This is a genomic window from Paraburkholderia tagetis (genome assembly GCF_022213065.1).
GTDB lineage: Bacteria > Pseudomonadota > Gammaproteobacteria > Burkholderiales > Burkholderiaceae > Paraburkholderia > Paraburkholderia tagetis.
In genome coordinates, this window is sequence record NZ_JAKLJA010000009.1 from 1 (window position 1) to 57,671 (window position 57,671).

Here is a 57,671-nt window from a genome sequence, read left to right on the forward strand (position 1 = left end):
GAATCTGCTCAAACGAGATACGACCACGAAAGCTGGGCTGAAAAACCGAAGGCTCAAAGCCAGCGCCAGTGATCCGTACCGCGAGAAGATCCTCGGCCTTTGAGCTTCATGCGATTGCCCTGCGTGCCACGCGGCACGCTATGGTGTTTCGAACTATTCTTATTGCACAACGGTGTAACCGCATCCACGCGGCCCTCCCCTCAACACCGTTCCATTCCCAAGGACTACTCCTTAAGACTTAGCGGTGGATCGTCGCGTCCTACCTGCGAGTAATAGTCTGCGGGCGCTGTGCTTCCTACTCTTGTTACGTCCATTCGACAAGAAGAGGAAACACCATGAAACCCGCCCCATCCTCACAGGCGGACGCCGTACCGGACAGCCGTGCCTGGCGCGTGCTCGGCTCGAGCACGTTTGCATTTACGATCTGTTTTGCCGTCTGGATGATGTTCGCAATCCTCGGCATTCCGCTCAAGCAGCAGCTCCATCTCACCGATACGGAATTCGGTCTGGTTGCCGCTATGCCGGTGCTCACCGGGTCGCTCGCCCGCGTGCCGCTCGGCATCTGGACGGACCGCTTCGGCGGCCGCATCGTCTTCTTCCTCACGATGATCGTGACGGTCATCCCGATCTGGCTCGTGTCGTACGCGACCGAACTGTGGCAATTCCTGGTGCTCGGTCTTTTCGTGGGTTTCGCGGGCGCTTCCTTTTCTGTCGGTACGCCCTATGTCGCGCGCTGGTTCCCGAAGTCGCGCCAGGGCTTCGCCATGGGCATCTTCGGTGCGGGCAACTCGGGCGCGGCGCTCAACAAGTTCGTGGCGCCGGTGCTGATCGTCGCTGCCGGTTCATGGACCATCGTGCCGAAGGTCTACTCGGTCGCGATGCTCGTTACCGCGCTGCTGTTCTGGGTGTTCTCGGCAAGCAATCCCGCGCATCGCGTCACGACTTCGACCAGTGTGGCGAGCCAGATGCGCGTGCTCGCCGACCCGCGCGTGCTGCGCTATTCACAGTACTACTCGGTGGTGTTCGGCGGCTATGTGGGTCTTTCGCTGTGGATGCCGCAGTACTACGTGAACCAGTACGGCTTCGGCATCGAGCAGGCAGCGTTCCTCGCGGCGTGCTTCTCGCTGCCCGGCGGCGTGCTGCGCGCGATCGGCGGCTGGCTCTCCGACCGCTACGGTGCGTATCGCACCACGTGGGCCGTGATGTGGGTCGCCCTCGGCTGCTTCTTCCTGCTGAGCTATCCGCCGACCGACTTCGTGATTCACAGCGCGCATGGTCCGCTCAACCTGCACATCAGCACGGGTCCGGTGTTCTACACGGTGCTCATGTTCATCGTGGGCATCGCGATGGCGGTGGGCAAGGCCTCGGTCTTCAAGTTCATCGGCGACGAATACACCGACAACATCGGCGCGGTATCTGGTGTGGTGGGTCTCGCCGGCGGTCTCGCGGGCTTCATCCTGCCGATCCTGTTCGGCCTGCTGGTGGACCTCACTGGCGTGCGCACCACCTGTTTCATGCTGATGTTCGGCGCCACCGTGGTCAGTCTGCTCTTCATGCACTTCTCGTTCCGTCGCGAGGCCGTTGCGCACGGTCGCGCGATGCTCGAGCGCAAGGAATGTGGCGAGATTGCCTCGCTGAAAGAAACTTCGCATCACGAATAATTTGCCAGCCCGGAACGGGCCAGCCCAGAACGGGCCGAACCGAATGATTTCACACGCCGCGTGGGCGGCGCCTACTTTACGAGCACTATCATGTCCAAATATCTTTTGACCAAGTGGGAGCCCGAGAACGCCACGTTCTGGGAGGCTTCCGGCGAGCAGATCGCTACCCGTAACCTGTGGATCTCGATTCCGGCGCTGATGCTGGCGTTCGTCGTGTGGTCGCTGTGGAGCGTCACGGTCGTCAATCTCGACAAGGGCGGTTTCCACTTCACCAAGAACGAGCTGTTCTGGCTCACGGCGCTGCCCGCGCTTTCGGGCGCCACGCTGCGCATCTTCTATTCGTTCCTCGTGCCGATCTTCGGCGGCCGCCGCTTCACCGCAATCTCCACGGCGAGCCTGCTGATCCCGGCCGTCGGCATGGGCTTCGCGCTGCGCGATCCGTCCACGTCGTATACGACGCTGCTCGTGCTCGCGCTCCTGTGCGGCTTCGGCGGCGCGAACTTCAGCTCGTCGATGGCAAACATCAGCTTCTTCTTCCCGAAGGCGCGCAAGGGTTTTGCCACGGGCCTGAACGCGGGCATCGGCAACCTGGGCGTCTCGGTCGTGCAGTTCGTCACGCCTATCGTGATCTCGACGGCCGTGTTCGCGGGCCTGCTCGGCGATGGTCAGACGTACATGAAGGACGGCGTCGAACAGAGCATCTGGCTGCAGAACGCGGGTTTCGTCTGGGTGCCGCTCATCATCGTGTCGTCGCTCGCTGCATGGTTCGGCATGAACGACATCGCCGATGCAAAGGCCTCGTTCAGCGAACAGGCCGTGATTTTCCGCCGCATGCACAACTGGATCATGTGCTTTCTCTATGTGGGCACGTTCGGCTCGTTCATCGGTTTCTCGGCGGGTCTCGCGCTGTTGACCAAGGCTGAATTCCCCGCGATCAACCCGACTGCATGGGCATTCCTCGGGCCTCTCGCCGGCGCGCTCACGCGTCCGGTCGGTGGCTGGATCTCGGACAAGATCGGCGGCGCGCGCGTCACGCTCTGGACCTTCGTCGCGATGATCGTCGCAGTGATGGGCGTGATCGCTTTCCTGCCGGGCGGTGCACTGGGTGGCGCACAAGGCAGCTTCGTTGGCTTCCTCGCAATGTTCGTCGTGCTGTTCGCGTTGACCGGCATCGGCAATGGCTCGACCTTCCGCATGATCCCCGTGATCTTTCTCACCCAGCAACAGCGCGCGGCCGAGGGCAAGGGCGCACCGGCACAGCACAGCGCGATTGCCGAAGCAGGCAAGGAATCGGCAGCGGTGCTCGGCTTCTCAGGCGCGATGGGCGCATACGGCGGCTTCTTCATCCCGAAGAGCTTCGGCACCTCGCTCGACATGACCGGCTCTCCCGTCATGGCGCTCGTGTGCTTTATCGGCTTCTACGTGGTGTGTGCGCTCGTGACGTGGTTCTTCTACGCACGCCGCAACGCCTCCATGCCGTGCTGAGGCAAGCAACCGGACTAGTCCTTTGGGAGTAGCGGGCCGCGACGAGCCTACTCCCGATGCGCAACGCGCACTCTCCCCTCGACGAATGGGCAGGCAAGGGCCTGCCCGCCATACTCAAAAGTGATTTTCGAAAACCGACGGCCCGCTGGTAGTACGCAAACGGCCCGCGCACAAGGCACATGCAGCACAAGAGGTGCCAGCGGCGCGAGACAGCAGGCGCAGTCGAAGACAAAACATCGGCAGTCCCGGAGCATCGTATGAGTTACTTTCTGGACCGGTTGAAGTTCATGTCGCGCGTGAAGTCGACCTTCTCCAATGGTCACGGCGCGGTGGTGAACGAAGACCGCAAGTGGGAAGACGGCTATCGCAGCCGCTGGCAGCAAGACAAGATCGTGCGCTCGACCCACGGCGTGAACTGCACGGGCTCGTGCTCGTGGAAGGTCTACGTGAAGAACGGCTTGATCACGTGGGAAACGCAGCAGACCGACTATCCGCGCACGCGCGCCGACCTGCCCAATCATGAGCCGCGCGGCTGTCCGCGTGGCGCCTCGTATAGCTGGTACGTCTACTCGGCGCAGCGCGTGAAATACCCGATGATTCGCGGCCGCCTGATGGACATGTGGCGCGAGGCGCGCCGCACGCTCGATCCGGTCAAGGCGTGGGCCTCGATCGTCGAAAATCCCGAGAAGGCGGCGCGCTACAAGCGTGCGCGCGGCCAGGGCGGCTTCGTGCGCGCCGACTGGGATACGGCCACCGAAATGATCGCCGCGGCCAATGCCTACACCGTTGGCGAGTACGGCCCGGACCGCGTGGTCGGCTTCTCGCCGATCCCGGCCATGTCGATGGTCTCGTATGCGGCGGGTGCGCGCTATCTGAGCCTGATCGGCGGCGCGTGTCTTTCGTTCTACGACTGGTATTGCGATTTGCCGCCGTCGTCGCCGCAGGTTTGGGGCGAGCAGACCGACGTGCCCGAATCGGCCGACTGGTACAACTCGACGTATCTGATGGTGTGGGGCTCGAACGTGCCGCAGACGCGCACGCCCGACGCGCACTTCTACACCGAGGTCCGCTACAAGGGCACCAAGACCGTGGCGGTCTCGTCGGACTTCGGCGAGATGGTGAAGTTCGGCGACATCTGGCTCGCGCCGAAGCAGGGCACCGATGCGGCGCTCGCGCTCGCGATGGGCCACGTGGTGCTCAAGGAATTCCACGCGAATGGCAAATCAGCGTACTTCCGCGACTACGTGAAGCAGTACACCGACATGCCGATGCTCGTCACGCTGAGCCGGCGCGACGGCGCGGTGGTGCCGGACCAGTTCCTGCGCGCCTCGCAGCTCGCCGGCAATCTCGACGAAGCGAACAACCCGCAATGGAAGACGCTCGCGATCGATGCGGCCACGGGCGACATCGTCGCGCCGAACGGCTCGATCGGCTTCCGCTGGGGCGAAGGCGAGCATGACGGCGGCGAGAAGGTCGGCCGCTGGAACCTCGAAATGAAGGACGGCGGCAGCGGCCGCGAGATCGATCCGCGCCTCTCGCTCATCGATCAGCATGACGAAGTGATTGAGGTGAGCTTCCCATACTTCGGCGGCGAACAAGGCGCGCTGCTCGCGCGCCGCGTGCCGGCGAAGCGCGTGGCGCTCGCGGACGGCACGAGCGTGCTGGTCGCGACCGTCTACGACCTGCAGATGGCCAACTATGGCGTCGATCAGGGCCTCGGCGGCCCGAACGTCGCGTCCTCCTACGATGACGACGTGCCCTGCACGCCCGCATGGCAGGAGAAGCACACTACGGTGCCGCGCAAGCTCGTGATCCAGGTGGCGCGCGAATTCGCCGACAACGCCGATCGCACGCACGGCAAGAGCATGGTGATCGTGGGCGCGGCCCTCAATCACTGGTATCACAACGACATGATTTACCGCGGCATCATCAATCTGCTGATGATGTGCGGCTGTGTCGGCCAGAGCGGCGGCGGCTGGGCGCACTACGTGGGCCAGGAAAAGCTGCGTCCGCAATTCGGCTGGGCGCCGCTCGCGTTCGCGCTCGACTGGCAGCGTCCGCCGCGCCAGATGAACGGCACGTCGTTCTTCTACAACCACACGAGCCAGTGGCGCCACGAGAAAGTCGCGCTCGGCGAGATCCTCGGGCCCGGCGCCGATCGCGAGCGCTACAAGAATCTCTCCATGCTCGACCTCAACGCGAAGTCCGAGCGCATGGGATGGCTGCCGTCGGCGCCGCAACTGGGCGCGAATCCGCTCGACGTGGTGGACGCCGCGAAGCGTGCTGGCGTGCCGCCGGTGCAGTACACGGTCGAGAAGCTCAAGTCCGGCGAACTGAGCTTCGCCTGCGACGACCCCGACAATCCCGCGAACTTCCCGCGCAACATGTTTGTGTGGCGCTCGAACATTCTCGGCAGCTCGGGCAAGGGCCACGAGTATTTCCTGAAGTACCTGCTCGGCACGCAGAACGCGCTCTTCGGCGACGAAGCCGATGCGATCAAGCCGTCCGAGGTGAAGGTGCGCGAAGCGGCCGAGGGCAAGCTCGATCTGCTCACGGTGCTCGACTTCCGCATGAGCACCACGTGCCTGTACGGCGACATCGTGCTGCCGACGGCCACGTTCTACGAGAAGGACGACCTCAACACGTCCGACATGCACCCGTTCATCCACCCGCTGTCCGAGGCCGTGCAGCCGCTGTGGGAAAGCAAGACCGACTGGGAGATCTACAAGGCGATCGCGAAGAAGTTCTCGGAGATCGGTGGCGAGCATCTCGGCACGCGTACCGACCTCGTCTGCACGCCGCTCATGCACGACACGCCGGGCGAACTCGGCCAGGCGTTCGAGCCGAAGGACTGGCGCCACGGCGAGTGCGACCTGATTCCGGGCAAGACCGCGCCCTCGATGACGGTGGTGGAGCGCGACTATCGCGAGATCTACAACAAGTTCACCTCGGTCGGGCCGCTGCTGGACAAGCTCGGCAACGGCGGCAAGGGCATCAACTGGAACACGTCGCATGAAGTGGGCGAGTTCGCGCAGCTTACCGGCCGCCATGAAGCCGCCGGTGCGGGCGAGGGCCGGCCGCGCCTGGAGACGGCCATCGACGCCGCCGAGATGATCCTCACCTTCGCGCCCGAGACCAACGGCCACGTGGCGGTGAAGGCATGGGACGCGCTCTCGAAGATCACGGGCCGCGACCACACGCATCTGGCCGAAGGCCGCGAGCACGACAAGATTCGCTTTCGCGATGTGCAGGCACAGCCGCGCAAGATCATCTCCGCACCTACATGGTCGGGGCTCGAATCGGAAGAGGTGAGCTACAACGCGGGCTACACGAACGTGCACGAGCTGATTCCATGGCGCACGCTCACGGGCCGGCAGCAGTTCTATCAGGATCACCGCTGGATGCTCGACTTCGGCGAAGGCTTCTGCAACTACAAGCCGGCCATCGACACGAAGACCATTTCGCCGATGCTCGGCGCGAAACCCAACGGCGAGCACGAGCTGGTGCTGAACTGGATCACGCCGCACCAGAAGTGGGGCATCCACTCCACCTACACGGACAACTTGCGCATGCTCACGCTCTCGCGCGGCGGTCCGCATGTATGGGTCTCGGAGGCCGAGGCGAAGGAAGCGGGTCTCGTCGACAACGACTGGGTCGAAGTGTTCAACGTGAACGGCACGCTCACTGCGCGCGTCGTGGTGAGCCAGCGCGTGCCGCGCGGCATGTGCCTCATGTATCACGCGCAGGAGAAGATCATCAACGTGCCAGGCGCTGAAACGAGCGGCAAGCGCGGCGGCATTCACAACTCGGTCACGCGCACGGTGCTCAAGCCCACGCACATGATCGGCGGTTACGCGCAACTGGCTTACGGGTTCAACTACTACGGCACCGTCGGCAGCAATCGCGACGAGTTCGTGATCGTGCGCAAGATGAAGAAAGTCGAGTGGCTGGAAGGCCCGATGAAGGAAGGAGCAGCATCATGAAAATCCGCGCTCAGGTGGCGATGGTTCTGAACCTCGACAAGTGCATCGGCTGCCATACGTGCTCGGTCACGTGCAAGAACGTGTGGACTTCGCGCGACGGCGTCGAGTACGCATGGTTCAACAACGTCGAAACGAAGCCCGGCATCGGCTATCCGAAGGAATGGGAAAACCAGGAGAAGTGGAAGGGCGGCTGGATGCGCAACCCGAATGGGAAAATCGAGCCGCGCCAGGGCCCGAAGCTCAAGGTGCTGGCGAACCTCTTCGCCAACCCGAACCTGCCCGCCATCGACGACTACTACGAGCCGTTCACCTACGACTACGAGCATTTGCAAAAGGCGCGTCTTTCAGAGACGCCGCCCACCGCGCGCCCCGTCTCGGTGATCACCGGCAAGAAGATGGACAAGATCCATTGGGGTCCTAACTGGGAAGACGACCTGGGCGGCGAGTTCGAATCGCGCAGCCGCGACCAGCTTTTCGAGAACGTGCAGAAGGAGATGTACTCGAGCTTCGAGAACACCTTCATGATGTATCTGCCGCGTCTGTGCGAGCACTGCCTGAATCCGGCGTGCGTGGCGTCGTGCCCCTCGGGCTCCGTCTACAAGCGCGAAGACGACGGCATCGTGCTCGTCGACCAGGACAAGTGCCGCGGCTGGCGCATGTGCATCTCGGGCTGCCCGTACAAGAAGATGTACTTCAACTGGAAGAGCGGCAAGGCCGAGAAGTGCATCTTCTGCTACCCGCGCATCGAGGCCGGCCAGCCGACGGTGTGCTCGGAAACCTGCGTGGGGCGCATTCGCTATCTGGGCGTGATGCTCTACGACGCGGACCGCATCGGCGAGGCGGCTTCGGTTGAGTCCACGCAGGACTTGTACCAGTCGCAGCTCGACGTGTTCCTCGATCCGCACGATCCGGCGATCCAGGCCGAAGCGCGCCGCCAGGGCGTGCCGCAAAGCTGGCTCGACGCGGCTGTGAAGTCGCCCGTGTATCGCATGGCGGTCGAGTGGAAGATTGCGTTCCCGCTGCATCCCGAGTACCGCACGCTGCCGATGGTCTGGTACGTGCCGCCGCTCTCGCCGATCCAGTCGGCAGCGGACGCAGGCCATATCGGCATGGACGGTGTGATTCCCGATGTGACGAGCCTGCGCATTCCCATGCGCTATCTCGCCAACCTGCTCACGGCCGGCGACGAGAAGCCCGTGATCTCAGCACTCAACCGCATGCTGACGATGCGCGCGTACAAGCGCACGCAGTCGGTGGACGGCGTGAACGACAACGCGATTCTGAAGCGCGCTGGCCTCACGGCGGAACAAGTCGAAGACATGTACCGCACCATGGCGATCGCGAACTACGAAGACCGCTTCGTCGTGCCGTCGTCGCACAAGGAGATGGTCGAGGACTCGTTCAACGAGAAAGGCAGTTGTGGCTTCTCGTTCGGCAACGGGTGCTCGGGCGGCGTCTCGGAAGGCACGCTCTTCGGGGCGAAGCACGAGGGCAGCGTGGTGTTTGCCGATATGCCGAAGTCGCGCCGCAAGGCGACGTCGGAACGCTGAGGAGGCGCCATCATGCCAATCTATCCGGTTCTCTCCGCGCTGCTCGATTACCCCGAGCAGCCCCTGCTCGATGCGCTCGACGAAATCGAGGGCGTGCTTGCGACGTCCGGGCATGGCGCGTTCGCCGTGCGCGAGCTCGCGCCGCTCATTGCGGCGCTGCGCGAGCAGTCGCTCACCGAGTCGCAGGAAAACTACGTGGCGACTTTCGACCGCAATCCGCGCCACTCGCTGCATCTGTTCGAGCACGTGCACGGCGAAAGCCGCGCGCGCGGCCAGGCGATGGTCGATCTGCTCGATGAATATCGTAGCTTCGGCCTCGATGTGGCGACCAGCGAGTTGCCCGACTACGTGCCGCTTTTTCTCGAAGTGCTCGGCCTGATCAGCGAGGAGGACGCCAGCGCGTTGCTCGGCGAGGCGATTCACGTGCTCGCCGCGCTCGGCAATCAGCTCGAGCGCGATGAGAGCCCCTACGCGGCCATCTTCACCGTGCTGTGTGAAATGTCCGTGGTGGAGCCGTTGCCGCTCACCGGCGCGCCGGTGCGCGACATGGACGAGGCGCTCGAGCGCTTCGGCACGGGCGTCGACGGCGTCGAGCCGCTGTTGCAGCCCTTCGGCGCCGGAGCCGCGAATGCGCCGCAGGTCGTCCAGTTCTATCCGCGCGCGGCGCAGGCCGCTTCGTAAAGGAAATGCAATGAACATGTTCAACCAGTTTCTGTTCGGCATCTATCCGTACATCGCCGCCTCGATCTTCCTGTTCGGCTCGCTCGCGCGCTTCGAGCGCGAGCAGTACACGTGGAAGTCCGACAGCTCGCAATTGCTCTATCGCGGGCAGTTGCGCCTTGGCAACATCCTCTTTCACATCGGCATCCTGGGGCTCTTCGCCGGGCACTTTGTGGGCCTGCTCACGCCTGTCGCGGTCTGGGACTGGCTCGGCGTGCCGCATGAGGCCAAGCAGCTTCTGGCGATGGTCGCCGGCGGTGTGATGGGCACGATGGGTCTCGCGGGGCTCGCAATCCTGCTGCACCGGCGCTTCACGAACGCGCGCATCTCGGCAGTCACGCGTTTCGGCGACAAGGTGCTGCTGCTGTGGATCCTCGTCACGCTGCTGCTCGGGCTCACGACGATCGGCGTATCGGCAGGCCATCTGGACGGCGCCATGATGGTGCGCCTCATGACCTGGGCGCAGCACATCGTCACGTTCCGCGGCGACGCCGCGAGCTACGTGGCCGGCGCGCCGCTCGTGTTCCGTCTGCATCTGTTCATGGGCATGACGCTTTTCGTGATCTTCCCGTTCACGCGTCTCGTGCACGTGTGGAGCGGGCTGGCTTCGGTCACCTATCTGTCGCGGGCGTGGCAGCTCGTGCGCAGCCGCTAGGTATGCGGTGAGGCGGGCCGCAGGCCTGCCTCGAGTGTCTTCGTTGTGTTGTTGTCTGCTTTGCCTCGGGGCGGCCGTGGGGATCGGCCGTTCTTTTGCGGGGAGCGAGCCATGCGCGAGCTCCCCTTTTTTATGCCTCTTTGGAGCCTCTTTTGTGCCTCTTCGCCGCGCCCCGGAAGCGAGGCGTGGGCGGCTTGCCGCAGTGCCGTGCAGGGCCCCCGCTGCTCACGGCAGCGCGGGGCATCCGGCTGGCATGCCCGGACGAACTGGCGCATAGTGTCGCAGTCCCCGGCCGATCCGGTCGCCCGGTCGTGCTGTTTGCGATACGTCAACCGATAATGAGGAATGCTGGCGCTTGTGCGCCGCCCTTCGTTTCCCGTGTCCTTTATGGCGATGACCCGTTCTCCCGATTCCGCCGCTCGCTCCGCACCGTCTCCGGCGGCTGCCGTGGCCGCCCTGGCCGCACAGTCCGGTGGCCCGCTCGCGCCCTTCCGGCGGCGCCTGTCCACGCGCATCGTCGTGCTCTCCACGGTCGTGCTCGCGATCGTGCTCACGATGATCGGCGGCACGCTCTGGCTCTCGTGGCAGCTCGAAGGCGCGGGCGCAGCGATCAACGACGCGGGCAGCCTGCGCATGCGTGCGAATGCGGTGGCTATCGAGCTGTGGGAGACCCGCCTGGGCAAACCGTCGCGGCTCGACGCGCAGGTCGGCCAGCTCAACGAGACCCTGCGTCAGTTGCACGAAGGCAACGCGGCCCGCCCGCTATTCCTGCCCGACGACGCGCTGATTCGTCAGCAATTCGACCGCGTGGCCACGTCGTGGCACGAACGGCTCGAGCCGGCCGTGCAGCGCGATCGCGTCTCGGGCGTGGGCGAGCCGTCGGGGTATCTCGCGTTGCTGCCAGCCTTCGTCGACGACGCCAATCGCCTCGTGGTGCTGATCGAGCGCGAGAACGCACGCAAAACGGCGTGGCTGCGCACTTCGCAGATCGCGCTCGCGGCGCTCTCGTGCGTGGGCACCGTGGCGATCGTCTATCTGCTTTACCTGTGGTTCGTGGTGCCCGTGCAGCGTCTGCAGGATGGGCTCGCGCGCATCGAGGCGCAGGAATTCGATACGCGTCTGCCCGTCGATACGCGCGACGAATTTGGCCATCTCGCGCAGGGCTTCAACCAGATGGTCGCCGAGTTGCAGGCGCTGTACCAGGACCTCGCCGCGCGCGTGGACGTCAAGACCGGGCAACTGGCGGCGCAGAACCGCGAACTGCGCATCCTCTATGAAATGGCGGCCTTTCTCAATACGCCGGAGCCCGTGGAGCCGCTGAGCCGCGATTTCCTCACGCGCCTGATGCGCGAGTTCGAAGCCGACGGCGGGACCGTGCGCCTCGCCTCCGCCGAGGACGACAATCTGCATCTGCTGGTCGCCGAAGGCCTGCCCGAGGAGCTCGTGCGCGCCGAGCGATGCATGCCCGCGCAAGACTGCGCATGCGGCGCTGCGTCGGCGGAAGAGCCGGTGGTGGTGGTCGATCTGCGCAGCCTGGTCGCGCAAATGAGCGCCAAGGGGCGCATACCCACCGCGAACGCCGCGAACACCATGAGCGACGCCGAGCGCGCGCACGCGCAGCATTGCCTGCGCGCGGGTTTCGCGAGTGTCGCGGTGTTCGGCATCGTTTCGCAGAGCGAGCCGCTTGGCACGTTCTCGCTGCACTTCCGGCGCGAGCGCCAGATGCCGCCTTCGGAAGTCCAGCTATTGCAGACGCTCGGCCGCCATCTCGGCGTCGCGCTGAAGAATCGGCGCCTCGCGGCGCTTGCGCGCCAGCTGGCGGTTTCGGAGGAGCGCAACCTCGTCGCGCAAGGGCTGCACGACAGCATCGCGCAGGGCCTGAGCTTTCTGAAGATGCAAGTGCACTTGCTCGACGGCGCGGCGGCCGACGGTAATCTCGACGAAGTGCGCGAGATCGTGCCGCTGCTCGCAGGCGGCGTGGAGGAGAGCTACGACGACGTGCGCGAACTGCTGCTGAATTTCCGCTCGAAGCTCGGAACCGGCGCATTGCGGCCCGCGGTGGACGACACGGTAGCGCGCTTTCGGCGCCAGTCGGACGCCGAGCTCTCGCTCGATTATCGCGACGAGGGCGGCCCGCCGCTGCCGGCCGATCAGCAACTCCAGGTGCTGTTCGTGCTCCAGGAGGCGCTCTCGAATATTCGCAAGCATGCCGAAGCGCAACACGTGAGCGTGAGCGTCGTCAATGGACGCGACTTCCGTCTCGCCATCGAAGACGATGGCGTAGGCTACGATCCCGCCGACATTGCCGCGCGCGGCGAAGCGCATGTGGGGTTTCATATCATGCGCGAACGTGCCAAGCGCCTCGCGGGAGCGCTCACGCTCGACAGCGCCCCGGGGCGCGGCTCACGCGTGGAGCTGGTGCTGCCGGCCGCGAGCCGCAAGGCCGCTTGATTTCCACGCTCGGGCCACGCTCGAGCCACGCTTTAGCCACGCTTGATCGATGCATGATCGACCCTTGTAGCCCCTCGATACGCTACGCTTCGCGCCACGACTGGCAGCATCGCCACAACCCGAATTTCAGGCCATGACCATCCGCATCCTGCTCATCGACGACCACACGCTCTTTCGCTCGGGCGTGAGCGCGCTTTTGCACCGCCAGCCCGACCTCGAAGTGGTGGGGGAGGCGGCAGACGGCGTCGAAGGCATCAAGCGCGCGCAGCAGCACACGCCCGACGTGATCCTGCTCGACCTGAACATGCCCGGCCTCTCGGGCCTCGAAACGCTGCAACTGCTGGTGCAGGACCTGCCCGATACGGCTGTCGTCATGCTGACCGTATCGGAGGACGCCGACGAACTCACCGCCGCGATGCGCGCGGGCGCGAGCGGCTTCCTGCTCAAGAGCATCGACGCCGATTCGCTCGTCGCGGCCATCCGCAAGGCGGCCGCCGGCCAGCCGGTGATCACCGAGCACATGACCGCGAAGCTCGTCGAGCAGATGCGCAAGCCGGCGGCCGCGCCGAGTGCACCCAGCGCGCCGCGCACCAGCGGCGAGACACTCACCGCGCGCGAGCGCGACATCGTGCGCGAACTCGCGCGCGGGGCGAGCAACAAGGAGATCGCGCGCACGCTCGATCTGGCCGAAAGCACGGTGAAGATTCACGTGCGCAACATTCTGCGCAAGCTGAACCTTACGAGCCGCGTGCAGGTGGCCGTCTATGCGGTGGGGCAAGAGGGCATGGCGGACGGGATGAGCGAGCCGCGCGACGAGTGAGGCGGCGCATGCCGCCTCGCCGGGGCATCAGACGAGCCGCAGATAGATCAGCTCGCGCTTGATATACGCGTAGAAGATGGGCGCGGCAATCACGCCCTGGATGCCGAACGCGGCTTCCATCACGAGCATCGCGACCAGCAGCTCCCACGTGCGCGCCTCGATCTGGCCGCCCACGATGCGCGCGTTCAGAAAGTATTCGAGCTTGTGAATCAAGATCAGGAACACGAGCGCCGTGACCGCCGCGGGCAGGCTCACGGTCAGCGCGATTGCGACGATCAGCGTGTTCGAGATCAGGTTGCCGACCACGGGCAGCAAGCCGACCACGAAGGTCACCACGACGAGCATCTTCGCGAGCGGCAGCGGCGCGTGAAAGAGCGGCAGCACGAGCAGCAGGAAGAGCCCGGTGAACACGGTGTTGATGGCCGAGATCTTCACCTGTGCGAACACGATGCGGCGGAACGCGTCCGCGAAGCGCGCCACCCGCGTGACGAAGGCGGTCGAGAGCGGCAGCCGCGTGGCGTTCCTCTGCGCGCTAATGGCGACGATCGCGCCGATGATCATGCCGATCACGATATGCCCGAAGATGCGCGCGGCGTTCTTGCCGCCCTGGCCGAGCTGGGTGGCGTGCTCGTGCATGAGCGCGATCGCCTTGAGCTTCATCTGGGCGACGTCCACGGGCAGATAGGCCGCGACGGCGTCGGGAATCTTGCCGCGCGCCTGGTCGACGAACGTCATCATCTGCGCCATCACCTTCTGCACGCTCGGCACGTCGTTTTCGAACTGCTCGATGACGCCTACCGTGATGCCCGTGAGCACGCCCACGATCACAATGGAAACCAGCACGACAGAGAGCCAGCGCGCGCGGTGGCTCGACATGCGCCGCTCGATCAGCGGTGCGATGGTGTGCACGAGCTGAAAGACCAGCATCCCCGCGAGCAGCGCACCTAGAAGGTCCAGGTGCAGCACCGCCCACAAGCCGGCGAGCGCCGCCGCATAGCTGCCAATTTCCACCGCCGAGAGCTTCGGCAGGCTCATGTCGCTCGTGAGCCTGACCGGCCTGGGCCGCAGGTCGCGCACCTGTTTATCGTCGGTCGCTTCGTTGCGCTTGACCATGTTGTGTGTATTCCGTCTCCAGACTGCGGGGGCGCAAGCGCCCCCGTTCTGTTGTTGCTACGGCAACGGCTGCTACAGCAATGGCTGCCGCAACCTTTTCTATTGCTTATTTCCCCGAGGCCGCGTCGAGCGCGGCCATCTGGCGCTTGAGCAGCGGCGCGAGATAGCGGCCCGTGAAGCTCGCCTTCGCCTTCGCCACCTGCTCGGGCGTGCCTTGCGCCACGATCTGACCGCCGCCCGCGCCGCCTTCGGGGCCCATGTCCACGATCCAGTCGGCGGTTTTGATCACATCGAGATTATGCTCGATGATCACCACCGTATTGCCCTGGTCGCGAAGCCGGTGGATCACCTCCAGCAAGAGCGCGATGTCGTGGAAATGCAGACCCGTGGTCGGCTCGTCGAGTATATACAGCGTGCGGCCCGTGTCCCGCTTCGAAAGCTCGAGCGACAGCTTCACGCGCTGCGCCTCGCCGCCCGAAAGCGTGGTGGCCGACTGGCCGAGGCGGATATAGCCCAGCCCCACGTCCAGCAGCGTCTTCAACTTGCGCGCCACGACCGGCACGGCCTTGAAGAACTCGTAGGCCGCCTCGACCGTCATGTCGAGCACTTCGCTGATGTTCCGGCCCTTGTACTGGATCTCCAGCGTCTCGCGGTTGTAGCGCTTGCCGTGGCAGACGTCGCAGGGCACGTAGACATCGGGCAGGAAGTGCATCTCCACCTTCAGCACGCCGTCGCCCTGGCAGCTTTCGCAGCGGCCGCCCTTCACGTTGAACGAGAAGCGGCCCGACTCGTAGCCGCGCTCCTTGGCCGCCGGCACGCCCGCGAACAGCTCGCGGATGGGCGTGAAGAGGCCCGTGTAGGTGGCCGGGTTCGAGCGCGGCGTGCGGCCGATCGGCGACTGGTCGACGTTGATCACCTTGTCGAAATGCTCCAGCCCCTCGATGGCCTCGAACGGCGCCGGCTGCGCCGACGAACCGTACAGATGCTGCGAGACCGCGTGATAGAGCGTGTCGTTGATCAGCGTGGACTTGCCCGAGCCCGAGACGCCCGTCACACAGGTCAGGAGACCCACCGGCAGGTCGAGCGTCACGCGCTTCAGGTTGTTGCCGTAGGCTTCGATGATGCGCAGGCGCCGCTCGCCGGGCTCGATGCGCTCGTCCGGGTAGTCGATGCGGCGTGCGCCCGAGAGGTACTGGCCGGTCATCGAGGCCGGATCGTTCTCCACCTCCTTGGGCGTACCCTCGGCGATCACCATGCCGCCGTGCTCGCCGGCGCCCGGGCCCATGTCGACCACGTAGTCGGCCATGCGGATCATGTCTTCGTCGTGCTCGACGACGATCACCGAATTGCCGAGGTCGCGCAGATGCTTGAGCGTGGAGATGAGGCGGTCGTTGTCGCGCTGATGCAGGCCGATGGACGGCTCGTCGAGCACGTACATGACGCCCGTGAGGCCCGAGCCGATCTGCGAAGCGAGGCGAATGCGCTGCGCCTCGCCGCCCGAGAGCGTTTCGGCGCTGCGCTCGAGCGAGAGGTAGTCGAGGCCGACGTTATTGAGGAACATCAGCCGCGCGACGATCTCCTTGACCACCTTGTCGGCGATCTCGCGCTTGGCGCCTTCGAGACGCAGTGTCTGGAAGTAGCCGAGCGTGTCGCGCAGTGGCCAGCCGCTCACTTCATAGATGGCGCGAGCCTGTTCGCCCGTACCCGCATTGGAGCCGATCCGCACGAAGCGCGCCTCGCGGCGCAAGCGTGTGCCTTCGCAGTGCGGGCAGGCCTGGTTGTTCTGATACTTGGCAAGCTCCTCGCGCACCGCGGCCGAATCGGTTTCGCGGTAGCGGCGCTCGAGGTTCGGGATGATCCCTTCGAATACGTGCTCGCGCACCGAAGTGCGGCCGCGCTCGTTGATATATGAGAACGGGATCTCCTGCTTGCCCGAGCCGTAGAGCAGGATCTTGCGCACCTTCTCGGGCAGGTCTTCGAACGCGGTGTCGATGTCGAAATCGTAGAACGCGGCCAGGCTCTGCAGCATCTGGAAGTAGAACTGGTTGCGCCGGTCCCAGCCCTTCACCGCGCCCGCGGCGAGCGAGAGCGACGGATGCGCTACCACGCGCTTCGGGTCGAAGAACGTGATCTGGCCGAGACCGTCGCACTCCGGGCACGCGCCCATCGGGTTGTTGAACGAGAAGAGGCGCGGCTCCAGCTCTGGCAGCGAGTACGAGCAGATCGGGCAGGCGAACTTCGAGCTGAAGAGGTGCTCGCGGTTCGTGTCCATTTCGAGCACGATGGCGCGGCTCTCGGCGAGGCGCAGCGCAGTCTCGAACGACTCCGCGAGACGCTGCTTCATGTCGGGGCGCACCTTCAGGCGGTCCACCACCACGTCGATGGTGTGGCGCTCGCTCTTCTTGAGCTTGGGCAGCGACTCGACTTCGTAGATTTTCGCCTCGCCTTCATTGGCGGTGCCGCCGCCCGAGCGCACGCGAAAGCGCACGAAACCCTGCGCCTGCATGTCGTCGAAGAGCTCGGCGTGCTCGCCCTTGCGGTCGACGACCACGGGCGCGAGGATCATCATCCTGGTCTCTTCGGGCAGCGCGAGTGCGGCATCGACCATCTGCGAGACGCTTTGCGCCTCTAGCGGAATTTCGTGGTCGGGGCAGTAGGGCGTGCCCACGCGTGCGTAGAGCAGACGCAGGTAGTCGTGGATCTCGGTGACCGTGCCCACTGTCGAGCGCGGGTTGTGCGAAGTGGCCTTCTGCTCGATGGAGATGGCCGGCGACAGACCCTCGATCAGGTCGACGTCGGGCTTCTCCATCAGTTGCAGGAACTGGCGCGCGTAGGCCGAAAGGCTTTCCACGTAGCGGCGCTGGCCTTCCGCGTAGAGCGTGTCGAACGCCAGCGACGACTTGCCCGAGCCCGAGAGCCCGGTGATCACCACGAGCTTGTGGCGCGGCAGGTCCAGATTGACGTTCTTCAGGTTGTGGGTTCGGGCCCCACGGATACGGATTTGTTCCATGAACCTGCGGGAGAAAGGGGGGCTAAACCTGCTACTATAACGACTTTTCCAGACCGCCGTTACGGCTTGCTGAGGGTCTTTGAAAGGGTCCCGAATGGCTGCAGTGAGGCGGCACGAGGGACGCTGAAAGAGGGCGTGGGACCAGCGTAAGCGCTGAAGCGCTAACTCTGGTCAATACGGGGGCTGCCCGCTTCGTTCCCGTTCATGCAAGACCGCCACGGCCGCAATGAGAACGCCGCGAAGTTCGCCCGATGCCCGTTGCACGTCTCGCCCGCCCCAAGGCCCAATAACGCACATTCACGCGCGCGCAGCGGCGGCCCAATCAGAAAACGCTCCGATGTCCTCCAATTCACCCGCTACTTCTTCACGCATGAGCGCGCCGGAAATGCGCGCGACCGTGTCGCTGGCCGCGATCTTCGCGCTGCGCATGCTGGGCCTGTTCATGATCATGCCGGTGTTTTCGGTCTACGCGAAAACCATTCCCGGCGGCGACAACGTGCTGCTTGTCGGCATCGCCCTTGGCGCCTACGGCGTCACGCAGTCGCTTCTCTACATCTTTTACGGCTGGCTTTCCGACAGGATGGGCCGCAAGCCCGTGATCATCACCGGCCTCGTGATCTTCGCCCTGGGCAGCTTCGTGGCGGCCTTCGCGCACGACATCACCTGGATCATCGTCGGCCGGGTGATTCAGGGCATGGGCGCGATTTCCTCGGCGGTCCTCGCGTTCATCGCCGACCTCACCTCCGAAGAGCACCGCACCAAGGCCATGGCGATGGTGGGCGGCTCGATCGGCCTGTCCTTCGCCGTGGCGATCGTGGGTGCGCCCATCGTATTTCACTGGGTGGGCATGAGCGGCCTGTTCGCGCTCGTCGGCGTGTTCTCGATCCTCGCGGTGGGCGTCGTACTGTGGATCGTGCCCGATGCGCCCAGGCCCGTGCATGTGCGTGCGCCATTCGCCGAAGTCCTGCGCAACGTGGAACTGCTGCGCCTGAACTTCGGCGTGCTCGTGCTGCACGCCACCCAGACCGCGCTTTTTCTCGTCGTGCCGCGCCTGCTGGTGGACGCCGGCCTGCCGGTCGCCGCGCACTGGAAGATTTATCTGCCGGTGATGGGCGTCTCGTTCGTCCTGATGGTGCCTGCCATCATCGCCGCAGAAAAGCGGGGCAAGATGAAGGCCGTGTTGTGCTCGGCCATTGGGCTTATCCTGATCGGCCAGCTCCTTCTCGGCTCGCTTGCGCATACCATTGCAATCGTGGCGGCCGTGCTGTTCGTGTACTTCCTTGGGTTCAACATCCTGGAGGCTTCGCAGCCCTCGCTGGTGTCCAAGCTCGCACCGGGCAACCGCAAGGGCGCGGCCACGGGCGTCTATAACACCACCCAGTCGATCGGGCTTGCGCTCGGCGGCGTGGTGGGCGGGTGGCTGCTCAAGCACGGGAGCGCGAGCGCGGTTTTCTACGCGTGCTCGGGCCTTGTGTTTTGCTGGCTTATAATCGCGGCCTACATGAAGGTGCCGGTGAAGGCGCAGCCCAAGCGGGCTTGATGTGGCTTGATGGGGCCGGGTTGCGGCCTGGGCCGCGGGCGCGCCCGCCCTCTGCTTTGAAGCGAACCCGGCGTTCGCAGCAACAATTTTCGCGAAAGGTGGTCCGCGCGCGATGCATCGCAATGTGAAGTCGATGCGCGAATTGCGCGGCCGCTCCTCGCAACGGAATCAACAGGAGAAACTCATGGCATCCGTGAACAAGGTGATCCTCGTCGGCAACCTCGGCGCCGAACCGGAAGTGCGCTATCTGCCCAGCGGCGACGCGGTGGCGAACATCCGCCTCGCGACCACCGACCGCTACAAGGACAAGGCGTCCGGCGAGTTCAAGGAAATGACCGAATGGCACCGCGTGGCGTTCTTCGGCCGTCTGGCCGAGATCGTCTCCGAATACCTGAAGAAGGGTTCGTCGGTGTATATCGAAGGCCGTATCCGCACGCGCAAGTGGCAGGCGCAGGACGGCACCGACCGTTACTCGACCGAAATCGTCGCCGACCAGATGCAGATGCTGGGCGGCCGCAGCAGCGGCGCCTCGTCGGGCAGCGACATGGGTGACGACGGCGGCTACAGCCGCGAGCAGTCCGCACCGCGCGGCGGTGGCCGTGCCGCAGGCGGCGGCGGTGCGCCGCGCGCGAGCGGCGGTGGTGCTGGCGGCGCCGGTGGCGGCCGTTCGAACGCGCCGGCCGGCGGCGGCTTCGACGAGATGGACGACGATATTCCGTTCTAAATCCGAGCCCTCTCGCAGCCCTCTCGGTTTTGCTGATTTTTGCTGATTGAAGCCCGCGCTCCGCAAGGAGCGCGGGCTTTTTCCTTTCGTTGTGCAGCAGCACCCCGCTGCGGCGTTTTCGCACAGGCAAACGGTTCCGCGTCTGAACCGGCGCTTTTTCTGATCTGCGTCACGGCAAAACTTCCTCGTCGGAGTGACCATTTAAAAGATGCGCGGAATTTGCATCTTACGAGTCGCCTCGCTGCGTTCCGACAGTCGATGCATCTCATCGACAAGCCCTGGCACCGTCACCCACAAGGAAAGGAGAAAGCCGTGTTTTGCTATCAATGTGAACAGACCGACCGCAACAATGGAGCGCAGGGTTGCGCATCGGCGAAGGGCAACTGCGGCAAGGACGCCACCACCGCGGACCTGCAGGACCTGCTGATCCACGCGGTCAAGGGCATCGCCCAGTACAACGCGCTCGCGCGTGCTGCGGGTCGCCCCGATCGCGAAGCCGATCGGTTCATTCTCTACGCGATGTTCACGACGCTCACCAATGTGAACTTCAACGCCGCGCGCTTCGTGGGGATGTTGCGCGATGCCGCACAGCACCGCGATCGCGTGAAGGCGAGCTACGAGACGCTGGCGTTCGCGCAGGGCGTCGCTGCGCAGGAGCCGGCTGGTCCGGCGCGCTGGCAACCCGGCGCGAACATCGCGGAGCTTCAGGCGCAAGCCCGGCTCGTCGGTGTGAATGCGGGACTCGAGACACTCGGCGCCGATATCGTCGGGCTGCGCGCGTTGGTGCTCTATGGTTTGAAGGGTGTTTGCGCGTACGCGCATCATGCCCGCGTGCTGGGCTACGAAAGCGAAGAGGTCTATGCGGGCGTGGAGGCGGCGCTCGAATTTCTCGCGAGCGAACCCGAGCAGGCTAACGCGCTGCTCGAGCACGCACTCGCGCTCGGGAATTTGAACCTCAAGGTGATGGAGTTGCTCGACGCCGCCAATACGGGCCGCTTCGGCAATCAGCAGCCTACGGCCGTGCGCATGACGCCGGTGGCGGGCAAGGCGATCCTCGTTTCCGGCCACGATCTGGGTGACCTCGAAGCATTGCTCGAAGCCACCAAAGATAGCGGCGTGCAGATCTACACGCACGGCGAGATGCTGCCCGCGCACGCTTATCCGAAGCTCAAGGCCTACCCGCATCTCGCGGGCAACTACGGCGGCGCCTGGCAGGATCAGCAGGCGGACTTCGCTAACTTTCCCGGCCCTGTGCTGATGACCTCGAACTGCCTGATCGAGCCGCTGCCGCAATACCGTCAACGCGTCTTCACGACCGGTCCGGTGGGCTGGCCCGGCGTGCGCCATCTCGAGCATGGCGCCTTCGCGCCGCTCGTGCAGGCGGCGCACGCCTTGCCCGGCTTTCACGAGACGGGGCCCGAGGAGAGCATCACCGTGGGCTTTGCGCGCCATTCCGTGCTCGGCGTGGCGGACAAGGTGATCGACGCCGTGAAGGCCGGCCAGATTCGCCACTTCTTCCTGATCGGCGGCTGCGACGGCGCAGCGCCTGGCCGCAACTACTACACCGAGTTCGCTGAGGCCGCGCCGCAAGACACCGTCATCATGACGCTCGGCTGCAACAAGTACCGCTTCAACCGGCACGCGTTCGGCGACATCGGCGGCATTCCGCGTCTGCTCGACCTCGGCCAGTGCAACGACAGCTATTCGGCCATCCGCATTGCCGTCGCGCTTGCCGATGCCTTCAAGTGCGGCGTGAACGACTTGCCGCTTTCGCTCGTGATCTCGTGGTTCGAGCAGAAGGCCGCTGCGGTGCTGCTCACGCTGCTCGCGCTCGGCATCCGCAATATCCACCTCGGACCGACCTTGCCGGTCTTCCTCACGCCAGGCGTGCTGCAAATCCTCGTCGAGCAGTTCGGCATTCAGCCGATCGGCGATGCGCACGCCGATCTCGCGGCGGCGCTCGAACGCAAGGCTGCGTGAATTGCAGCGGTGTTGCAGCGGCGTTGCGTCGGCGTTTCATTGACGCGACGCCGATGTTCAGCCGACATTGAATGAGGTAGCGCTGAGGTATTCATGAGTCATCGAATTGAAATCACTACGCGCGACGGCCAGGCATTCGAGTTTGCGTGCGAGCCTGGACAGGACGTGCTGGCGGCGGCCGCGGCGGCGCAGATCACCCTGCCGTCGCAGTGCCGGCGTGGCAGTTGCGGCGCGTGTTACGCGAGCGTTGCCGAAGGCGAGTACACGCTCGGCGCGCACAGCGCGGACGCGCTGCTGCCCGGCGATCCGCACGCGGTCCTGTTGTGCTGCACGACGCCGCAAAGCGACTTGCGCATTGCCGCGCCGTACGACGGCACGAAGGTGCTGCTGCAGCCGGTAGCAGTGCGGCGCGCGCGCATCGCCGCACTGGAGACGATCGCGGATGACACGCGCCGCGTCGAACTGCAACTCGAGCCCGACGACGCCTACGGCAGTGCCGCCGAGTTCGAAGCGGGGCAGTTCGTCGAGTTGGAGTTGCCCGAAAGTGGTGTGCGCCGGCCGTTCTCGCTCGCCAATACGAGCAACTGGGACGGGCGGCTCGAACTGCTGATCCGGCTGCGCGCGGACGGCGTGTTTTCGTCATACCTGCGCGAGCATGCAAAGGTGGGCGACGCGCTCATCGTGCACGGACCGCAGGGCGGCTTCGGCCTCTTCGCCGAGAGTCTGCGCCCGCGCTGGTTCGTCGCGGGCGGCACGGGGCTCGCCCCGGTGCTCTCGATGCTGCGCCGCATGGCCGAGTATCAGGAGATGAACGACGCACGTCTCTTTTTCGGCGTGAATCGCGCGAGCGAGCTGTTCATGGTGGATGAGCTCGATCGGTTGCAGTCGGAGCTTGCGCAGTTGCGAGTCGAGCTTTGCGTGCGCGAGGGCGAGGGCGGCGACGAGGACGAGGGCAGCGACGGGCAAGACGCACGGCGAGGCTTTCGTGGCACGCCGGTCGAGGCGCTGAAAGTCGCGCTCGCGTCGGCCGATACGTCGGCCAATACGTCGCCCAATACGGCGGCCAATACGTCACCCAATGCGTCGCCCGATCTCTATGTGTGCGGTCCGCCCGGCATGGTGAGCGCTGCACAGGCGGTGGCGATGGCGGCAGGCGTGCCCGCCGCGCAATTCGCCAGCGAGCGCTTCGCGGTCTGACGCATAGCCTCGTGTTTTGCCTTGAACCTCGCCCACGGGCGAGGTTTTTTATTGACATTAAGTCATTAAATGTCAAAATGTCAGGCATGGCGAAACATCCCAAAGCGTCCCGCGACGAGCAATCCAGCGAAGACCGGCTCCTTCTGCGCGAAGGCCGCAAGATTGTCGAGGCACTCGGCCAGACGCTTGCGCCGCTCGTCGAGGTGGTGTTGCACGACCTCACGGCGCCCGAGCATTCGGTGGTCGCGATTTCGAATAATCTCTCGGGTCGCGAGATCGGCGATGCAGCCACCGAAATGGGCCTTGCCCGCATTACCGATGCCGGCTTTCCCGAAGTCGTGGCCAATTATCCGAATCGCTTCCCCGACGGACGCCCGGTCAAGAGCACGTCCATCGGCCTGAAGAACAGCGCGGGCGAGTACGTCGCGGCCATCTGCCTGAACATGGACGTTTCGCTGCTTGGCGCGGTCACGGCTGGCTTGGGGCAGCTCATGCAGACCGCTGCGGCCGCACCTGTCGCGGAAACGCTGACGCCACGCGGCAGCGGCGAGGCGCGCGAGAGCGTGCGCGCCGCGCTGGAGCGCTTCGCCGCCGCACGCAACACCACGCCCATCGGCATGACGCTCGCGCAGCGCCGCGAAGCGGTGCGCGAACTGGCCGACAGCGGCCACCTGAACCTGCGCCACGCGCTGGCTGAAGTGGCGCGCACGCTCGGCGTGGCGCGCTCGACCGTCTACACCTACCTACCCAGCGAGCAATGACCATGAGCACCCTGCCGATTTCCTTCGATGACGTGGCTGCCGCGCACGAGCGTATTCGCGGCGTCGCGCATCGCACGCCTGCTATGACCTCGCGCACGGCGAATGCGCTCGCGGGCGCGGAGCTGTTCTTCAAGTGCGAGAACTTCCAGCGCATGGGTGCCTTCAAGTTTCGCGGCGCGTATAACGCCATCGCGCAGTTCACGCCGGAGCAGAGGGCGGGCGGCGTGATCACCTTCTCGTCGGGCAACCATGCGCAGGCTATCGCGCTCTCGGCGCAACTGCTGGGCGTGAAGGCCGTGATCGTGATGCCGCAGGACGCGCCCGTGGTGAAGGTGGAGGCGACGCGCGGCTATCGCGGCGAAGTCGTGTTCTACGACCGCTATACCGAAGACCGTGAGGCGCTCGGCCGGCGCCTGGCTGCCGAGCGCGGCCTCACGCTCATTCCGCCCTACGACCATCCGCACGTGATGGCGGGGCAGGGCACGGCGGCGAAGGAGTTATTCGAGGACGCGGGCGAGCTCGACGTGCTGCTCACGCCGCTGGGCGGCGGCGGACTGCTCTCGGGCTGCGCGACGGCCGCGCATGCGCTCGCACCGCGCTGCACGGTGATCGGCGTCGAGCCCGAGGCGGGCAACGACGGCCAGCGCAGCTTGCAGACGGGCTCGATTGTCCACATCGACACGCCGAAGACGATCGCCGACGGCGCCCAGACGCAACATCTGGGTGGCTATACGTTCGCGGTGATCCGCGAGCGCGTGAGCGAGATCGTGACGGTGAGCGACGTGGAGTTGGTCGAGACGATGAAATTTTTCGCGAGCCGCATGAAGCTCGTGGTCGAGCCTACGGGTTGCCTCGCCGCGGCGGCTGTCCTGCAGCGCAAAGTGGATGTGCGCGGCAAGCGCGTGGGCATCGTGATCTCGGGCGGCAATGTCGATCTGCTGCGTTTCGCGGAGCTGACGGGCGCGCAGTCATGACCTGAGCGTGGCGCACGGCTTGACGTGCAGGCCGCGCATGCGTGGCGCCAAGGAGGGCGCTTTATGCACCTCCCGGCGCGGCGTCACCCGAGCCACCCGAGCCAAGCGCGCCGCGCGCTAGCTGAGCAATGCTGCGAGCGCCGCGCGCGCGTTCGTCGCGTGCTCGCTCTCGCCTGGGCGCCCCGGCAGCAGGTGGAATTCGAATGCTCAGGTATGGCCGATGGTGGCGGGTATCGCGGCGCTGTGCATGCCGCAGGTCGCGGTGATCTCGTTCGCAAGCGTCTTCCTGCACGACTTCGTCCATGCTGGCAGCGCTGCAATTGGCGCGGTGCTCGTAGCGGTGCAACTCCGCGCAGCATGCATGCGCGTCTGGAGCGGACGCCCGTCTGGCTTGGAGCAGCCGCATGCGCGGCGCTGACGTGGCCTGCATTTGCGCGCATATCGTCTCCGTCAGATGCCGTCGGCGAAGCTGCCGCACATTCGCACAAGGTAAAGGAACACGCGACGGTGCGTGCGGTATGTTGACCGTCGCTACACGCGGCATTGTCCGACATATCTAACGACGTGCAATGCACTCCGATGAGAAGTCTCTAATTTGCTTCGCATAACTGAATCAATGATTGCAGTTAAAGAAGGGTTTGACGTTTCGGAAATCTCTGATTCAGAGAATCTTTAATCGATGTTCAGATGACGGCTCCAGAAAGATTGCGCCTCGCGCAATACAGGCATCATGAGGCCCGGCTGCAAGATCGGGCACGCATAGGCCGAACCGATATCCCTACTACATCGAGTGAGAGCCAACTTGAAACTACGAGTCGTCCTTGCCGACGATCATCCTTTCGTCCTGCTGGGCGTTCGCTCCGCGCTCGAAGCTGCGGGAGGCATCGAGGTCGTCGGCGAAGCGTCTGGACCGGGTGCGCTTTTGCGCACACTTGAATGCGTGCCATGCGACATCGTGCTGACCGATCTCACCATGCCCGGCGACACGGGTCAGGCGGAAGACGGTCTGCATCTCGTGCGGCGCCTGTGCCGCGACTGGCCGCAGTGCCGCATCGTCGTTTTGACCAGCATTACGAACGTCGCGATCCTGCGCGCCGTGATGAACGCGGGCGTGACGGCGCTCATTCGCAAGAGCGAGCCCATCGACGAGCTCACCGGCGCGGTGCGCGGCGCGGGCAGCGGCCAGCGCTACGTGAGCCCCCCGATCCTGGAGGAGCTCGCCGCCACGGGAACGGAGCGCGCGGAAAGCACGCGTGCACCGCGCCTGTCGCCACGCGAATCGGAAGTGGTCCGGCAGTTCGTCCACGGCCGCACGATCACCGAAATCGCGCGCGCGCTGGATCGGGACGTGCGTACCGTGAGCCGCCAGAAGCGCGACGCCATGGCGAAGCTGGGCGTGAACAACGACGCAGGCCTTTTCGCCTTCGTGCGGGCTCACGGACTCCTATGAGCTCGCCGTCGACCACCCGGTCCCGTGTCTGGCCCGCTCACCTGAAGTCGGAGTTCGGCCGCGAGAGCGGTGTGCGCAGCCTGCAGGAGCTGGCGCTGCCGGACGTCGGCGACCGGGCGCTGCCCGTGCGTGTCATCGTCGCCGACGACCATCCGCTCGTGCTGTTCGCGCTCGACAACCTGATCGCCACGCTGCCGAACATGCGGATCGTCGCGCGCGCGCAATCGGTGGCGCAACTCTTTCAGGAAGCCGCACGGCACGAGTTCGACCTCGTGCTGATGGATCTTTACATGCCCGGCGAAGGGCGCGAGGAGGGGCACGATGCGATCCGCAGCTTTCAGCGCGAGTATGCGGGCAAGCCGGTCGTCGTGCTCACCATGGAAAACGATGCCGCGGCGCTGCGCAGCGCAATTGAGCTCGATGTCGAGGCGGTGCTCAGCAAGCGCGACCGCATCGACCTGATTCCTGTCGCCATCGCCTCGGCAATGGCGCACGAGCAATACATCGGCCCGGTGGTGCGCGACCTGCTGGAAAAGGCGTCGCGTGCGCAGAGACGGGCACACGTGCATCAGGTGCTGTCGCGGCGCGAGTTCGAAGTCTTCACGCACTATGCCGGTGGGCTCGGCGTAACCGAAATTGCCAGCCTGCTCGGGCGCAGCGTCAAAACCATCAGTGCGCAGAAGTGCGCGGCCATGAAAAAGCTCTCGCTCAACAGCGACATCGAGCTGTATCGATTCGCGATCGAGTGCGGCGTCGTCCAGGACGAGACGTCCTGAAGAAAGTGCGTGCGCGCGCAACGCTCGCAGTTTGCGAGGCGGTTCAGACGGAGCCGACAGGCGACCCGCGCCGTCGTCTGTCGGAATCCGCCCCGCCGCATCCTGTCATGCCATCCGAATTTTAAGAGTTGTCCTATCCGGCGATGAGAGTCGTCTGATCATAATTTCCCACTCGACGCGCGAATAGTCGCACAGCGCGACTCTCATTCGATTCCCCCTCTGACATCGCTGGCGAGCCGCTGCGCATGCCGCCGCAGGTATGCCTGCAAGAGGGTTGCGCACCGGGTTGCAGGTCGGACCGGCAGGGCACGGAGGCACGACAATGAAGCTCGGTAGGCGTTTGGCGGTTGAAGGCGCAGGCACGGCGTGGCTCGTGTTCGTGGGCTGTGCGAGCGCCGCGCTCAATGCCAGCGCGCCTGCACAGGGCTGGAACGTTTTTGACATGGCGGCGGCATTCGGCCTCGCGCTCGCCGTCGCGAGCTATGCATCGGGGCGGGTGTCGAGCGCGCATTTCAACCCCGCCGTCACCATCGGCTATGCCATTTCAGGCCGCTTTCCCGCCCGTGACGTCGCACCCTATGTCGCCGCGCAGACCGTGGGTGCGCTCGCGGGGGCGGCGCTGCTCGCCGCCGTTGCGAGCGGCCGGCCGGGCTTCGCCTTCGTGGTCTCGGACTTCGGCAGCAACGGCTACGGTGAGCATTCGCCTTCCGAATACACGTTCGCCGCGGTGTTGGTCATCGAATCGATCATGACGTTCGCATTCGTGCTCGTTCATCTCGTCGTGTCGGATTCGCCGCAACGTCGCGGGTCAGCCCCCGCAGCGCTGGGCGCGTGCTTCGCGGCGATCTACCTGATCGCGATTCCGGTGAGCAACGGCGGCATGAATCCGGCGCGCTCGACGGGCCCCGCGCTGTTCGTTGGCGACTGGGCACTCGATCAACTCTGGCTTTTCTGGGCCGCGCCGATGCTGGGCGGCATGATTGCAGGTGTTTGTCACAGGTTGATGATGCGACGTCGCTCGTATCCGGATGCGAGCGCGGGTGGGGCGCTCGGCGACGCTTGAGCGCCGCACCGAAGCCTCTATGAAAGCGACGTTGCCCGATCGACCGGTTGTGCCCATTGCGCTGGTTGCACTGATTGCGCCGACCGTGCGGCCGCGCATGCCACGCTCGCCGCAGCGCCTGTCTTGTAAGCAGTCCTGGTCATATCTCACCTATTGCGCGCTCGCGCAAGCGCTCCGCTTTGCGATGCTCGCGTGCTTCCTGTTTTGCCTGGCGATCGGCGGTCCCGCGCGCGCTCAGCAAACCGGAGCGGCGATGTCCGGCGAACCACCCGTGCACGCATCGCCCCAATCGGGCCCGGCGGCCGACTCCCCAGCCATGGCGGACGAGCCGGGCGTGTTTCCACGGGTACTCACGGTCGGCGTGGTCGCGGGAGGCTGGCAGCCGCTCGAGGTGCTTGAGGGCAACACCTTGAGCGGCTTCAGCGCCGACTACCTGCGGCTCATCGTCGGCTCTCAGGTGAGGCTCGTGCCGCGCGTCTACCCCAATATGACCGCGCTCCTCGCGGGCGCGTGCGCTGCTGAAGTCGACGTGGTCATGAGCCTTGCGCGCAACACGCAGCGTGAGCGCTGCCTCGCGTTCACGGTGCCTTATCTGAGCGGCCATGTCGCGTTCGTCACACGCGTGGGCAACGAGGCGATCGCCACCACGGCCGGCCGCTTTGCCCGCGCGCGCATCGCCGTCGAACACGGCTATGTTCTCGAATCGCTATTGCGAGAGCGCTTTTCGCAAGCGGAAATTCTTTCGTTCACCGACACTGGCGCGGCCATGCACGCCGTCGCGCAGGGCAGTGCCGATGTCTATGCGGGTTTCGCTCCTGTCGTGCGCTATCAGCTCAGCCACCACGACGAGTACCGCGGGCTGCGTGTCGCCTACGAGGAGCGCATCCGGGTGAGCGAACTGCGCTTCGCGGTGCCGGTTTCGAAGGTAGCGCTGCGCGATCAACTGAACCTGGCCGCGGGCGGCGTGCGGCCGGCTGTGGCGGCTGCATTGCGTGCGCGCTGGCTAGATACTGCCGGGGGCGCCGGACAGGGCGCGGAGCGGCATTCGCCGCCGTTCGTCCTTGATGCCGGCGAGCGCGCATGGCTGCGCTCGCTGCCGCCGTTGAAGGTGGGCGTCGACTCGGCTTGGCTGCCTTTTAGTCATGCGAGCCGTCGCGGCTATGTCTCGGGCATGGCGAACGACTACCTCGATTATCTGAGCCGCAAGCTGGGCGTGACATTCGAGCGCGTGCCGGCGCCCAACTGGCTGGATGCGGATAACGCGTTCCGGCGCGGCGAATTTGCCATGCTCGCGACCACGGTGGGCGATGGGGGATTGCCGGCCGCCACGCTCTATACCCAGGCCTTCGAGCGCTATCCGCTCGTGATCGTCGGCCGCCGCGACGAACCGATGGCGCGCAGCCTGAGCGATTACGCCGGGCGCCGCGTGGTGCTGGCGCCGCATGCGCCGGCGGCACACATGCTTTTTGGCGAGGCACAACCCATTCATACGGTGCGCGCCGCCACGCTCGCGCAAGGGCTTGCGCTGGTCCAGCGCGACGACGCAGACCTGCTGGTGGGCGACGCGGCGGCACTCGATGAGCCGCTCAGTCGCGAATACCTCGAATCGCTCAAGGTGGTGGGTGCGATCGGCACGGATGCGGCGATGGCCTTCGCGGTGCGCACCGACCTCGCGCGGCTCAAGACGCTCATCGATCGCGCGCTCGACGCGATGTCGCCCGTCGAGCAGCAGGAGATTCGCAACCGCTGGACGGCGGTGGCCGCCGAGCGCAGCGGCGGGTGGAGCGTCAATGCGCTCAGGCTCTTGCCGCTGCTGATCGCGTTCGGCGTGGTGCTGCTAATCACGCTGCGGGCCTACGTGCTCTTGCAGCGCGAAATGCGCCGCCGCCGGCGTGCCGAGCAGGTGCTCGCGAAGCAGGTCGAGCTGCAGGACACCATGACGGAGATGATTCCGTATCCGCTTGGCGTGCGCGACCTCGAAAACCGCTATCTCGCGGTGAACCGCGCATACGAGGAGATGACCGGCGTGCGGCGCGGCGAGGTGCTTGGCCGCACGGGCACCGCAGTGGCGGCGTGGGGCGCGGAAAACAGCCTGCGCGTGGACGATCTCTATAGAAAGACGCTGGAAGAGGGCAAGGGCCAGCGCGTCGAGTTCGTGTTCGACGGCCCCGGCAGCGCCGGCGCCCCCGACACCGGAAAGCGCCACGGCATTTTCTGGACGCGCTTGTGTCGCGATGCCCGCGCGGCGCCCTTGTGCGTGCTCGGCACGATGATCGACATCACCGACATTCGCCGCGCCGAGATGCGTGCGCGCGCGTCCGAGCGGCTGCTCTCGGACGTCACGCGCTCGCTGCCCGCGATCGTGTTCCAGTTGCGGCGCGGCTCCGATGGCCGCTACGCATTCCCGTACCTCGGCGGCGACACGCAGCGCCTGCTCGGTGCCGCCGCCGCACAGCTCATGCGCGCGAGCGCGCTCGACCTCGCGCGCGTGAACCGGCGCGACCGCGCGCGGCTTGCCGCGGCGCTCGAGCGCTCGGCGCGTTTGCTCACGCCGGTGAACACCGAGTTCCGCTTCCACGGCGCGGCCGGGCTGCTCTGGGTACGCGCGGAGTTCGTGCCGCGGCGCGCGGAAGATGGCTCGGTCGTCTGGAGCGGCTACGCCGTGGACGCGAATGTCGAACACGCACGCGCCGACGAGCTCGCGCGCGCGCGCGACCTGGCCGAGGCGGCCTCGCTTGCCAAGGACGACTTTCTCGCGATGATGAGCCACGAGATCCGCACGCCCATGAATGGCGTGCTCGGCCTCGTGGAGGTGCTCGAGCGCACGCCGCTCAATTCCGATCAGACGCAGATGGTCGGCATGGTGCAGGAGTCGGCCGGCGCACTCTTGCAGATCCTCGACGACCTGCTCGATTACTCGAAGATCCAGGCCGGGCGCCTCGCGATTGCCTCGGAGCCGTTCGACATACGCGAACTCGTCGACAACGCCGTCGGCTTGCTCGCGGGGCGGGCGCACGAGAAGGGACTCAAGGTGCGCGTGGACGTCGGAGCCGCCGTGGGAGCGCTGCTGCGCGGCGACAGCGTGCGCCTGCGGCAGATTCTGTTCAATCTGCTCAGCAACGCGATCAAGTTCACGCCGCACGGGGAAGTGAGCGTGAGCGTGACGGCGCGCGACGTGGTGGGACCGCGCGGCAAGCCGCCGCGCCAGCGCGTCTCGATTACGGTGGCCGATACGGGCATCGGCATTGCGCCCGAAGCGCAGGCGCAGCTTTTCGAGCCGTTCGTGCAGGCGGAAACATCCACTACACGGCGCTTCGGCGGCACGGGACTGGGCCTGACGATCAGCCGCAAGCTCGCGGCCTTGATGGGCGGCACGCTCGAGTTGCGCAGCGAAATCGGCCGGGGCACCCGTCTCAAGCTGCATATCGAATTGCCGCTCGAAGCACGGGCCTGTCGCGCGAATGCCCTGCGCGGCAAGCGCGCGCTCGTGGTATGCGACGATGCCCGCGTGGCCGGCGCGCTCATGCATTTCGGCGTGTCGCTCGGCATGAAGATGACGCGTATCGAGTCCGGCCCGCGCGGCCTGGCCGCCATGCACGAGCTGGCGGTGCACGACGGTGTCGATCTGGTGTTCGTTCCGGAGACGCTTGCGGGTGTGCTCGATGGGCTTGGCGTGCCGGTTGTTCGTTTGACGGACAATCCCAAGCCGAGCGGTTACCGGGTGGCGGAGTGCGGGGTGCGCGTGAGCATCAATCCGCTTTCGTGGCGTGGCCTGGGAGCGGCGTGTGCGATGGCGCTCACTGGCCTCCCCACGGTCGCTGCGCGGCCCGCGCTGGCGGCGGAGACGGCGCTCGCGGCACCCGATCGCGAGAAGGAGCGTGCGGCGGGGCGCCTGATTCTCGTGGCCGAGGATCACCCGGTGAATCAGGAGCTGATCCGTCATCAGCTCGCACTGCTCGGCTTCGCGTGCGACGTGGTCGACGATGGCGCGCAAGCGCTCGAGGCGCTGGAGAAGGAGCGGTACGGCTGCCTGATTACCGATTGCCATATGCCGAATGTATCGGGCTATGACCTCGCGCGGCGGGTGCGCGAGATCGAAGCGGCTGAGGCGCGCAGGAAGGGCCGGACCGCAGGCGGGACGCCGCGTCTGCCGATTCTCGCCATCACGGCGAACACGGCGCCCGAAAACTTGCGCTTGTGCCGCGAGGCAGGCATGGACGAGTGCCTCATCAAGCCCACGCGTGTCGCCACGCTGCGCGACCAGCTCGCGCGCTGGTTCGGCGTGGAGAACGCGCTTCGCGCCGCGCAGGAGCAGGTCACGCCGGGCCCGCGCGACGGCGCCGGAGCAAGCGACGAGAGTGCGGGCCCGTGCGACGCCGGCGAGACAGACGAGACCGATCCGCTCGATCTCGCGCACATGATCCAGGTGTGGGGCGGCGAGGCGACGGTGAAGACGTTGCTGGGGTCGTTCGTCAGCGCGATGCGCGACGATCTGGATCTGTTGCCGGAGTTGCTCGAGGACGTCGATATCGCGCGCCTGCGCGAATGGCATCACCGGCTCGCAGGCGCGGTTGGCGTGCTGCATTATCCGGCGTTGCTCGCCGTGCTCGAAACCTGGCGCGCTCACATGAACACTCATACGCCCGAGCAATTGCGCGCGGAAGGGTTCGCGCTCGTACGCACTTGCCACGCGATGCTCGACGGCATCGAGCAGCAGGCCGCGTTGCTTGCCTGAGTGCACCTCAGGCTTGGCGCATTCACGCCGGGCGTGAAGCTGGCAGTTCTGCCAGAAAAGTACGAGAGTTCGCTAAGGTCTGCTAGAGACCCGCGCGCTCTAATTGGACCATGGGTACAAAAAACAGCGAAAAAAAACGCGGCCGAAGCCGCGTTCAAGTTTGGAGACCCTTCGATGAAGAGTCACTTCTCGCAAAAGAAATCATAGTTCGTGCGCCGCCAGAAATCGAGGCAAAACCGATCAATTAATTATTACCGGATGTGTCGATAATCATCTGGCAAAGAAATATCCGGATTGCGGAACCACTCGACAGTGAAATCTACAAACGTGCGCGTTTTCGCGGGCACGTGGCGTCGACCCGGATAGACGAGCGAGAGCTCTTTATCGGCGTCGCGGATCTCGTAATCGTCGAGCACGCGCACGAGGGCGCCCTGCACCAGATCGGTGTCCACCTGATTCTCCGGCAGGATAGTGATGCCCATGCCAGCCAGTGCCGCCTGACGCAGCATCACTGAATTGTTGACGGCATAGGCCGGCTCGATCCGTACCACCTCGCACACGCCTTCCGCGCTCGCGAACTGCCATTCGTTGCCGTGGATGTCGGCGGACGGAGCGAGCAGCGTATGGTGCGCGAGTTCGGCCGGATGCGCCGGCACGCTGCGGCCGTCGAGGTAGGCGGGCGAAGCCACCGCAACCGGCGTGACCGTGACGAGCGGGCGCCGGATCAACGTGCCGCCGCTGACCTGGCGCGGCGCGACAATGCCCACGTCGAAGCCTTCTTCGATGAGGTCGACGGGGCGATGCAGCAGCGTGAGCGTAAGCCGGACCTGCGCGAATGCAGCGAGATATTGCTTGAGCAGCGGCGTGAGGTCATGCAGCGAAAACGAAGCGTGCGCGACCACGCGAAGTGTGCCCGAAGGCACAGACACGCCGTGCGCGATCTGCGTTTCGACGCGCTCCAGATCTTCGAGCATATGCCGGCACGCCTGGGCATACGCGCTGCCTGCTTCGGTCAGTGAAATGCTGCGGGTATTGCGGTTGATGAGGCGTGTATGGAGATGCGCTTCGAGCAGCGCGACATAGCGCGTGACGACGGCGTTCGAAAGACTGAGACTTGCGGCGGCACGACCGAACGAGCCGTGTTCGGCGACGCTCACGAACACGCGCATCGCCTGGAGCTGATTGATTGTTTTGGGCCGCATCGACATGGGACTGACGGGATTTTCTGCGTTGGGGCGATGTTCGTTTCCATACAGACGAGGCTCGGCGCAGGACTGCGACGCGAACGTTGCCGGATAGTACCGACAGGGAATGCCATCGGGAATGAGATTGTTCCTAAACCGCTATTTGTCTCGAATTAATTGTGTTGTCTCGTGGCAACGCTATATCGGGATAGTGCAGGGGGATGGCCTGTACGTGTGAATTTGAGACTAGGCGCGTGCGTTGACGGTCAAGCGATTGCCGGGAACTCCACGGCAGTATTCGACTTCTTCGAAAAAGCTTTTGTCCTGAAGCGGGATGGCTGGCCTAAAAGTGACACCCATAAACTTTGGCCTGCAAATCAATACGGCGCCAGGTTCGCGGCGCCGGGGGATCAAGCGAGCCGGCGTGTTGCTGGCGGCGTCTACTTTTTGCCGAAAGGCTTTGCATCGAAGGAAGCATATGAAAAAGAGTCTGGCTATCGCGGCCGCAGTTGCCGCGACTTTCGCATCGGCGTCGTACGCGCAAAGCAGCGTGACGCTCTACGGTATCGTCGATGCCGGTTTCACCTACACGACCAACGTGAATGACGGTGCCAAGTACGCACTGGGCAGCGGCAACCTTCAGCAGAGCCGTTGGGGCCTGCGCGGCGCGGAAGATCTCGGTGGCGGCCTGAAGACGATCTTCACCCTCGAAAGCGGTTTCAACATCGCGAACGGCCGCATGGGTAATAGCGTGAACAACGGCATGTTCAACCGCCAGGCTTTCGTTGGCCTCACGCAAGACCAATACGGCACGCTGACGCTCGGCCGCCAGTACGACTCCGTGGTCGACTATCTCGGCCCGCTCATGGCTGTCGGCACGTGGGGCGGTACGTACATGGCGCACGTGGGCGACAACGACAACGGCAATGCCACGTTCTCGCTGAGCAATGCGATCAAGTACACCAGCCCGAACTTCATGGGCTTCCAGTTCGGTGGCGCATACGCGTTCTCGAACCAGTCGGGCTTCGCGAACAACCGCGCGTATAGCGCCGGCGCGAACTATGCAAACGGCGGCCTGCGAGTCGCAGCGGCTTACCTGCAGGCAAACAACGCGGGCGCCCTGAATAACCCCAATGGCGCGATCAACGGCGACCAGTTTGGCGTGGGCGCCCAGCGTACGCGCGTTTGGGGCGGTGGCGTGAGCTATACCTATGGTCCGGCTGTCGGTGGCGTGGTGTTCACGCAATCGCGTCTGAACGGCGACAACGTATCGATCCGCTACAACAACATCGAAGCCAACGTGCACTACAACCTGACGCCGGCACTCGGCATCGGCGCAATGTACGCGTACACCAACGCGAACGGTTCGGTGCTCTCCAACACGGGCGGCGGTCAGACTGCGCACTGGAACCAGTTCGGTCTGCAAGCCGACTACTCGCTCTCGAAGCGCACGGACGTGTACCTCGAGGGCGTGGGCGTGTGGGGCGCCGGCCAGGCTGCGGTGGGCATTACGCAGGTCGGTTTCCAGGGCTCGGACAACTACTCTTCGTCGAAGAACCAGGGCATCGTCACGACGGGTATCCGTCACCGCTTCTAATGACGCGGGCGGCCCGGCTTCTGGCCGGGCTGCGGAATCAGTCAAGAAGTAAAGTAGTAGAAGGTAGTACTTGGGTTAAGGGCGCCGTTCGCGGCGCTCTTTTTTTCGTCATTCGCTTTTTCGTTCCGATGCCTTCGCAGCCGGCGATCGTGCTGCATCGGACGTCTTTGCCGGATTTGTTCTAGCATGTGACGAGGTAGCTGTCGCCTGATGGCGCAGCGCGCCACAACAAAACGGAGAACTCCCATGAAAGCGCTTCGTCCGCTGCAGTTTGCTCTCGCTCTGTGTGTCCTTGCTTCCAGTGCCGCGTTTGCCGACACCGTCGCGCTAAAGGCCGATCTCGAACCTTCCAGCGAAGTGCCGCCGCGCGTGAGCCACGGTCACGGCATGCTCAATGCTACGTTCGACACATCCACGAAGTCGCTGAACTGGACCGTCACTTACGAAGGCCTGTCGGGCCCGGTGATGGCTGCGCATTTCCACGGTCCCGCGCCAGTCGGCCAGAACGCGAACGTGCAGGTGCCGATTCCGAAGGGTGAACTCGCGAGCCCGATCAAGGGTTCCGCGACGCTCAACGAAAAGCAGGTCACCGAGCTGATGGCCGGTCAGTGGTATTTCAACGTTCATACGCAACAGAACCCGTCTGGCGAGATTCGCGGACAAGTACTGCCGGCGAATTGAGCATTCGCTGGTTACGCGGTGCGAGGAGCCATACCCCATGAGTTTGCAAAGCAGGTTGATCTGCTGGTTCTTGCGCCGCAGCTTTCTTCCGGCGACGCGCGGACCCATCGACGTCGCACGGGTGCGCGCGCAAACCGCGAAGCGTGTGTGGCTGCCTCAGGTACCCAAGGGTTGGCAATTGCGTGAGCAGTATCGCGCCGCCACCGCCCATGACGCTTGCGATGCTCCATCGCGTGGCGAATGGCTCGTGCGCGAGGGCGGGGCGCCGCGCACAATTCTCTATCTGCACGGTGGCGGTTACTACTTCTGTTCGCCGAAGACGCACCGTGCAATCACGTTCGGCCTTGCGACGCGCGCCGAGGCCGATCTCTTTTCGCTCGACTATCGACTTGCGCCCGAGCATCCGTTTCCGGCTGCGCTCGACGACGCCCTGGCGGCTTACCGGCGCTTGCTGGCCGATGGTGTGCGCGCGCAGTCGCTCGTGATCGCGGGCGATTCGGCGGGCGGCGGGCTCGCGCTTGCCACGCTCGTCGCATTGCGCGACGCCGGCGATCCGCTGCCGGCCGGCGTGGTGCTCTACTCGCCGTGGACTGATCTGGCGGCCACGGGCGCCTCGATTCGCGAAAACGACGGGCGCGACCCGATGTTCTGCGGCGACGTGTTCGCGCGCGTTGCGCGGCTTTACGTGGGCGAGGCGAGCGCCACCGATCCTTATGCCTCGCCGCTTTACGCCGATCTCCACGGTTTGCCGCCGCTTTTCATGCTGGCAGGCAGCACCGAGACGCTGCTCGACGATACGCGTCGGGTTGCGGAGCGCGCACGTGCCGCAGGCGTAAGCGTCGAGTGCGAGATTGGGCACGACCTACCGCATGTCTGGCCGATTTACGCACCGTTCATGCCCGAGGCGCGGCGCGCGCTCGACGACTCCGCACGTTTCGTGAAGCGGGTGACGATGGGCGACGATACCGCTCGCGCGCAGCGAGCGGTGCATGCGCAAGCGGGCTCCGGGGCGGGCGCTTTGTCTAGTGCGCCGTCGAGCGCACCGTCGGGCGCACAGCGAACGGCTCAGTCGAGCGCAACGTCGATTCCGTCGTAGGCCGCGTGCACGGCGGCCTCGCCGTAGCGGCGCTCGAGTCTGCGCACGGTGAAATGGCCGTGCGCGACGTTCTGGAAGTGATCGATGAACACCGTGTTCACCATGGCGCCGAGCACCGCGCCGATGGCCGGAATCGACTTCGCCGCCACCTGCTCGCTGACCTGCACGGAAAAGCGCGCGGCCACGGTCTGCATGAGCTTGAGCAACGCAGTCGAGCCGTGCGCGGCGAAGCCCTTGGTCGCCATCTCCGACGATGCTTTCGATACCGCCTGCGCAAGGGCGCCGCGCACGATGAAATAGCCGAACTCGGCTTCGTCGTCGGCGGGCGAGCGTCCACCCATGCCGAATACGGTCAGGCACTGGAGCTGGGTGTCGGCGCTCGCGAGGTCTTCGCCTTCGCTGCGCGCGATGTCGCAGATCGAGCGGAACATCAGCGTCGTGGTGACGGGGAGCTCCACCGGCAGCGCGAACAGGCCGAACGCGCCGCCCGCCGCACCCGTGGTGGCGACGGCGAACTTGTGCAGCAGGTTGCTCGGCTTCGCAGCCTGCTTTTCTCCCTGCCTGGCGGCTTGTGCCGAGATTTGCGTCGATCCCGCCGGTGCGGCGGCCCCGGCGACCTCCAGCGCGCCCTCGCTCGGTTTGCCGAGTGTCTTGAGCGCAAGCTGCAGACATTTGCGCAGTGCAGCCTGGGTCGCGTCGGTGACCTTGTCGTTCGCCACGGCGGGCAGCTTCGCGATCAGCTTCTCGACCGGCGCGCCCACGATCGCGGCGAGCTTCATGCCGAGCGGCGGCGTTTCCAGCTCGTGCTTTGCGCGCCTGAGCGCGGCAAGATCGGCTTCGGAAAAATCAGAATATGACCCCATAAATCTCCCGGGAAAACGGTTCGGCGAACGCTGCTCCACGCCCAGTGTAGAGGATCACATCGTGCTATGATTTTGAATCCTTGACGTATCAATCATTGCAGGATCAAAAATGGCCGTCCGTACTGCCGCACATCATTCGAGCGGGCAGGTGCTGCCGTTCCGGGAATCGCTGATGGCGATGCTCGGCATTTCCTTCGTGAGCATGCTGGTTGCGCTGGACCAGACCGTTGTCGGTACCGCGCTGCCGACCATCGTCGCTGAGCTGCGCGGCTTCGAGCTTTACGCGTGGGTCGCCACGTCCTACCTGCTTACCTCGGTTATCACCGTCCCCATTTTCGGCCGCCTCGGCGACTATTACGGGCGCAAGCCGTTCGTGATTGCGTCGATCGTCGTCTTCACCGGCGCTTCCGTGCTGTGCGGCGCGGCCAACAGCATGATGTTCCTCGTGCTTGCCCGCGGCCTTCAGGGCATCGGTGGCGGCATGCTGGTGGGCACCGCGTTCGCCTGCATCCCCGATCTCTTTCCCGATTCGGTCGTGCGCCTGAAGTGGCAGGTGCTGATGAGCTCGGCGTTCGGCATCGCCAACGCGGTGGGGCCGTCGCTCGGCGGCTTTCTCACGCAGTATTACGGCTGGCGTTCGGTGTTTTACGTGAATCTGCCGGTCGGGCTGCTTTCGCTGTTCTTCGTCTGGCGCTATCTGCCGCACCTGCGTCATGTCGCGCACAAGGAGCGCATGCGGCTCGACTGGCCCGGCGCGCTGCTCATTGCCGTGGCGCTCGGCAGCCTGCAACTGTTCGTCGAGCGACTGTCGCAGCACGGCGTGACGTTTTTCTCGCTCGGCCTGCTCGCGCTGGCGGCAGCGTCGGGCTGGGCGCTGTGGCACTGGGAGCGGCGCTGCCCGCAGGCGATTCTGCCCGTCGACATGTTTCGCAACGCGAGCCTCAACGCGCTCTTCACGCTGGCGGTGCTGGGCGGCTTCACAATGTTCTCGCTGCTGTTCTACGCGCCGCTGCTGTTCCAGGGCGGCTTCGGCATGACGCCGAACGAGGCGGGCATGGTCATCACGCCGCTCGTGGTGTTCATCACGATCGGCAGCATCGCGAACGGGCGCATCGTTTCACGCATCCGCAACCCGAACCGGATGCTCTACATCGGCTTTTCGATGCTGGCGTTCGCGTGCTTCGGGGTCGCGCTCGCCACACACAACGCGCCGCGCTCGCTGCTGATGGCGCTCATGATCGTGGGCGGCATCGGGCTTGGCTTCGTGATGCCGAACCTCACCGTGTTCGCGCAGCAGACCGCGGGCCGCGAGCATCTGGGTATCGCTACGGCGCTGCTGCAGTCGCTGCGCATGATCGGCGGGATGTTCGGCACGGCGCTCACGGGCACGATGGTCACGCAGCTTTACACGAGCGGCGTGCAAAAGGCGCTGGACGCCGATCACGCAACGCACTGGTTCGCCCAACTCGCTGACCCGCAGATTCTCATCAACCGCGACGCGCAGCATGTGCTCGTTGGCGAACTCGCGAAGGCCGGGCACAATGGCGCGCCGCTGCTCGAAGCCGCGCGCGAGGCGCTGGTGGGCGCGATTCATCTGGGCATCGCGGTGGCCGCGGCGGTCGCGGTCGTGTCGATCTGGCAGACGCGGCGCGTGCCGCCCGTCAAGCTGCAACGCAAGGTCGAGCCCGTGATTCACGCCGATTGAGCACGCGCCGCGCCTTGGGATTCGCGCGGCTGGCGGTCTGATCGATACGACAGGCACGGTGGGCACGCCAGGGACAATCGGCACGGCAGGCGGAAAAAGACGGTGAGGCACGCAAGGCCACGCTGCCAGAGACAGGAAGACAGGCAGGAACACAGTATGGAAACACAGGACCGCGTCGCCATTGTCCAGCAGTTCGGACGGACTTATCGCACGTTCATGTCGGCGTTCGAGGCGCAGGTGGGGCATCCGTTGCCGCGCTGGCGCATTTTGATCGCGTTGCATGAGCAGAATGGCGAGTCGTCGCAGAAGCGACTCGTCGAGCGTCTGCGCGTGGATCCGGGCGCGCTCACGCGGCAACTGAAGCCGCTGGAGGCGCTGGGCTGGATCGCGCGCAGCGCCGACGCGCGCGACAACCGCATTACCAATGTCCAGCTCACGCAGGCGGGGCACGACGCTGTCGAGGCGGGCATGCCGCGGCGCAATGCGTTCCTGAACCAGACGATGTCGCTGCCCGACGATGCGCTCATGGCGCTGTCGAGCGCATTGCGGATGATGGAGGAGCGCATCGGCGTGGCGGTGGCGCAAGCCGATGCAGCCGCCAGCATAGAAGCGAAGGAAGGACGCGAATAAAACGCGGCCAGACTGCGAGAGCCTGGCCGCCGTGCATCCGCCCTGGATCGAGCTGCGAAGCGGACTACCAAGCAAACTGCAAAACGAACTGCGAAGCAAACTGCAAAGCGAACAGAACGATCAGAAGAACGTTTCGATCACTTCCGTCACGCGATACTGTCCGTCGACCATCAGCACCTGGCGCCACTTGTCGAACGTGAGGCAGGGGTGCGAAATATCGAAGCCGATCATGTCGCCGACCTTGAGATCCGCGCCAGCTGGAATCTGCAGATAGGCGTGCTGATCCATCATCTGGAAGACTGCCCAGCCCTCGTTTGCGGCGATTTCGCGCGGCATGCTGCCACTGTCACGCGAAGGGCGATAGTGGCGCGTCGGCTCGGGAAAGCCCGCATCGAACGCGGCGTCGCGCTTGCCGAAGCCGACGATCGCGCGGCCCGGCTCCGGAATCGACTGCACATAGGCCCACAACTGTAGCGCCGGCAGGAGCGCCACGCCCATCTCGCGCGCGACCGGATTGCGTGTGAGGATTTGCGACTGCGCCTGCTTATAGACGCCCACGTCGTGCGTGAGATAGCAGCCGGGGCGCAGCACGACGTCGATCGTGCCGGCCTGCGCGGCCTTCGAGAATTCCTCGGCCACCACGTCGTACCACGCCGATCCCGCGCCCGAGAGCAGCGCGGGCGAGCGCGAGAAGCGGCCCGCCGCGGCCAGTTCCTCGGTCACGTTGAGGGCGTCGCGCAGGAAGGTGCGCACTTCGCTTTCTTCCTTGAGGATGCCCTCATAGATTTCCACGCCCGCGAGCTTGAGCGAGTCCGGATAGCGCGCGATCGCGTCGAGCACGGCGCGACGCGTGTCCGAATCGCGCACGCCAGTGCGCCCGCGCGGCACGCCCAGTTCGAGCAGCACCTCCAGCGTGCGCTTTGAGGCGCGGAAGAATTCGCCCAGTTGCTCGACGCCCTCCACCGAGTCGACGAGACACAAAAACTCGAAGTCGGGGTCGCTCAGCAGTTCTGCGATGATCGCCATGTTGTGGCGGCCCACGAGCTGGTTTGCCATCAACACGCGCGAGATGCCGCCGCGATACGCGGCGCGCGTCTGGTGCGCGGTGGCGAGCGTGATGCCCCACGCGCCGGTTTCGATCTGGCGGCGAAAGAGCTGCGGCGCCATCGTGGTCTTGCCGTGCGGCGCGAGCTTCACACCGTAGCGCGTGACGAAGTCCTGCATCCATTTGAGGTTGTGTTCGACGCGCTCGGCGTACAGCACGGCCGCCGGCAGGCTCACGTCTTCGGCGAGCAGATTCCACTCGAGGCGCGCCGCGTCTCCCAGCGGGACGCTCGCGCCCGGCAGGTTGCCGAGGCCCTTGCTGTTCGGGTCGATCGTTGCGCTCTGATAGTTTGTAACTTTCATTTCCGTTCGCTCCATCTACTCTCCATTGCGCCTGCCTGCAAGGAAACCGCGCACGCATTGCAGGTTCGGCGTTGACTTGGAGATAGTACACAAAGTACCATCTGTACGGGAAATGTTATTTATTAACAGACTCTCGCAGCCTGTTTATCTGCCCGTCGGTCTGCCCGTTTATTTGTCCACGCATGTGGCCACTTACTGCTCTGAGCCTCGCACGCCCCTCATGAACTCAGCCGCCGAACCAGGACGTTTCGATATCGTCGCCCGCATTGCGCAATGCGTGCCGGATCTGCGTCCGGCCGAGCGCGACGTCGCCGCTCTGATTCTCGACGACCTCGCCGCTGCCGCCCGCGCCAGCATCGGCGAACTGGCGCAGCGCGCGGGCGTGAGCATCGCCTCCGTCACGCGCTTCGCGAAGGCGGTGGGCTGCCACGACGTGCGCGAACTCAAGCTGCGGCTCGCCCAGGCCGCTGCCGTGGGCGAGCGGTTTTTGCGCGCCGCCCAGGAAGACGGCGGCAGCCGGGACGCGGGCAAGGCTGGCCTTCGGAAGCGTCGTGCCGGTGATGCGCCGGCTTCGTCTTCGGCAACGTCTTCGGCGCCTTCCGAGGACGTGCTCGCCACGCGCGTCTACGAAGAAATCCATGCCGCGCTCGCGCGCAATCACGAGTTACTGCGCCAGGCGCCGTTTGCCGAGGCCGCTGCCGCGCTGGCCCAGGCGCGCATGATCTATGTGTTCGGCATGGGCGGCGGCTCCAGCGCGCTCGCCGACGAAATGCGCTTTCGCCTCGTGCGCCTCGGTCGCCCCGTTGCGTCGTATCAGGACAGTCTGCTGCAACGCATGGTCGCGAGCACGCTCTCGCCCGATTGCGTGGTCGTCGCGCTTTCGGTAACAGGGCGCGTGCCCGAGTTGCTCGACGCGTGCCGCATCGCGCGCGATTACGGCGCGAAGCTGATTGCGCTTACCGCGCCGGCGTCGCCGCTCGCGGCGCTCGCCGACTGGCTCGTGCCGCTCGTCGCGAGCGAGACCGATTTCATTTACAAACCTTCGTCGTCGCGATACGCGATGATGATGGCGCTCGATGTGCTCGTGACGGAACTGGCGCTCACGCAGCCCGAAGCGAGCCGCGAATTGCTGCGCCGCATGAAGCTCACGCTCGACGCGCATCGCGGCACGGCCGGGCGCGGCGGCCAGCGCCAGCCGCTCGGCGATTGATCGCTTTGCATGGGAACGGGGTAAGGTCTGAAGCACGCACCCCGTATCGATAACTTTGAACAGAACCGCTTAAGCGCGGTATCGACAGGAGACTCAAGCCATGCATTCGCATCCGGAAGCTGCAGATACCCTGATCGTCGGCGCAACGCTCTACGACGGCACGGGCGCGCCGAGCGTCGAGCGCGATGTCGCGCTGCGCGATGGCCGCATCGTCGCCATCGGCAATCTGTCGAACTGGCTCGCGGAGGACGTGATCGAGGCCAATGGGCGTGCGCTCGCGCCGGGCTTTATCGACGTCCACACGCACGACGACACGCATGTGATCCGCTCGCCGCAGATGTTGCCGAAGATCAGTCAGGGCGTGACCACGGTGATCGTCGGCAATTGCGGGATCAGCGCTTCGCCGGTGTCGCTCAAGGGTGAGCCCCCCGATCCGATGAACCTGCTCGGCGAGCGCGACGCGTTCCAGTATCCGACGTTCGCCGCCTACGTGGACGCCGTGAACGGCGCGAAGCCGGCGGTGAACGTGGGTGCGCTGATCGGCCATACGGCGCTGCGCAACAACCACATGGACGATCTCAAGCGCGCCGCCACCGGCGACGAGATCGCAGCGATGCGTGCGCAACTCGAAGAGGCGCTCGCCCATGGCGCGCTTGGGCTCTCCACCGGGCTCGCCTATGGCAACGCCTTTGCGGCATCGACCGAGGAAGTCGCCTCGCTCGCCGAACCGCTCGCCGTCGCCGGCGCGCTCTACACGACGCATATGCGCACCGAGTTCGACGCCATCCTCGAGGCTATGGAGGAGGCGTATCACATCGGCAAGCATGCACGCGTACCGGTCGTCATTTCGCACCTGAAGTGTGCGGGCCCGTCGAACTGGGGGCGCAGCACGGAAGTGCTCGCGTCGCTCGAAGGCGCGCGCAAGTATCAGCCGGTGGGTTGCGACTGCTATCCATACAGCCGCAGCTCGTCCACGCTCGACCTCAAGCAGGTGACGGGCGACATCGACATCACGATCACGTGGTCGACGCCGCATCCCGAGCAGGCGGGCAAGCTCATCAAGGACATCGCGGCCGAATGGGGCGTCTCGCAGCAGGAGGCCGGCAAGCGCCTGCAGCCGGCGGGCGCGGTCTATCACAACATGTCCGAGGACGATGTGCGCCGCATCCTCTCGCATCCGATGACGATGGTGGGCTCGGACGGCCTGCCGAACGACCCGCTGCCGCATCCGCGCCTGTGGGGCGCGTTTCCGCGCGTGCTGGGGCATTACGCGCGCGACGTGGCGCTGCTGCCGCTCGAAGAGGCAGTGCGCAAGATGACGGGTTTATCGGCGCGGCGCTTTGGCCTCACTCAGCGCGGCGAGGTGCATGTGGGTTGGCACGCCGACCTCGTGCTGTTCGATCCCGCGAAGGTGCGCGACGCCGCGACCTTCGAGAAGCCGCAGCAAGTGGCCGAAGGCATCGACGCGGTGTGGGTGAACGGTGTGCTTTCGTACCGCGACGGCCAGCCGACGGGCGACAGCGCGGGACACTTCGTCGCGCGAGGTACGCGCGATGCGCAGGTGTTCTAAGCAACGCGTACTGGGTTTTTTACGCAAACAGAATTTCGACCACCAGGCGTGCGCGGCATCCGGCGTCAGTCGCGAAGCCGCATGCACCGCACGAACTCAAAGGAGCAAACGATGAAACGAATTGGAGCGGAAGGCGGCAAGGGCCAGGGCGGACAACATCTGCCGTTCGCGCGCGCGGTGGAAGCCGACGGCTGGCTGTACGTCTCGGGCCAGACGCCGATGGAAGGCGGCGAGGTGATCAACGGCGGCATCGTCGAGCAATCGCACAAGGCCATTCAGAATTTGTTCGCCATCCTCAAGGAAGCCGGCTATGGCGCGGAGCACGTGGTGCGCTGCGGCGTCTGGCTCGACGACGCGCGTGACTTCCAGTCGTTCAACAAGGTGTTCCGCGAATACTTCGGCGAGCATCCGCCGGCACGCGCCTGCGTACAGTCGAGCATGGTGGTGGACTGCAAGGTCGAGGTCGATTGCGTCGCGTATAAGGCGCCGGCCGGGAAGTAAGGGCTGGTTGGCGTGGCGCGAGAGCGCTGCACAAAAGGGGAAGAAACGGCTGCCGGGTTATCTGGCGGCTGTTTTGTTATTCGCGCCGCCACCGCGCGGCGTGCCTTGCGTGATACGCAACTCGATCTTCATGCCGGCGGCCACGGCCATGTTGATGAGCGAGTCGAGCGAGAACAACTCGATCTTGCCGCGCACGAGATCTGACACGCGCGGCTGCGTCACGCCAAAAAGCTGGGCCGCCTGCGCCTGGCTCATCGTGTTGCGCTTGATGTATTCCTCGAGTGCGATCATCAGATCGCTGCGCAGCGTCATGTTTTGCGCGGCTTCGGGCGTGTCTTCGATGGCGTCCCAAACGCTGTCGAACTGCTGAGTCTTCACGGTTCGTGCTCCTGTTTGATGGCAGCGCGATAACGCTGCCTGGCGAGGGAAAGGTCGGTGAACGCCGTCTTTTCCGTTTTCTTCTTGAAGCAGTGCAGCACGTGAACGGCCACTGGCTTTACATCGCTGATGTTATACAAAATTTTATATGTCCTCCGGAGGGTAAGCCGCCCAGCGAAAGCCAGGAATGACATGGCTCAAGTCTCCGAATGAACGGGTGTTTGCGCCCCCGATTGCATCAAGCGCCAACGCACTTCGCAGCCCCGTTGGCCATCCGGCCAAGTGAAATTCCCAATATTTGAGCGACCCAATCACATATTGGAGATCGCGGAAAGATCGACCTACAATCCGAACCATCCGACATGACGCGCCACGCGCTCCAGACAAGCGCGTACCGAGTGCAAGTCGGCTCAATCCAGACAAAAGCCCGCGGCCGCGCAAGACAAGCGTTCCAGCGGGCAAATCGGAGACGTCAGCCATGTTCCAGCCCGCGAAGTGCGCGGCCTCGTGCCGTCCGCCGTCACGCGCGAAAGCGCGCCCTTGCTTTGCGCACATGGCCCGCAGGCTGTCGTTCGACGCCGTGCGTTTATCCCCGTCTTTCTGATCGACCTCGCCATGAATAAAGCGATGTCCCCGAATTTGGCCGAGCGCTTCGCGAGCGCCGAAGACACGTCAGCCGCTCAATCCGCCGCAGCCGCTCCGGCGGGGGCGGCCACTGGCCGCGCGCAGCCGCAAGCCAAATCGCGCGCCGGCGCTGACGAAATCGTCGGCTTGCCGGGCGCGCTGCTCGACGGCTCGGCACAAGCCGGCACGCAGACGCTCTTGCGCGGCCTCGCCATTCTCGAAGCCGCTGCTGCCGGTGTGCGCGATCTGCGCTCGTTCGGCGCCGTGCTCGGCACGACGCGCAGCACCACGCACCGGCTCGTTTCGAGCCTCGTGCAGGCGCGTTACCTGCGCCAGGTGCAGGGCGGCTATCTGCTAGGACCCAAGCTCATCGAGCTCGGCACGATCGCGCTCGAGCAGATGCCGCTCACGGCCGTGGCGCGCACGCACCTCGAAGCGCTCGCCGAGGCGACGCTCGACACGATCCACCTGGGCGTGCGCGACGGCGACGACGTGCTCTACATCGACAAGATTCCCGGCCAGCGCGGCCTTGAAATGCGCTCGCGCGTGGGGCATCGCATGCCGCTCGCGTCCACGGGCATCGGCAAGGCGATGATGCTCGACCTCACGCCGCAGTCCTGGCGCGATTTGTTCGAGGCGTCGCGTCGCGCGCTCGCGGGCGTGAGCTTTCGCCCCGATCACAATCTCGATCCCGACACCTTCCTCAAGCGCATGGCCACGTACTCGGCAGGCGGTTACACGTTCGATCTTGAGGAAAACGAAATTTCGATCCGCTGCGTGGCCGCGCCGGTGCGCGACGCGTCGGGGGCGATCGTGGCGGCGCTTTCGGTGGCGAGCACGATTCCCTATATGCCGCTCGAACGCATGGACGAGTTGATTCCGGTCGTGCAGCGCGAGGCGCGCGCGATTTCGCAGGAACTCGGCTGGCGTGTGCCGCAGCCCACAACGCGCAGGATCCGCCGATGACCGCGCGCACGACAGCAGCTCACGGGGAACCGGGCAAGCAGGACGCCGCCCGCGCGAAGCAGGCCGTGCTTATCGCGCTCGACTGGGGCACGACTTCGTTGCGCGCGTATCTCTTCGATGCGGCGGGCGAGGTGCTCGACACGCGCATCTCGACGGCAGGGATCATGAATCTGCCGGTGCCGGCCGAAGAGGGCGGCTTCGATGCCGCATTCGACGAGGCCTGCGGCGTGTGGCTCGCACAGGCGGGCGTGCTGCCGGTGCTCGCGGCGGGCATGGTCGGCAGTGCGCAGGGCTGGGTGCAGGCGCCATATGTGGAAACGCCCGCGGGCGAGGACGCGCTCGTGGCCGGCATCGTCAAGGTGCGCGCCGCCAGTGGCGTGGAGATGGCCGTGGTGCCGGGCGTGCTGGAGCCGGGCGCGTTGCCCAACGTGATGCGCGGCGAGGAAACGCAGATCTTTGGAGCGCTCGGCGCGCAGGGTGGCGCGGATGCGGCGCCAGTGAGTCAACCGGCGGCGCAGGTAGGGACACAGACAGCGACACAGACAGCGACACAGGCAGCGACACAGCCGGCGCTGATCGGCCTGCCTGGCACGCACGCGAAATGGGTGATGGTGGAGGGGGCACGCATTGCGCGCTTCTACACCTTCATGACGGGCGAGGTCTACGCGGTGCTCACCGCACACACGATCCTCGGCCGCACGATGAAGCGGCCCGTCGCGCCCGATACGGCGGCGTTCGTGCGCGGCGTGACGGTGGCGCGCGAACACGGTTGTGCGGGCGTGCTGGCGACGGCGTTCAGCACGCGCACGCTCGGCCTCACCGATCAACTGGCCGCCGACGAGCAGCCCGACTATCTATCGGGCCTCCTGATCGGTCACGAGCTGGCGGGGCTCGAAGCAGTGCTCGCGCGCCGCGACGTGGAGCTGGCCGCATGCGCGCCGCGGCTGATCGGCGCCGATGCGCTGTGCGAGCGCTATCGGCTCGCGCTCGCGCAGTTTGGCTGCGGCGGTGCGCAGATTGTGCATCGGGCGACCGAGCGCGGGCTGTGGCGCATCGCGGTGCGCGCGGGCCTCGTCGTCGCATCGGACAGGACGGACCAAACGGTCTGAGCGGCTGAACGGCCCGATCGGCTTGAGCGACAGAGCGGCGCGGAACGCGCCAGGTGTGCATGACGCGCAGAACGCAAACCACAGGACTAGCACGATGGAACCCGAATTGAATTTGCCCGCTCCATACACGCCTCACGCGGGCTTCATGGCGGCATTCGGCGCGTGCCGGATGATCGCAATCGTGCGCGGCATCAAGCCCGCCGAGGCTGCCGATCATGGCCGCGCGCTCTACGAGGCGGGCTTCAGGGTCATCGAAGTGCCGCTCAATTCGCCGTCGCCGCTCGAGAGCATCGCGGCGCTACGCGCGGCGATGCCCGCCGACGTCATGGTCGGCGCGGGCACGGTGCTCACGACCGAGCGCGTGCGCGACGTGAAGGCCGCGGGCGGCGAGTTGATCGTGATGCCGCACGCGGACACCGACGTGATTCTCGCGGCCAAACTGCAAGGCCTCGCGTGCGTGCCGGGCGTGGCGACGCCGACTGAAGCGTTCGCCGCGCTCAAATGCGGCGCCGACGCGCTCAAGATGTTTCCCGCCGAGCAACTGGGCCCGGAGGTGACGAAGGCGTGGCGCGCGGTGATTCCCGGCGTCGTGCCGCTTCTGCCCGTGGGCGGCGTGAAGCCGGACAACATGGGGCCGCAACTCGCGGCGGGCGCGAGCGGCTTCGGCCTCGGCTCCGCGCTCTACAAGCCGGGCCAGGACGTGGCGGCAACGCGCGCGAACGCGCTCGCGTTCATCGCGGGATGGAGCGCAACGCAAAGTGCGCAAGGAGCGAAGGCATGAACCGGCTGGCGGGCAAGGTCGCGCTCGTGACCGGCGCGGGACGCGGCATTGGTGCCGCGATCGCGCGTGCGTTCGCGACCGAGGGTGCGGCGGTTGTGATCGCCGAACTCGACGGCGCGGCGGCCGAGGCGACGGCGCGCGAAATCGCGCAGACCCAGCCAGGCGCACGCACGCTCGCCATCCCCACCGACGTCACGCAAGCCGCGTCGGTGCAAGCGGCCGTGGCGGAGGCCGAGCGAGCGTTCGGCCCCGTCGACGTGCTCGTGAACAACGCCGGCATCAACGTGTTCGCCGATCCGCTCACCATGACCGACGAAGACTGGCGCCGCTGCTTCGCCGTCGATCTGGACGGCGTCTGGAACGGTTGCCGCGCCGTGCTGCCGGGTATGGTCGAGCGCCGCGCGGGCAGCATCGTGAATATCGCCTCGACGCACGCGTTCCAGATCATTCCGGGCTGCTTTCCGTACCCGGTCGCCAAGCACGGCGTGATTGGCCTCACGCGCGCGCTCGGCATCGAATATGCGCCGAGGAACGTGCGCGTAAACGCGATCGCGCCGGGCTACATCGAGACGCAGCTCACGCACGACTGGTGGAACGCGCAGCCCGACCGCGAGGCGGCGCGCCGCGCGACGCTCGAATTGCCGCCGATGAAGCGCATCGGCCGGCCGGAGGAAGTGGCGATGACGGCTGTGTTCCTCGCCTCGGACGAGGCGCCGTTCATCAACGCGAGCTGCATCACGATCGATGGCGGGCGCACGGCGCTGCACCACGAGTGAAGCAAGCCTGGTAGTACTGATAACGGCAACGACAGCAGCACCGAGCAGCAGCACCGAGCAGCACGAAGGCAAGAACACGCAGCACTTTCGCCGCAGCGCTGGCCGCGCGCGGGCGGATGAAGAAAAAAGGCGGCCGCCACCTTCCCGTGACTGAAGAAGACAGGAGACTGACACCATGCAACGCAGGATTTTCCTCACGCTGTTGGCCGCCGCGACGACCGCCGTGCTTGCACAGGCGCCCGTTGCGCAGGCCGCCGAACCGGTCAAGATCGGCTTTCTCGTGAAGCAGCCCGAAGAGCCGTGGTTCCAGGACGAATGGAAGTTCGCCGAGACGGCTGCCAAGAAAGACGGCTTCACGCTCGTGAAGATCGGCGCGCCTTCGGGCGAGAAGGTCATGAGCGCGATCGACAACCTCGCGGCGCAAAAGGCCCAGGGCTTCATCATCTGCACGCCCGACGTGAAGCTCGGGCCGGGCATCGTCGCCAAGGCCAAGGCCGACAAGCTCAAGATGATGACCGTGGACGACCGCCTCGTCGACGGCGCGGGCAAGCCGATCGAAGCCGTGCCGCACATGGGCATCTCCGCTTACAACATCGGCAAGCAGGTGGGCGACGGCATCGCCGCCGAGATCAAGAAGCGTGGCTGGGACATGAAGGACGTGGGCGCTATCGATGTGACCTACGAGCAGTTGCCGACCGCGCACGACCGCACGACGGGCGCGACCGACGCGCTCGTGGCCGCGGGCTTCCCGAAGGCCAACATCATTGCCGCGCCGCAGGCGAAGACCGACACGGAAAACGCCTTCAACGCCGCCAACATCGCGCTCACCAAGAACCCGCAGTTCAAGCACTGGGTGGCGTACGGCCTGAACGACGAAGCCGTGCTGGGTGCGGTGCGCGCCGCGGAAGGCCGCGGCTTCAAGGCCGACAACATGATCGGCATCGGCATCGGCGGCTCGGACTCGGCGCTCAACGAGTTCAAGAAGCCGGAGCGCACGGGCTTCTACGGCACGGTCATCATCAGCCCGAAGCGCCACGGCGAAGAGACCTCGGAGCTCATGTACGCGTGGATCACACAGGGCAAGACCCCGCCGATGCTCACGCTCACGACCGGCATGCTGGCGACGCGCGACAACGTGGGCCAGGTGCGCGAGCAGATGGGTCTCGCTTCGAAGTAAGGGCGCGGAGTCACCGCGTGTCACCGGATGGTGTCATCGCGTGAAGGAAGGGGTTTGACGGGCTTCCCGCTGCAAGGCGGCCGGTGCGCGAGCAAAGTGAACGAAGCGCGCACCGGCCGCGCGCGGCGAATCCGCAGTGAATTGATCGAGAGGAAACCGAAGTGTCAGCGACACTGCGTTTTGACAATATCGGCAAGGTGTTTCCCGGCGTGCGCGCGCTCGACGGCGTGTCGTTCGACGTGCACGCGGGCGAAGTGCATGGCTTGATGGGCGAGAACGGTGCGGGCAAGTCCACGCTGTTGAAGATTCTCGGCGGCGAGTATCAGCCCGATTCGGGCCGCATTCTGATGGACGGCAACGAGATGCGCTTCGCCGATGCGGCGGCGTCGATTGGCGCGGGCATCGCCGTGATTCACCAGGAACTGCAATACGTGCCCGACCTCACGGTCGCGGAGAATCTGCTGCTGGGCGCGCTGCCCAACGCGCTCGGCTGGGTGAGGCGTGGCGAGGCGCGCAAGTTCGTGCGCGAGCGCCTCGCCGCGATGGGCGTGGATCTCGATCCCGCCGCGAAGCTGCGCAAGCTTTCCATTGCGCAGCGCCAGATGGTGGAAATCTGCAAGGCGCTGCTGCGCAATGCGCGCGTGATCGCGCTCGACGAGCCCACGAGCTCGCTCTCGCACCGCGAGACGGAAGTGCTCTTCAAGCTCGTGCGCGAGTTGCGCACCGACAATCGTGCGCTCATCTACATCTCGCACCGCATGGACGAGATTTACGAACTCTGCAACGCCTGCACGATCTTTCGCGATGGCCGCAAGATTGCCTCGCACGAGAAGCTCGAAGAGGTCAAGCGCACGACGCTCGTGGCCGAAATGGTGGGGCGCGAGATCAGCGATATCTACAACTACTCGCCGCGCGAGCATGGCAACGTGCGCTTCGCGGTGCGCGGCATCGAAGGGCATCCGCTCAACGAGGCGGCCAGCTTCGAAGTCAAGGCGGGCGAGATCGTCGGCTTTTTCGGGCTCGTGGGCGCGGGCCGCAGCGAGCTCATGCAGCTGATCTACGGGACGCACCGGCGGCGCGCGGGCGAGATCGAACTCGACGGCAAGCCGATCCGCGTGAAGAGCGCGAGCGACGCGATTCGTCAGGGCATCGTGCTGTGTCCGGAAGATCGCAAGGAGCAAGGCATCGTTGCGATGGCAACGGTATCTGAGAATATCAACATCAGTTGCCGCCGCCACTTCCTGCGCGCGGGCATATTTCTCGATCGCAAGAAGGAAGCCGAAACGGCCGACCGCTTCATCAAGCTCCTGAAGATCAAGACGCCGAGCCGTCGCCAGAAGATCCGCTTTCTCTCGGGCGGCAACCAGCAGAAGGCCATTCTTTCGCGCTGGCTCGCGGAACCCGACCTGAAGGTGGTGATTCTCGACGAGCCCACGCGCGGCATCGACGTCGGCGCGAAGCACGAAATCTATAACGTGATCTACCAGCTCGCCGCGCGCGGCTGCGCGATCGTGATGGTGTCATCGGAATTGCCGGAGGTGCTTGGCGTATCGGACCGCATCGTGGTCATGCGCGAAGGCCGCATTTCCGGAGCGTTGCCGCGCAGCGCGGCGAGCGAACACGCGGTGCTGGATCTCGCGCTGCCGCAAGGCGCGCAGGCGAGAGCGGCATGAATGGACCGGGAGGAGTGACTGAAATGCAAGCCAGAGAGAACCTGGCGGCGGAAGCCGCCGATGCAGCGAAGAGCGTGGCGCAAAGCGCCGCCGACGCGCTGATTCCCAAGACCAGCGACAAGCAGAAGTGGTGGCAGCAGATCACCGAGTACAGCCTGATCGTGATCTTCGCGATCATGTTCATCACGATGTCGCTGAGCGTCGATCATTTCTTCTCGATCGAGAACATGCTCGGCCTCGCGCTGTCGATCTCGCAGATCGGCATGGTGGCCTGCACGATGATGTTCTGTCTCGCCTCGCGCGACTTCGACCTTTCCGTGGGCTCGACCGTCGCGTTCGCGGGCGTGCTCTGCGCGATGGTGCTCAATGCCACGAACAACACCTTTATCGCCATCGTTGCCGCCGTGGCCGCGGGCGCCGCGATTGGCTTCGTGAACGGCGCGGTGATCGCGTATCTGCGCATCAACGCGCTGATCACCACGCTCGCCACCATGGAGATCGTGCGCGGCCTGGGCTTTATCGTCTCGCATGGCCAGGCCGTGGGCGTGTCGTCGGATACCTTCATCGCGATGGGCACGGCGTCTTTGTTCGGCGTGCAATTGCCGATCTGGATCACGCTCGTGTGCTTCATCGTGTTCGGCGTGATGCTCAACCAGACCGTGTACGGACGCAACACGCTCGCCATCGGCGGCAATCCGGAAGCCTCGCGGCTCGCGGGCATCAAGGTCGAGCGCACGCGCGTATGGATCTTCTTGATCCAGGGCGCGGTAACGGCGCTTGCGGGCGTGATCCTTGCGTCGCGTATCACGTCGGGCCAGCCGAATGCGGCAGAAGGCTTCGAGCTGAATGTGATTTCCGCGTGCGTGCTGGGTGGCGTATCGCTGCTGGGCGGACGCGCAACGATCTCGGGTGTGGTGATCGGCGTGCTCATCATGGGCACGGTCGAGAACGTGATGAATCTGCTCAATATCGACGCGTTTTACCAGTACCTCGTGCGCGGCGCGATCCTGCTCGCGGCGGTGTTGCTCGACCAGTTGAAGAATCGCGGCGCGCGCGATTGAAGCCGGCGACCGATCGATTAATCAGGAACCCAATACGATGACGTCTTCCGCCAACGCCTCAACGGACGCACCAACCAGCGCACCAACCAGCGCATCAGTCAACGCACCCGCGGACGCGAAAGCGCGCCATGCGCACGAAAGCTATGCGTGCTACCCGAGCCTCGCTGGGCGCGTGGTGTTGATAACGGGCGGCGCGACCGGCATCGGAGCGTCGTTCGTCGAGCACTTCACCGCGCAGGGCGCGCGCGTGGCGTTCTTCGATATCGACGCGAGCGCAGGTCAGGCGCTGGCCGACGAGCTTGGCGACTCGCGCCACAAGCCGCTTTTTCTGGCTTGCGACCTCACCGATATCGCCGCGCTGCGCGCCGCCGTCGCCGACGTCAAAGCGGCGCTCGGACCCATCGAGGTGCTCGTGAACAATGCCGCCAACGACCGCCGGCACACGCTGGCCGAAGTCACGCCCGAGTCGTTCGACGCAGGGGTTGCCGTGAACTTGCGGCATCAGCTCTTCGCGGCGCAGGCCGTGGCCGAGGACATGAAGTCCGCGCATGCGGGCTCGATCATCAATCTGGGCTCGATCAGCTGGATGCTCAAGCAGGCCGATTTGCCCGTCTACACGATGAGCAAATCGGCGGTGCAGGGCCTCACGCGCGGGCTCGCGAAGGACCTTGGCCGATATGGCATTCGCGTGAATTCGCTCGTGCCGGGCTGGGTGATGACCGAGAAGCAACGGCGCCTGTGGCTCACCGACGAAGGGCGCGAGGCGATCAGGCGCGGGCAGTGCATCGACGCCGAACTGCTGCCCGAGGACCTCGCGCGCATGGCGCTCTTTCTCGCGGCCGACGACAGCCGCATGATCACGGCGCAGGACATCGTGGTGGACGGAGGCTGGGCATGAGCGCGACGGATCACGAAAGCGATAACGAAAAGAAAAGCGAAGGCGCATCGAACGAAGCCGTGGCCGAGTTGCTGGTGCACGCGAAATGCGAGCTGGGCGAGGGCGCGACGTGGTGCACGCGTAGTGGCCGCCTCTACTGGACCGACATCGAAGGCAAGCGTCTGGCGTGCTATGACGCTAACGCATCCGGCGAAAAGCATGTCACGTGGGACATGCCTGAACGACTGGCGTGCTTCGCACTTTGCGAGGACGAGCGCACGCTGCTGCTCGGTCTCGAATCGCGGCTTGCATTCTTCGACCTGGAAACGGGCGCGATAGATACCATCGTCGAGGTCGAGCCCGGCGTGCCCACGCGCCTCAATGACGGGCGCTGCGATCGCCAGGGCCGCTTCGTGTTCGGCACGAAGTACGAAGCCGAGCCGATGCAGGCGATCGGCGGGTTCTACCGTTTGAATCACGACCTCACGCTCGAACGCCTGCCGCTGCCTGCACCGGCGATCTCGAACAGCATCGCCTTCAGCCCGGATGGATCGACGATGTACTACTGCGATTCGCCCACGCGCGAGATACGCGCGTGCGATTACGGCGCGGACGGAACGATTGCAAACCAGCGCACTTTCGCTGTGCTGACCGACGAGACCGGCGTGCCGGACGGCTCGACCGTCGATGCCGAAGGCGGCCTGTGGAACGCGCAATGGGGCGGCGAGCGCGTGGTGCGCTACGGCGCCGACGGCCTGGAAACCGGGCGCGTAAAGATTCCCACAGCGCAGCCAAGCTGCGTTACGCTCGGCGGAGCGCTGCTGGACACGCTCTACGTCACGAGCGCGCGTGCGGAAATGGACGAGGCGATGCTCGAGCGCGAGCCGCACGCAGGCGGCGTGTTCGCAGTCCGAATCAGCCGCGTGGGCCTTGCGGAGCCGCTGTTTCAGGGGCGTCGGCGCGCTTGAAGCGGTTAATCAGGCGTTGCTTGAAAGGTATTCGATTCATTTTGCAAGGCGGTCTGCTCGCGTGGCCGCCGGCGCGAGGTGCACGCTATGGCGCGCACCGCGCATCGCTTGAGCATGGGTAGTCGTTGTAGTTCGGCAACAGATGCAGTCGATCGGTAGTGTGCAGTCGGCTTGCCAGTGATTGCCTGGGCGGCCGGTACGACAAGAAGGAGAAGGGCGAATACAAGAAGCGGCCGTGGGCCCGTGCACGAACTGGCACGGTGCCGCCAGGCCACCGGTGAGCCGCCTTTTGCGGCGGTGATCGAACATGCCTCTCGAGGAGCACATCTCATGAGCGTTGCGAATTCCGCTGTGCGTCGACCTGCCCGTTCCACCATGACCTCAGGCGCCAGCAGCGCAAGCGTGCCACCTGGCGCGTCATCAACCTCTTCCACCTCATACACCGCCTCGTCCACCGCCTCGTCCACCGCCTCGTCCGCCGCATCGTCCACCACCTCGCCCGCCGCTACGCGCCGCGCGCGCCTCGAAGCCGCTACTCCCCCTGTCCTGCCGGGCCCGAGCACTTCGGCGGTGGCGATTGGCGCGACTGGCACGAGCGACGTGACTTGCGTGACGCTGGCGAATGCGTATCTGAGACTCGACGTCGCGCCCCAACTAGGCGGCGGCATCACGCGTTTCGACTGGCGCAGCGAAGGCGCGCTCGAGCCGGTGTTCCGGCGCTGCGAGCGCGTGAGCGCACGCATGGATCCGAACGATCTGGCGTGCTACCCGCTGCTGCCGTATTCGAACCGTATCGGCGCGGGGCGTTTTCATTTCGATGGACGGCAGGTCGAAGTGCCGCGCAATCGCGCGAGCGAGCCACTGCCGATCCACGGTGATGGGTGGCTTGCGCACTGGACTGTCGCGGAGGCCGACCGCGAGCGCGTGCGCCTCGTGCTCGACCGCAGCGGCGGCGAGCCTTACGCCTATCGCGCCGTGCTTACCTATGCGCTCGATGGCGCAACGCTGGCGATGACACTCGAAGTGGAGAATATGGGGCGCGAGGCACTGCCGTTCGGCCTGGGTGTTCATCCGTTTCTCGCGCGCGACGCGAGCACCGAGCTTTCCGCGCCCGCAAGTGGCCTGTGGCTTTCGGGCGCCGACTGGCTGCCAGTGCGTCACGTGCCTGCGCCGCCCGCATGGCAGTTCGGCGTGGCGTATCCGCTGCCAGAACAGTTGGTGAATCACGCCTTCAGCGGCTGGAGCGGGCGGGCGGCCGTGGTCTGGGAGCGCCGCCGGCTCTCGCTCTCGATCTGCGCGAACACCGACTATTACGTGCTCTACACGCCGCCTGGCGAGCACTTCTTTTGCTTCGAGCCCGTCGATCATCCGATCAACGCGGTCAATCTCGAAGGCGGCGGCGGGGCGCACGGCATGACCGTGCTCGGCCACGGCGAGCGGCTCGTGCGCACATTCAGCTTCACCGTCGAGCGTATGGACATGCGCGAGACGGCAAGCCCGCACCGTCAAGGCGCGCGCGGGCGGGCCGGGGCGCGAGGCGCGAAGGGAGGGCGCGGGCGGCGCGCGGCGGGCTGAGGTTTGCCGCGGAGGGCTGTGCGACGCGAGTGCGGGGCGCCGGCAGCCAAGCCGGGTAAAATACGCGCCGTTTTCCCTACACCAGCTCACCGCGAGTCTTCACCATGACTTCCTTTACTCAGACCCTCGGTGCCGCCTGGCAGCGCACTGGCTCGCTGCTGTGCGTCGGCCTCGACCCCGAGCCCACGAAATTCCCGGCCGCGCTGGCGGGCCGCAGCGATGCGATCTTCGAGTTCTGCCGTGACATCGTCGACGCCACGGCGCCCTACGCGTGCTCGTTCAAGCCGCAGATCGCGTACTTCGCCGCGCACCGCGCCGAAGACCAGCTCGAAGCGCTGATCGCACATATCCACGAGAAGCATCCGGGCCTGCCCGTGATCCTGGACGCCAAGCGCGGCGACATCGGCAGCACCGCCGAGCAGTACGCGCGCGAGGCGTTCGAGCGCTTCAAGGCCGACGCCGTGACGGTCAATCCCTATATGGGCTTCGATTCGATCGAGCCGTGGCTCGCGCATGAGGGCAAGGGCGTGATCGTGTTGTGCCGCACCTCGAACCCCGGCGGCTCCGACCTGCAGTTCCTCACCGTCGATGGCAAGCCGCTTTACCAGATCGTG

The 57,671-nt window shown here is 65.4% G+C and carries 44 protein-coding genes (1 of these 44 running past the window's edge); 37 read left to right on the forward strand and 7 right to left on the reverse strand.

Annotation, left to right across the window (positions count from 1 at the left end):
- The first annotated feature begins 335 nt into the window (after window positions 1-335).
- The 8 genes from L5014_RS13430 to L5014_RS13465 all read left to right on the forward strand — a co-directional run bounded on the left by L5014_RS13430 (window position 336) and on the right by L5014_RS13465 (window position 13,325).
- Window positions 336-1,661, forward strand: a complete 1,326-nt coding sequence (locus L5014_RS13430; protein ID WP_238464235.1) for an MFS transporter — start codon at window positions 336-338, stop codon at window positions 1,659-1,661.
- Between the two features lie 90 nt (window positions 1,662-1,751).
- A complete protein-coding gene (locus tag L5014_RS13435) occupies window positions 1,752-3,146 on the forward strand; it encodes a NarK family nitrate/nitrite MFS transporter (RefSeq protein ID WP_238464236.1) in 1,395 nt (464 codons plus the stop codon).
- Window positions 3,147-3,403: 257 nt separating this feature from the next.
- Window positions 3,404-7,129: a nitrate reductase subunit alpha gene (locus L5014_RS13440; RefSeq protein WP_238464237.1), complete on the forward strand. Its 3,726-nt coding sequence runs from the start codon at window positions 3,404-3,406 to the stop codon at window positions 7,127-7,129.
- The gene (narH, locus tag L5014_RS13445) at window positions 7,126-8,679 is read left to right on the forward strand and encodes a nitrate reductase subunit beta (protein ID WP_238464238.1); all 1,554 of its coding nucleotides are present in this window, start codon (window positions 7,126-7,128) and stop codon (window positions 8,677-8,679) included. Before L5014_RS13440 ends, narH begins: the two co-directional genes overlap by 4 nt.
- 12 nt (window positions 8,680-8,691) lie before the next feature.
- A complete protein-coding gene (narJ, locus tag L5014_RS13450) occupies window positions 8,692-9,360 on the forward strand; it encodes a nitrate reductase molybdenum cofactor assembly chaperone (protein ID WP_238464239.1) in 669 nt (222 codons plus the stop codon).
- A 10-nt stretch (window positions 9,361-9,370) separates the two neighbouring features.
- Window positions 9,371-10,054, forward strand: coding sequence for a respiratory nitrate reductase subunit gamma (narI, locus tag L5014_RS13455; protein ID WP_238464240.1), 684 nt, complete (start codon window positions 9,371-9,373; stop codon window positions 10,052-10,054).
- Between the two features lie 393 nt (window positions 10,055-10,447).
- Entirely contained in the window at window positions 10,448-12,505 is a 2,058-nt protein-coding gene (locus L5014_RS13460) for a type IV pili methyl-accepting chemotaxis transducer N-terminal domain-containing protein (RefSeq protein WP_420800066.1), read from the forward strand.
- 133 nt (window positions 12,506-12,638) lie between these two features.
- A complete protein-coding gene (locus L5014_RS13465) occupies window positions 12,639-13,325 on the forward strand; it encodes a response regulator (RefSeq protein WP_238464242.1) in 687 nt (228 codons plus the stop codon).
- A gap of 27 nt (window positions 13,326-13,352) precedes the next feature.
- Here L5014_RS13465 and L5014_RS13470 read toward each other — a convergent pair whose 3' ends face one another.
- Together L5014_RS13470 and uvrA are read right to left on the reverse strand one after the other, a co-directional pair.
- Window positions 13,353-14,438, reverse strand: coding sequence for an AI-2E family transporter (locus L5014_RS13470; protein ID WP_238464243.1), 1,086 nt, complete (start codon window positions 14,436-14,438; stop codon window positions 13,353-13,355).
- Between the two features lie 106 nt (window positions 14,439-14,544).
- Window positions 14,545-17,448: an excinuclease ABC subunit UvrA gene (gene uvrA, locus L5014_RS13475; RefSeq protein WP_238464244.1), complete on the reverse strand. Its 2,904-nt coding sequence runs from the start codon at window positions 17,446-17,448 to the stop codon at window positions 14,545-14,547.
- 337 nt (window positions 17,449-17,785) lie between these two features.
- On the opposite strand from uvrA, the gene L5014_RS13480 reads away from it, so the two are divergent.
- From L5014_RS13480 to L5014_RS13525, 10 genes are all read left to right on the forward strand, one after another.
- The gene (locus L5014_RS13480; RefSeq protein WP_338019287.1) at window positions 17,786-18,988 is read left to right on the forward strand and encodes an MFS transporter; all 1,203 of its coding nucleotides are present in this window, start codon (window positions 17,786-17,788) and stop codon (window positions 18,986-18,988) included.
- 184 nt (window positions 18,989-19,172) lie between these two features.
- Complete coding sequence (locus L5014_RS13485; protein WP_238464245.1) at window positions 19,173-19,712, forward strand: single-stranded DNA-binding protein; 540 nt, start codon at window positions 19,173-19,175, stop codon at window positions 19,710-19,712.
- A 312-nt stretch (window positions 19,713-20,024) separates the two neighbouring features.
- Entirely contained in the window at window positions 20,025-21,692 is a 1,668-nt protein-coding gene (hcp, locus tag L5014_RS13490) for a hydroxylamine reductase (RefSeq protein WP_238464246.1), read from the forward strand.
- Window positions 21,693-21,785: 93 nt separating this feature from the next.
- Complete coding sequence (locus tag L5014_RS13495; RefSeq protein ID WP_238464247.1) at window positions 21,786-22,889, forward strand: 2Fe-2S iron-sulfur cluster binding domain-containing protein; 1,104 nt, start codon at window positions 21,786-21,788, stop codon at window positions 22,887-22,889.
- A gap of 86 nt (window positions 22,890-22,975) precedes the next feature.
- The gene (locus tag L5014_RS13500; RefSeq protein WP_238464248.1) at window positions 22,976-23,650 is read left to right on the forward strand and encodes a helix-turn-helix transcriptional regulator; all 675 of its coding nucleotides are present in this window, start codon (window positions 22,976-22,978) and stop codon (window positions 23,648-23,650) included.
- Window positions 23,651-23,652: 2 nt separating this feature from the next.
- A complete protein-coding gene (locus L5014_RS13505) occupies window positions 23,653-24,624 on the forward strand; it encodes a threo-3-hydroxy-L-aspartate ammonia-lyase (RefSeq protein ID WP_238464249.1) in 972 nt (323 codons plus the stop codon).
- Between the two features lie 802 nt (window positions 24,625-25,426).
- Window positions 25,427-26,074 carry a response regulator gene (locus L5014_RS13510; RefSeq protein WP_238464250.1) on the forward strand — a complete coding sequence of 216 codons (648 nt, stop codon included), beginning with the start codon at window positions 25,427-25,429 and terminating at the stop codon, window positions 26,072-26,074.
- 95 nt (window positions 26,075-26,169) lie between these two features.
- Window positions 26,170-26,850, forward strand: coding sequence for a response regulator (locus tag L5014_RS13515; RefSeq protein ID WP_420800067.1), 681 nt, complete (start codon window positions 26,170-26,172; stop codon window positions 26,848-26,850).
- A gap of 322 nt (window positions 26,851-27,172) precedes the next feature.
- Window positions 27,173-27,913 (forward strand): aquaporin Z, encoded by a 741-nt coding sequence (aqpZ, locus tag L5014_RS13520; protein ID WP_238464252.1) that lies wholly within the window; start codon window positions 27,173-27,175, stop codon window positions 27,911-27,913.
- A 19-nt stretch (window positions 27,914-27,932) separates the two neighbouring features.
- Window positions 27,933-32,648, forward strand: a complete 4,716-nt coding sequence (locus L5014_RS13525) for an ATP-binding protein (protein WP_238464253.1) — start codon at window positions 27,933-27,935, stop codon at window positions 32,646-32,648.
- Between the two features lie 251 nt (window positions 32,649-32,899).
- Here the strand turns inward: L5014_RS13525 and L5014_RS13530 are convergent, their stop codons facing one another.
- Complete coding sequence (locus tag L5014_RS13530; protein WP_238464254.1) at window positions 32,900-33,850, reverse strand: LysR family transcriptional regulator; 951 nt, start codon at window positions 33,848-33,850, stop codon at window positions 32,900-32,902.
- A 460-nt stretch (window positions 33,851-34,310) separates the two neighbouring features.
- Between L5014_RS13530 and L5014_RS13535 the strand changes: the two genes are divergently transcribed.
- The 3 genes from L5014_RS13535 to L5014_RS13545 all read left to right on the forward strand — a co-directional run bounded on the left by L5014_RS13535 (window position 34,311) and on the right by L5014_RS13545 (window position 37,206).
- The gene (locus L5014_RS13535) at window positions 34,311-35,429 is read left to right on the forward strand and encodes a porin (RefSeq protein WP_238464255.1); all 1,119 of its coding nucleotides are present in this window, start codon (window positions 34,311-34,313) and stop codon (window positions 35,427-35,429) included.
- Window positions 35,430-35,675: 246 nt separating this feature from the next.
- Window positions 35,676-36,110 (forward strand): CHRD domain-containing protein, encoded by a 435-nt coding sequence (locus L5014_RS13540; RefSeq protein ID WP_238464256.1) that lies wholly within the window; start codon window positions 35,676-35,678, stop codon window positions 36,108-36,110.
- 37 nt (window positions 36,111-36,147) lie between these two features.
- Complete coding sequence (locus tag L5014_RS13545; protein ID WP_238464257.1) at window positions 36,148-37,206, forward strand: alpha/beta hydrolase; 1,059 nt, start codon at window positions 36,148-36,150, stop codon at window positions 37,204-37,206.
- Here the strand turns inward: L5014_RS13545 and L5014_RS13550 are convergent.
- Entirely contained in the window at window positions 37,176-38,069 is an 894-nt protein-coding gene (locus L5014_RS13550) for an EcsC family protein (protein ID WP_238464258.1), read from the reverse strand. The two genes, L5014_RS13545 and L5014_RS13550, sit on opposite strands and share 31 nt — an antisense overlap.
- A gap of 109 nt (window positions 38,070-38,178) precedes the next feature.
- Between L5014_RS13550 and L5014_RS13555 the strand changes: the two genes are divergently transcribed.
- Window positions 38,179-39,774 (forward strand): MDR family MFS transporter, encoded by a 1,596-nt coding sequence (locus L5014_RS13555; RefSeq protein WP_238464259.1) that lies wholly within the window; start codon window positions 38,179-38,181, stop codon window positions 39,772-39,774.
- A 156-nt stretch (window positions 39,775-39,930) separates the two neighbouring features.
- Window positions 39,931-40,404, forward strand: a complete 474-nt coding sequence (locus L5014_RS13560) for a MarR family winged helix-turn-helix transcriptional regulator (RefSeq protein ID WP_238464260.1) — start codon at window positions 39,931-39,933, stop codon at window positions 40,402-40,404.
- Between the two features lie 120 nt (window positions 40,405-40,524).
- Here L5014_RS13560 and L5014_RS13565 read toward each other — a convergent pair whose 3' ends face one another.
- Window positions 40,525-41,811 carry an amino acid deaminase gene (locus tag L5014_RS13565; protein ID WP_238464261.1) on the reverse strand — a complete coding sequence of 429 codons (1,287 nt, stop codon included), beginning with the start codon at window positions 41,809-41,811 and terminating at the stop codon, window positions 40,525-40,527.
- A gap of 220 nt (window positions 41,812-42,031) precedes the next feature.
- Between L5014_RS13565 and L5014_RS13570 the strand changes: the two genes are divergently transcribed.
- The 3 genes from L5014_RS13570 to L5014_RS13580 all read left to right on the forward strand — a co-directional run bounded on the left by L5014_RS13570 (window position 42,032) and on the right by L5014_RS13580 (window position 45,092).
- Window positions 42,032-43,021 (forward strand): MurR/RpiR family transcriptional regulator, encoded by a 990-nt coding sequence (locus L5014_RS13570; RefSeq protein ID WP_238464262.1) that lies wholly within the window; start codon window positions 42,032-42,034, stop codon window positions 43,019-43,021.
- A 100-nt stretch (window positions 43,022-43,121) separates the two neighbouring features.
- Window positions 43,122-44,591 (forward strand): N-acyl-D-amino-acid deacylase family protein, encoded by a 1,470-nt coding sequence (locus L5014_RS13575; RefSeq protein ID WP_238464263.1) that lies wholly within the window; start codon window positions 43,122-43,124, stop codon window positions 44,589-44,591.
- 111 nt (window positions 44,592-44,702) lie between these two features.
- Window positions 44,703-45,092, forward strand: coding sequence for a RidA family protein (locus L5014_RS13580; protein ID WP_028216230.1), 390 nt, complete (start codon window positions 44,703-44,705; stop codon window positions 45,090-45,092).
- Window positions 45,093-45,149: 57 nt separating this feature from the next.
- Here L5014_RS13580 and L5014_RS13585 read toward each other — a convergent pair whose 3' ends face one another.
- Together L5014_RS13585 and L5014_RS13590 are read right to left on the reverse strand one after the other, a co-directional pair.
- A complete protein-coding gene (locus L5014_RS13585) occupies window positions 45,150-45,470 on the reverse strand; it encodes a helix-turn-helix domain-containing protein (RefSeq protein WP_238464264.1) in 321 nt (106 codons plus the stop codon).
- A complete protein-coding gene (locus tag L5014_RS13590; RefSeq protein WP_238464265.1) occupies window positions 45,467-45,664 on the reverse strand; it encodes a type II toxin-antitoxin system RelE/ParE family toxin in 198 nt (65 codons plus the stop codon). Before L5014_RS13590 ends, L5014_RS13585 begins: the two co-directional genes overlap by 4 nt.
- Before the next feature lie 421 nt (window positions 45,665-46,085).
- Between L5014_RS13590 and L5014_RS13595 the strand changes: the two genes are divergently transcribed.
- From L5014_RS13595 to pyrF, 11 genes are all read left to right on the forward strand, one after another.
- Window positions 46,086-47,060, forward strand: a complete 975-nt coding sequence (locus tag L5014_RS13595; protein WP_238464266.1) for an IclR family transcriptional regulator — start codon at window positions 46,086-46,088, stop codon at window positions 47,058-47,060.
- Window positions 47,057-48,169, forward strand: coding sequence for a 2-dehydro-3-deoxygalactonokinase (locus tag L5014_RS13600; protein WP_238464267.1), 1,113 nt, complete (start codon window positions 47,057-47,059; stop codon window positions 48,167-48,169). Before L5014_RS13595 ends, L5014_RS13600 begins: the two co-directional genes overlap by 4 nt.
- Window positions 48,170-48,263: 94 nt before the next feature.
- A complete protein-coding gene (locus tag L5014_RS13605; protein ID WP_238464268.1) occupies window positions 48,264-48,950 on the forward strand; it encodes a 2-dehydro-3-deoxy-6-phosphogalactonate aldolase in 687 nt (228 codons plus the stop codon).
- Window positions 48,947-49,726 carry an SDR family oxidoreductase gene (locus L5014_RS13610; protein ID WP_238464269.1) on the forward strand — a complete coding sequence of 260 codons (780 nt, stop codon included), beginning with the start codon at window positions 48,947-48,949 and terminating at the stop codon, window positions 49,724-49,726. The genes L5014_RS13605 and L5014_RS13610 overlap by 4 nt, the downstream gene beginning before the upstream one ends.
- 175 nt (window positions 49,727-49,901) lie before the next feature.
- Entirely contained in the window at window positions 49,902-50,903 is a 1,002-nt protein-coding gene (locus L5014_RS13615; protein ID WP_238464270.1) for an arabinose ABC transporter substrate-binding protein, read from the forward strand.
- Between the two features lie 161 nt (window positions 50,904-51,064).
- A complete protein-coding gene (gene araG / locus L5014_RS13620; RefSeq protein WP_238464271.1) occupies window positions 51,065-52,576 on the forward strand; it encodes an L-arabinose ABC transporter ATP-binding protein AraG in 1,512 nt (503 codons plus the stop codon).
- Window positions 52,577-52,599: 23 nt separating this feature from the next.
- The gene (gene araH / locus L5014_RS13625; protein WP_238464272.1) at window positions 52,600-53,637 is read left to right on the forward strand and encodes an L-arabinose ABC transporter permease AraH; all 1,038 of its coding nucleotides are present in this window, start codon (window positions 52,600-52,602) and stop codon (window positions 53,635-53,637) included.
- A 37-nt stretch (window positions 53,638-53,674) separates the two neighbouring features.
- On the forward strand, window positions 53,675-54,535 hold the full coding sequence (locus L5014_RS13630) for an SDR family NAD(P)-dependent oxidoreductase (RefSeq protein WP_238464273.1): 861 nt from the start codon (window positions 53,675-53,677) through the stop codon (window positions 54,533-54,535).
- On the forward strand, window positions 54,532-55,482 hold the full coding sequence (locus L5014_RS13635; RefSeq protein WP_238464274.1) for an SMP-30/gluconolactonase/LRE family protein: 951 nt from the start codon (window positions 54,532-54,534) through the stop codon (window positions 55,480-55,482). The genes L5014_RS13630 and L5014_RS13635 overlap by 4 nt, the downstream gene beginning before the upstream one ends.
- A gap of 330 nt (window positions 55,483-55,812) precedes the next feature.
- A complete protein-coding gene (locus L5014_RS13640) occupies window positions 55,813-57,057 on the forward strand; it encodes an aldose 1-epimerase (RefSeq protein WP_238464275.1) in 1,245 nt (414 codons plus the stop codon).
- Window positions 57,058-57,161: 104 nt separating this feature from the next.
- Window positions 57,162-57,671, forward strand: the 5' portion of a protein-coding gene (pyrF, locus tag L5014_RS13645) for an orotidine-5'-phosphate decarboxylase (protein WP_238464276.1). 306 nt of this gene lie beyond the right edge of the window; 510 of the gene's 816 nt are visible here — the first part of the coding sequence; it begins with the start codon at window positions 57,162-57,164; its stop codon lies beyond the right edge, outside the window.

Excerpts from the sequence above, each read along its gene's own strand:
- L5014_RS13580 (WP_028216230.1), top strand. The coding sequence starts at position 44,703 with ATGAAACGAATTGGAGCGGAAGGCGGCAAGGGCCAGGGCGGACAACAT.
- L5014_RS13505 (WP_238464249.1), top strand. The coding sequence starts at position 23,653 with ATGAGCACCCTGCCGATTTCCTTCGATGACGTGGCTGCCGCGCACGAG.
- L5014_RS13560 (WP_238464260.1), top strand. The coding sequence starts at position 39,931 with ATGGAAACACAGGACCGCGTCGCCATTGTCCAGCAGTTCGGACGGACT.
- L5014_RS13610 (WP_238464269.1), top strand. The coding sequence starts at position 48,947 with ATGAACCGGCTGGCGGGCAAGGTCGCGCTCGTGACCGGCGCGGGACGC.
- L5014_RS13570 (WP_238464262.1), top strand. The coding sequence starts at position 42,032 with ATGAACTCAGCCGCCGAACCAGGACGTTTCGATATCGTCGCCCGCATT.
- L5014_RS13535 (WP_238464255.1), top strand. The coding sequence starts at position 34,311 with ATGAAAAAGAGTCTGGCTATCGCGGCCGCAGTTGCCGCGACTTTCGCA.
- L5014_RS13555 (WP_238464259.1), top strand. The coding sequence starts at position 38,179 with ATGGCCGTCCGTACTGCCGCACATCATTCGAGCGGGCAGGTGCTGCCG.
- L5014_RS13545 (WP_238464257.1), top strand. The coding sequence starts at position 36,148 with ATGAGTTTGCAAAGCAGGTTGATCTGCTGGTTCTTGCGCCGCAGCTTT.
- L5014_RS13615 (WP_238464270.1), top strand. The coding sequence starts at position 49,902 with ATGCAACGCAGGATTTTCCTCACGCTGTTGGCCGCCGCGACGACCGCC.
- L5014_RS13605 (WP_238464268.1), top strand. The coding sequence starts at position 48,264 with ATGGAACCCGAATTGAATTTGCCCGCTCCATACACGCCTCACGCGGGC.
- L5014_RS13525 (WP_238464253.1), top strand. The coding sequence starts at position 27,933 with ATGAAAGCGACGTTGCCCGATCGACCGGTTGTGCCCATTGCGCTGGTT.
- narH (WP_238464238.1), top strand. The coding sequence starts at position 7,126 with ATGAAAATCCGCGCTCAGGTGGCGATGGTTCTGAACCTCGACAAGTGC.
- L5014_RS13575 (WP_238464263.1), top strand. The coding sequence starts at position 43,122 with ATGCATTCGCATCCGGAAGCTGCAGATACCCTGATCGTCGGCGCAACG.
- L5014_RS13600 (WP_238464267.1), top strand. The coding sequence starts at position 47,057 with ATGACCGCGCGCACGACAGCAGCTCACGGGGAACCGGGCAAGCAGGAC.
- L5014_RS13440 (WP_238464237.1), top strand. The coding sequence starts at position 3,404 with ATGAGTTACTTTCTGGACCGGTTGAAGTTCATGTCGCGCGTGAAGTCG.
- narJ (WP_238464239.1), top strand. The coding sequence starts at position 8,692 with ATGCCAATCTATCCGGTTCTCTCCGCGCTGCTCGATTACCCCGAGCAG.
- L5014_RS13465 (WP_238464242.1), top strand. The coding sequence starts at position 12,639 with ATGACCATCCGCATCCTGCTCATCGACGACCACACGCTCTTTCGCTCG.
- L5014_RS13540 (WP_238464256.1), top strand. The coding sequence starts at position 35,676 with ATGAAAGCGCTTCGTCCGCTGCAGTTTGCTCTCGCTCTGTGTGTCCTT.
- L5014_RS13500 (WP_238464248.1), top strand. The coding sequence starts at position 22,976 with ATGGCGAAACATCCCAAAGCGTCCCGCGACGAGCAATCCAGCGAAGAC.
- L5014_RS13435 (WP_238464236.1), top strand. The coding sequence starts at position 1,752 with ATGTCCAAATATCTTTTGACCAAGTGGGAGCCCGAGAACGCCACGTTC.
- L5014_RS13530 (WP_238464254.1), bottom strand. The coding sequence starts at position 33,850 with ATGCGGCCCAAAACAATCAATCAGCTCCAGGCGATGCGCGTGTTCGTG.
- araH (WP_238464272.1), top strand. The coding sequence starts at position 52,600 with ATGCAAGCCAGAGAGAACCTGGCGGCGGAAGCCGCCGATGCAGCGAAG.
- L5014_RS13565 (WP_238464261.1), bottom strand. The coding sequence starts at position 41,811 with ATGAAAGTTACAAACTATCAGAGCGCAACGATCGACCCGAACAGCAAG.
- L5014_RS13550 (WP_238464258.1), bottom strand. The coding sequence starts at position 38,069 with ATGGGGTCATATTCTGATTTTTCCGAAGCCGATCTTGCCGCGCTCAGG.
- uvrA (WP_238464244.1), bottom strand. The coding sequence starts at position 17,448 with ATGGAACAAATCCGTATCCGTGGGGCCCGAACCCACAACCTGAAGAAC.
- L5014_RS13495 (WP_238464247.1), top strand. The coding sequence starts at position 21,786 with ATGAGTCATCGAATTGAAATCACTACGCGCGACGGCCAGGCATTCGAG.
- L5014_RS13630 (WP_238464273.1), top strand. The coding sequence starts at position 53,675 with ATGACGTCTTCCGCCAACGCCTCAACGGACGCACCAACCAGCGCACCA.
- L5014_RS13480 (WP_338019287.1), top strand. The coding sequence starts at position 17,786 with ATGTCCTCCAATTCACCCGCTACTTCTTCACGCATGAGCGCGCCGGAA.
- L5014_RS13485 (WP_238464245.1), top strand. The coding sequence starts at position 19,173 with ATGGCATCCGTGAACAAGGTGATCCTCGTCGGCAACCTCGGCGCCGAA.
- L5014_RS13635 (WP_238464274.1), top strand. The coding sequence starts at position 54,532 with ATGAGCGCGACGGATCACGAAAGCGATAACGAAAAGAAAAGCGAAGGC.
- L5014_RS13590 (WP_238464265.1), bottom strand. The coding sequence starts at position 45,664 with ATGTCATTCCTGGCTTTCGCTGGGCGGCTTACCCTCCGGAGGACATAT.
- L5014_RS13595 (WP_238464266.1), top strand. The coding sequence starts at position 46,086 with ATGAATAAAGCGATGTCCCCGAATTTGGCCGAGCGCTTCGCGAGCGCC.
- L5014_RS13460 (WP_420800066.1), top strand. The coding sequence starts at position 10,448 with ATGACCCGTTCTCCCGATTCCGCCGCTCGCTCCGCACCGTCTCCGGCG.
- aqpZ (WP_238464252.1), top strand. The coding sequence starts at position 27,173 with ATGAAGCTCGGTAGGCGTTTGGCGGTTGAAGGCGCAGGCACGGCGTGG.
- L5014_RS13430 (WP_238464235.1), top strand. The coding sequence starts at position 336 with ATGAAACCCGCCCCATCCTCACAGGCGGACGCCGTACCGGACAGCCGT.
- L5014_RS13470 (WP_238464243.1), bottom strand. The coding sequence starts at position 14,438 with ATGGTCAAGCGCAACGAAGCGACCGACGATAAACAGGTGCGCGACCTG.
- narI (WP_238464240.1), top strand. The coding sequence starts at position 9,371 with ATGAACATGTTCAACCAGTTTCTGTTCGGCATCTATCCGTACATCGCC.
- L5014_RS13640 (WP_238464275.1), top strand. The coding sequence starts at position 55,813 with ATGAGCGTTGCGAATTCCGCTGTGCGTCGACCTGCCCGTTCCACCATG.